Source organism: Sphingobium naphthae (assembly GCF_043589935.1).
GTDB classification, from domain to species: Bacteria; Pseudomonadota; Alphaproteobacteria; order Sphingomonadales; family Sphingomonadaceae; genus Sphingobium; species Sphingobium naphthae_A.
Genome location: NZ_CP171454.1, coordinates 111,527 through 166,885, shown reverse-complemented (window position 1 = coordinate 166,885; position 55,359 = coordinate 111,527). Strand labels below are relative to the sequence as shown.

At 64.6% G+C, this 55,359-nt stretch carries 55 protein-coding genes, 2 tRNA genes, 1 other RNA gene and 1 pseudogene (1 of these 59 running past the window's edge); 22 read left to right on the top strand and 37 right to left on the bottom strand.

The window, feature by feature from the left end; translation table 11 throughout:
• From ACGGKE_RS00835 to ACGGKE_RS00825, 3 genes are all read left to right on the top strand, one after another.
• Positions 1–281, top strand: the 3' portion of a protein-coding gene (locus ACGGKE_RS00835; protein WP_394439245.1) for a GAF domain-containing protein. The gene continues 205 nt to the left of window position 1, outside the view; only the last 281 of its 486 coding nucleotides appear in the window; the start codon falls outside the window, past its left edge; it ends in the stop codon at positions 279–281.
• 144 nt (positions 282–425) lie between these two features.
• Complete coding sequence (locus tag ACGGKE_RS00830) at positions 426–1,418, top strand: RcnB family protein (RefSeq protein ID WP_394439244.1); 993 nt, start codon at positions 426–428, stop codon at positions 1,416–1,418.
• A gap of 156 nt (positions 1,419–1,574) precedes the next feature.
• On the top strand, positions 1,575–2,201 hold the full coding sequence (locus tag ACGGKE_RS00825) for a YitT family protein (RefSeq protein WP_394439243.1): 627 nt from the start codon (positions 1,575–1,577) through the stop codon (positions 2,199–2,201).
• On the opposite strand, the gene ACGGKE_RS00820 is transcribed toward ACGGKE_RS00825, so the two are convergent.
• The 16 genes from ACGGKE_RS00820 to ACGGKE_RS00745 all read right to left on the bottom strand — a co-directional run bounded on the left by ACGGKE_RS00820 (position 2,195) and on the right by ACGGKE_RS00745 (position 19,122).
• Positions 2,195–2,731, bottom strand: a complete 537-nt coding sequence (locus tag ACGGKE_RS00820) for a hypothetical protein (protein WP_394439242.1) — start codon at positions 2,729–2,731, stop codon at positions 2,195–2,197. The two genes, ACGGKE_RS00825 and ACGGKE_RS00820, sit on opposite strands and share 7 nt — an antisense overlap.
• Positions 2,718–3,089: a phosphoribosyl-AMP cyclohydrolase gene (gene hisI / locus ACGGKE_RS00815; protein ID WP_394439241.1), complete on the bottom strand. Its 372-nt coding sequence runs from the start codon at positions 3,087–3,089 to the stop codon at positions 2,718–2,720. Before hisI ends, ACGGKE_RS00820 begins: the two co-directional genes overlap by 14 nt.
• A gap of 62 nt (positions 3,090–3,151) precedes the next feature.
• Positions 3,152–3,228: transfer RNA gene (locus ACGGKE_RS00810), tRNA-His, on the bottom strand.
• An 88-nt stretch (positions 3,229–3,316) separates the two neighbouring features.
• Positions 3,317–3,877, bottom strand: a complete 561-nt coding sequence (locus ACGGKE_RS00805) for a septal ring lytic transglycosylase RlpA family protein (protein WP_394439239.1) — start codon at positions 3,875–3,877, stop codon at positions 3,317–3,319.
• Between the two features lie 213 nt (positions 3,878–4,090).
• Entirely contained in the window at positions 4,091–4,363 is a 273-nt protein-coding gene (locus ACGGKE_RS00800; RefSeq protein ID WP_009821372.1) for an HU family DNA-binding protein, read from the bottom strand.
• 189 nt (positions 4,364–4,552) lie between these two features.
• Positions 4,553–6,949: an endopeptidase La gene (gene lon / locus ACGGKE_RS00795; RefSeq protein WP_394439238.1), complete on the bottom strand. Its 2,397-nt coding sequence runs from the start codon at positions 6,947–6,949 to the stop codon at positions 4,553–4,555.
• 138 nt (positions 6,950–7,087) lie between these two features.
• Entirely contained in the window at positions 7,088–7,411 is a 324-nt protein-coding gene (locus ACGGKE_RS00790; RefSeq protein WP_228166603.1) for a YbaB/EbfC family nucleoid-associated protein, read from the bottom strand.
• Positions 7,408–9,024 carry a DNA polymerase III subunit gamma/tau gene (locus tag ACGGKE_RS00785; RefSeq protein WP_394439236.1) on the bottom strand — a complete coding sequence of 539 codons (1,617 nt, stop codon included), beginning with the start codon at positions 9,022–9,024 and terminating at the stop codon, positions 7,408–7,410. The genes ACGGKE_RS00790 and ACGGKE_RS00785 overlap by 4 nt, the downstream gene beginning before the upstream one ends.
• Before the next feature lie 47 nt (positions 9,025–9,071).
• Positions 9,072–9,169, bottom strand: an RNA gene (ffs, locus tag ACGGKE_RS00780) — signal recognition particle sRNA small type.
• A 71-nt stretch (positions 9,170–9,240) separates the two neighbouring features.
• The gene (locus ACGGKE_RS00775) at positions 9,241–9,663 is read right to left on the bottom strand and encodes an acyl-CoA thioesterase (RefSeq protein ID WP_394439235.1); all 423 of its coding nucleotides are present in this window, start codon (positions 9,661–9,663) and stop codon (positions 9,241–9,243) included.
• A gap of 147 nt (positions 9,664–9,810) precedes the next feature.
• Entirely contained in the window at positions 9,811–10,464 is a 654-nt protein-coding gene (locus ACGGKE_RS00770; protein ID WP_394439234.1) for an outer membrane protein, read from the bottom strand.
• A gap of 175 nt (positions 10,465–10,639) precedes the next feature.
• Positions 10,640–12,034 carry an L-serine ammonia-lyase gene (locus tag ACGGKE_RS00765; RefSeq protein ID WP_394439233.1) on the bottom strand — a complete coding sequence of 465 codons (1,395 nt, stop codon included), beginning with the start codon at positions 12,032–12,034 and terminating at the stop codon, positions 10,640–10,642.
• Between the two features lie 2 nt (positions 12,035–12,036).
• Positions 12,037–16,233 carry a translocation/assembly module TamB domain-containing protein gene (locus ACGGKE_RS00760; protein ID WP_394439232.1) on the bottom strand — a complete coding sequence of 1,399 codons (4,197 nt, stop codon included), beginning with the start codon at positions 16,231–16,233 and terminating at the stop codon, positions 12,037–12,039.
• Entirely contained in the window at positions 16,233–18,269 is a 2,037-nt protein-coding gene (locus ACGGKE_RS00755; protein ID WP_394439231.1) for an autotransporter assembly complex family protein, read from the bottom strand. Before ACGGKE_RS00755 ends, ACGGKE_RS00760 begins: the two co-directional genes overlap by 1 nt.
• A 77-nt stretch (positions 18,270–18,346) precedes the next feature.
• Complete coding sequence (locus ACGGKE_RS00750) at positions 18,347–18,826, bottom strand: DUF1465 family protein (RefSeq protein WP_394439230.1); 480 nt, start codon at positions 18,824–18,826, stop codon at positions 18,347–18,349.
• Positions 18,827–18,942: 116 nt separating this feature from the next.
• A complete protein-coding gene (locus ACGGKE_RS00745; protein WP_394439229.1) occupies positions 18,943–19,122 on the bottom strand; it encodes a YdcH family protein in 180 nt (59 codons plus the stop codon).
• Between the two features lie 187 nt (positions 19,123–19,309).
• On the opposite strand from ACGGKE_RS00745, the gene ACGGKE_RS00740 reads away from it, so the two are divergent.
• Positions 19,310–19,468 carry a YdcH family protein gene (locus ACGGKE_RS00740; RefSeq protein ID WP_228166595.1) on the top strand — a complete coding sequence of 53 codons (159 nt, stop codon included), beginning with the start codon at positions 19,310–19,312 and terminating at the stop codon, positions 19,466–19,468.
• Positions 19,469–19,598: 130 nt separating this feature from the next.
• Here ACGGKE_RS00740 and ACGGKE_RS00735 read toward each other — a convergent pair whose 3' ends face one another.
• The 5 genes from ACGGKE_RS00735 to ACGGKE_RS00715 form a co-directional block, all read right to left on the bottom strand.
• Positions 19,599–19,970, bottom strand: coding sequence for a PilZ domain-containing protein (locus ACGGKE_RS00735; RefSeq protein WP_394439228.1), 372 nt, complete (start codon positions 19,968–19,970; stop codon positions 19,599–19,601).
• A gap of 62 nt (positions 19,971–20,032) precedes the next feature.
• Positions 20,033–20,497 (bottom strand): RNA polymerase-binding protein DksA, encoded by a 465-nt coding sequence (gene dksA / locus ACGGKE_RS00730; protein ID WP_228166593.1) that lies wholly within the window; start codon positions 20,495–20,497, stop codon positions 20,033–20,035.
• A gap of 548 nt (positions 20,498–21,045) precedes the next feature.
• Positions 21,046–21,525 (bottom strand): hypothetical protein, encoded by a 480-nt coding sequence (locus ACGGKE_RS00725; RefSeq protein ID WP_394439227.1) that lies wholly within the window; start codon positions 21,523–21,525, stop codon positions 21,046–21,048.
• 6 nt (positions 21,526–21,531) lie between these two features.
• A complete protein-coding gene (locus ACGGKE_RS00720) occupies positions 21,532–21,717 on the bottom strand; it encodes a hypothetical protein (RefSeq protein ID WP_394439226.1) in 186 nt (61 codons plus the stop codon).
• Between the two features lie 162 nt (positions 21,718–21,879).
• Complete coding sequence (locus ACGGKE_RS00715) at positions 21,880–22,320, bottom strand: host attachment family protein (RefSeq protein WP_228166590.1); 441 nt, start codon at positions 22,318–22,320, stop codon at positions 21,880–21,882.
• 94 nt (positions 22,321–22,414) lie between these two features.
• Between ACGGKE_RS00715 and serS the strand changes: the two genes are divergently transcribed.
• The 4 genes from serS to rimO are packed head-to-tail and all read left to right on the top strand — an operon-like array spanning position 22,415 to position 27,267.
• The gene (gene serS / locus ACGGKE_RS00710; RefSeq protein WP_394439225.1) at positions 22,415–23,692 is read left to right on the top strand and encodes a serine--tRNA ligase; all 1,278 of its coding nucleotides are present in this window, start codon (positions 22,415–22,417) and stop codon (positions 23,690–23,692) included.
• 41 nt (positions 23,693–23,733) lie between these two features.
• Positions 23,734–24,795, top strand: coding sequence for a peptidoglycan DD-metalloendopeptidase family protein (locus tag ACGGKE_RS00705; RefSeq protein WP_394439224.1), 1,062 nt, complete (start codon positions 23,734–23,736; stop codon positions 24,793–24,795).
• A complete protein-coding gene (locus ACGGKE_RS00700) occupies positions 24,792–25,850 on the top strand; it encodes a potassium channel family protein (protein WP_394439223.1) in 1,059 nt (352 codons plus the stop codon). The genes ACGGKE_RS00705 and ACGGKE_RS00700 overlap by 4 nt, the downstream gene beginning before the upstream one ends.
• Before the next feature lie 34 nt (positions 25,851–25,884).
• Complete coding sequence (gene rimO, locus ACGGKE_RS00695; RefSeq protein WP_394439222.1) at positions 25,885–27,267, top strand: 30S ribosomal protein S12 methylthiotransferase RimO; 1,383 nt, start codon at positions 25,885–25,887, stop codon at positions 27,265–27,267.
• Between the two features lie 36 nt (positions 27,268–27,303).
• Here rimO and ACGGKE_RS00690 read toward each other — a convergent pair whose 3' ends face one another.
• Together ACGGKE_RS00690 and ACGGKE_RS00685 are read right to left on the bottom strand one after the other, a co-directional pair.
• Positions 27,304–28,119, bottom strand: a complete 816-nt coding sequence (locus ACGGKE_RS00690; RefSeq protein WP_394439221.1) for a DUF4163 domain-containing protein — start codon at positions 28,117–28,119, stop codon at positions 27,304–27,306.
• Positions 28,119–28,319, bottom strand: a complete 201-nt coding sequence (locus ACGGKE_RS00685; RefSeq protein WP_228166583.1) for a hypothetical protein — start codon at positions 28,317–28,319, stop codon at positions 28,119–28,121. The genes ACGGKE_RS00690 and ACGGKE_RS00685 overlap by 1 nt, the downstream gene beginning before the upstream one ends.
• A 141-nt stretch (positions 28,320–28,460) precedes the next feature.
• Between ACGGKE_RS00685 and ACGGKE_RS00680 the strand changes: the two genes are divergently transcribed.
• The 4 genes from ACGGKE_RS00680 to argC are packed head-to-tail and all read left to right on the top strand — an operon-like array spanning position 28,461 to position 32,134.
• Positions 28,461–29,858, top strand: a complete 1,398-nt coding sequence (locus ACGGKE_RS00680; RefSeq protein ID WP_394439220.1) for a leucyl aminopeptidase family protein — start codon at positions 28,461–28,463, stop codon at positions 29,856–29,858.
• Between the two features lie 59 nt (positions 29,859–29,917).
• The gene (locus tag ACGGKE_RS00675; protein ID WP_394439219.1) at positions 29,918–30,325 is read left to right on the top strand and encodes a MarR family transcriptional regulator; all 408 of its coding nucleotides are present in this window, start codon (positions 29,918–29,920) and stop codon (positions 30,323–30,325) included.
• Positions 30,285–31,193 carry a C40 family peptidase gene (locus tag ACGGKE_RS00670; RefSeq protein WP_394439218.1) on the top strand — a complete coding sequence of 303 codons (909 nt, stop codon included), beginning with the start codon at positions 30,285–30,287 and terminating at the stop codon, positions 31,191–31,193. The genes ACGGKE_RS00675 and ACGGKE_RS00670 overlap by 41 nt, the downstream gene beginning before the upstream one ends.
• A complete protein-coding gene (gene argC / locus ACGGKE_RS00665; RefSeq protein WP_394439217.1) occupies positions 31,190–32,134 on the top strand; it encodes an N-acetyl-gamma-glutamyl-phosphate reductase in 945 nt (314 codons plus the stop codon). Before ACGGKE_RS00670 ends, argC begins: the two co-directional genes overlap by 4 nt.
• Positions 32,135–32,142: 8 nt before the next feature.
• On the opposite strand, the gene ACGGKE_RS00660 is transcribed toward argC, so the two are convergent.
• The gene (locus ACGGKE_RS00660) at positions 32,143–32,352 is read right to left on the bottom strand and encodes a hypothetical protein (RefSeq protein ID WP_394439216.1); all 210 of its coding nucleotides are present in this window, start codon (positions 32,350–32,352) and stop codon (positions 32,143–32,145) included.
• Positions 32,353–32,571: 219 nt separating this feature from the next.
• Here ACGGKE_RS00660 and ACGGKE_RS00655 point away from each other — a divergent pair, with 219 nt between their 5' ends.
• The gene (locus tag ACGGKE_RS00655; protein WP_394439215.1) at positions 32,572–32,745 is read left to right on the top strand and encodes a hypothetical protein; all 174 of its coding nucleotides are present in this window, start codon (positions 32,572–32,574) and stop codon (positions 32,743–32,745) included.
• A gap of 60 nt (positions 32,746–32,805) precedes the next feature.
• A complete protein-coding gene (locus tag ACGGKE_RS00650) occupies positions 32,806–34,131 on the top strand; it encodes a PQQ-dependent sugar dehydrogenase (RefSeq protein WP_394439214.1) in 1,326 nt (441 codons plus the stop codon).
• Positions 34,132–34,146: 15 nt separating this feature from the next.
• Here ACGGKE_RS00650 and ACGGKE_RS00645 read toward each other — a convergent pair whose 3' ends face one another.
• Positions 34,147–34,965 (bottom strand): ATP-binding protein, encoded by an 819-nt coding sequence (locus ACGGKE_RS00645; RefSeq protein WP_394439212.1) that lies wholly within the window; start codon positions 34,963–34,965, stop codon positions 34,147–34,149.
• A 115-nt stretch (positions 34,966–35,080) separates the two neighbouring features.
• On the opposite strand from ACGGKE_RS00645, the gene ACGGKE_RS00640 reads away from it, so the two are divergent.
• The gene (locus ACGGKE_RS00640) at positions 35,081–36,037 is read left to right on the top strand and encodes an L-threonylcarbamoyladenylate synthase (RefSeq protein ID WP_394439210.1); all 957 of its coding nucleotides are present in this window, start codon (positions 35,081–35,083) and stop codon (positions 36,035–36,037) included.
• A gap of 51 nt (positions 36,038–36,088) precedes the next feature.
• Here ACGGKE_RS00640 and ACGGKE_RS00635 read toward each other — a convergent pair whose 3' ends face one another.
• From ACGGKE_RS00635 to ACGGKE_RS00600, 8 genes are all read right to left on the bottom strand, one after another.
• Positions 36,089–36,352 (bottom strand): hypothetical protein, encoded by a 264-nt coding sequence (locus ACGGKE_RS00635; protein ID WP_394442093.1) that lies wholly within the window; start codon positions 36,350–36,352, stop codon positions 36,089–36,091.
• 114 nt (positions 36,353–36,466) lie between these two features.
• Positions 36,467–37,000: a peptide-methionine (S)-S-oxide reductase MsrA gene (msrA, locus tag ACGGKE_RS00630; protein WP_394439209.1), complete on the bottom strand. Its 534-nt coding sequence runs from the start codon at positions 36,998–37,000 to the stop codon at positions 36,467–36,469.
• Between the two features lie 42 nt (positions 37,001–37,042).
• Positions 37,043–38,749, bottom strand: coding sequence for a long-chain fatty acid--CoA ligase (locus ACGGKE_RS00625; RefSeq protein WP_394439207.1), 1,707 nt, complete (start codon positions 38,747–38,749; stop codon positions 37,043–37,045).
• Positions 38,750–38,885: 136 nt separating this feature from the next.
• Positions 38,886–39,569, bottom strand: a complete 684-nt coding sequence (locus tag ACGGKE_RS00620; protein ID WP_394442090.1) for a DUF1013 domain-containing protein — start codon at positions 39,567–39,569, stop codon at positions 38,886–38,888.
• Between the two features lie 126 nt (positions 39,570–39,695).
• Positions 39,696–40,724, bottom strand: coding sequence for a glycosyltransferase family 4 protein (locus ACGGKE_RS00615; protein ID WP_394439206.1), 1,029 nt, complete (start codon positions 40,722–40,724; stop codon positions 39,696–39,698).
• Positions 40,725–40,735: 11 nt separating this feature from the next.
• Positions 40,736–41,611 carry a UDP-2,3-diacylglucosamine diphosphatase gene (locus tag ACGGKE_RS00610; RefSeq protein WP_394439205.1) on the bottom strand — a complete coding sequence of 292 codons (876 nt, stop codon included), beginning with the start codon at positions 41,609–41,611 and terminating at the stop codon, positions 40,736–40,738.
• Between the two features lie 112 nt (positions 41,612–41,723).
• Positions 41,724–43,079 carry a DEAD/DEAH box helicase gene (locus tag ACGGKE_RS00605; protein WP_394439204.1) on the bottom strand — a complete coding sequence of 452 codons (1,356 nt, stop codon included), beginning with the start codon at positions 43,077–43,079 and terminating at the stop codon, positions 41,724–41,726.
• Positions 43,080–43,202: 123 nt separating this feature from the next.
• Positions 43,203–43,637 carry a hypothetical protein gene (locus ACGGKE_RS00600; RefSeq protein ID WP_394439203.1) on the bottom strand — a complete coding sequence of 145 codons (435 nt, stop codon included), beginning with the start codon at positions 43,635–43,637 and terminating at the stop codon, positions 43,203–43,205.
• 78 nt (positions 43,638–43,715) lie between these two features.
• On the opposite strand from ACGGKE_RS00600, the gene ACGGKE_RS00595 reads away from it, so the two are divergent.
• From ACGGKE_RS00595 to ACGGKE_RS00580, 4 genes are all read left to right on the top strand, one after another.
• Positions 43,716–45,155: an FAD-binding oxidoreductase gene (locus ACGGKE_RS00595; protein ID WP_394439202.1), complete on the top strand. Its 1,440-nt coding sequence runs from the start codon at positions 43,716–43,718 to the stop codon at positions 45,153–45,155.
• A gap of 132 nt (positions 45,156–45,287) precedes the next feature.
• Positions 45,288–46,088: a SapC family protein gene (locus ACGGKE_RS00590; protein WP_317515937.1), complete on the top strand. Its 801-nt coding sequence runs from the start codon at positions 45,288–45,290 to the stop codon at positions 46,086–46,088.
• A 294-nt stretch (positions 46,089–46,382) separates the two neighbouring features.
• Positions 46,383–46,457 (top strand) — tRNA-Glu (locus ACGGKE_RS00585).
• Between the two features lie 1,095 nt (positions 46,458–47,552).
• A complete protein-coding gene (locus tag ACGGKE_RS00580) occupies positions 47,553–48,764 on the top strand; it encodes an IS256 family transposase (protein ID WP_380909150.1) in 1,212 nt (403 codons plus the stop codon).
• A gap of 28 nt (positions 48,765–48,792) precedes the next feature.
• Here the strand turns inward: ACGGKE_RS00580 and ACGGKE_RS00575 are convergent, their stop codons facing one another.
• Together ACGGKE_RS00575 and ACGGKE_RS00570 are read right to left on the bottom strand one after the other, a co-directional pair.
• Positions 48,793–49,224: a lytic transglycosylase domain-containing protein gene (locus ACGGKE_RS00575; RefSeq protein WP_394439200.1), complete on the bottom strand. Its 432-nt coding sequence runs from the start codon at positions 49,222–49,224 to the stop codon at positions 48,793–48,795.
• Positions 49,208–50,542: pseudogene (locus tag ACGGKE_RS00570) on the bottom strand (DNA relaxase); the annotation flags it as partial. The gene ACGGKE_RS00575 and the pseudogene ACGGKE_RS00570, both read right to left, overlap by 17 nt.
• Positions 50,543–50,637: 95 nt before the next feature.
• Between ACGGKE_RS00570 and istA the strand changes: the two are divergent.
• The 3 genes from istA to ACGGKE_RS00555 all read left to right on the top strand — a co-directional run bounded on the left by istA (position 50,638) and on the right by ACGGKE_RS00555 (position 53,169).
• On the top strand, positions 50,638–52,152 hold the full coding sequence (gene istA, locus ACGGKE_RS00565; RefSeq protein ID WP_394436753.1) for an IS21 family transposase: 1,515 nt from the start codon (positions 50,638–50,640) through the stop codon (positions 52,150–52,152).
• Positions 52,139–52,867, top strand: a complete 729-nt coding sequence (gene istB / locus ACGGKE_RS00560; protein WP_037482228.1) for an IS21-like element helper ATPase IstB — start codon at positions 52,139–52,141, stop codon at positions 52,865–52,867. Before istA ends, istB begins: the two co-directional genes overlap by 14 nt.
• Positions 52,868–53,034: 167 nt before the next feature.
• On the top strand, positions 53,035–53,169 hold the full coding sequence (locus ACGGKE_RS00555) for an acyl-CoA dehydrogenase family protein (RefSeq protein ID WP_394439199.1): 135 nt from the start codon (positions 53,035–53,037) through the stop codon (positions 53,167–53,169).
• 75 nt (positions 53,170–53,244) lie between these two features.
• On the opposite strand, the gene ACGGKE_RS00550 is transcribed toward ACGGKE_RS00555, so the two are convergent.
• The gene (locus tag ACGGKE_RS00550; protein WP_394439197.1) at positions 53,245–54,444 is read right to left on the bottom strand and encodes a CaiB/BaiF CoA transferase family protein; all 1,200 of its coding nucleotides are present in this window, start codon (positions 54,442–54,444) and stop codon (positions 53,245–53,247) included.
• Between the two features lie 112 nt (positions 54,445–54,556).
• Positions 54,557–55,288 carry a FadR/GntR family transcriptional regulator gene (locus ACGGKE_RS00545; RefSeq protein ID WP_037521810.1) on the bottom strand — a complete coding sequence of 244 codons (732 nt, stop codon included), beginning with the start codon at positions 55,286–55,288 and terminating at the stop codon, positions 54,557–54,559.
• Positions 55,289–55,359: the final 71 nt, after the last annotated feature.

Below are 55,359 nucleotides of genomic sequence, written 5' to 3'. Positions count from 1 at the left end.
TTCAGGGCAAGCCGGCCTGTATCCGCATTCCCGTGGGCCGGGGCGTATGCGGCGCGGCGGCGGCCAGCCGGGAGACGCAGCTGGTGGCGGACGTGCACGCCTTTCCCGGCCATATCGCCTGCGACGCCGCCAGCGCGTCGGAACTGGTCGTGCCGGTCATCCATGACGGCGCGCTGGTCGGCGTGATCGACCTCGACAGTCCTCGCCCCGCGCGCTTCGATGCCGAGGATGCGGCCGGGATCGAAGGACTGGCGGCGCTGATCGCAGGCCGGATAGGCTGAAAACTCACCCTGTTGCCCCGTTTCAGGACAATGCCGCCCCTGCCAAAGCGTGGATAGCCGCGGATCATCATGCTAAACGAAGCGTTAGTTTTTTCCGGTGCGCGTCGTGCCGATCGAAGACAACAGGGAGACTTGTCGATGCGCATGTTGCAGATCGTCCTGATCGGCGCCGGGATGGCGATGACGGGTGCGGCCGGACCGGTGATGGCCGCAGACAAAGGCGGCGTTCATCCGCCTCGTCCTGCCGTGCAGCAGGACGGCATGCATCGCTGGGGACCGCGCTACCAGGGACGCTGGTATGCCGGATGGCGCGCACCGGGCGGTTGGAGCGCCTATCATCGTCCGGTCCGCGGCTTCATCCTGCCGCGCTATTGGGTGAGCCCCAGCTATTATATCGCCAATTATCCTGCCTATGGCCTGCCCGCCCCCGCGCCCGGCTATGGCTGGTCCCGTTACTATGACGACGCCGTCATGACCGATCGCTATGGGCGGGTTTATGATTATCGGTCGGATATTGATTGGGATCGGTATGAGGGCGGCTATGGCGACTATGCCGAGAACCGCCGCGATAATGGCGTGGGCGGCGCCGCGATCGGCGCGGTGGTCGGCGGTGTCGCTGGCAATCGCATCGCGGGGCGCGGCAACCGGACCGAAGGAACGCTGATTGGCGCCGGTGTCGGCGCGGTCGCCGGGATGGCGATCGACAAGGCGGAGGACCGCAGCCGCCCGGCGCGCCCCTCCCGCCCGGGCGCACGCTATGACGATGGTTATGGTTATCGCTATGCCGACGACGCCGTGACCGGCTCCAACGAATATGAAGGGCGCTGGACCGGCACCTGGACGACCGATGACGGCCGCACCGTGTCGGGCACCTATGATGGCCGGTTCGAAGGCGATGTCCGTGGCGCGGGCGTCGATTATCCGGCGCCTCCCTATGACGGTGGAGCGCATTGGGGCGGCGCGCCCATGGCGGGGGGCGGCTATGTGTCGGGCGGCTATTATTATCCCGCACCGGTCGTGACGACCGTGACGGTGCAGCCTGCGGTCACGACCACGACGACGACCACCTATGTCACGGAAACGGTCGCGCCGCGCAAGACGGTGCGCCGGCCCCGGCGCGCCTGCCGCTGCAAATAGCGCGGCCATCTGGACGGCGGCGCGCGCTCGTGCCAAGGAGCCGCTCCGGCCGATCCGGCCGGCAGCCAGGCGCCCTGACGGCATTGAGCGGCCGGGGGCGCAATGGCATGACAGGGAGAGGATGACCGGGGCATTTGTCAGCCTATCGGATACGTCATGCCTCCCGTCCTGCCCGCGTCCAGCCAGACCGCCCGCCCCCACAGCCTTGCCGAAGACGGCTATGCCATCGCCCTTGGCTGCGCCTTCATCGCCATGGGCCTAATGCTGCTGAAGCAGGCCAATCTGGTGACCGGCGGCATGGCCGGTATCGCCCTGCTGATATCCTATCTGATCCCCTGGTCGCCCGCGACGTTGTTCATCCTCATCAACATCCCCTTCTTCCTGTTCGGCGGCCGAGCGATGGGGCTCGCCTTCGGGCTCAAGACGCTGTTCGCCAATGTGGCGATCATGGCCCTGGGACTGATGATGCCCTGGGCCGTCCAGGTGGCGAAGGTCAGCCCCCTGTTCGCCGCGCTGTTCGGCGGGTCGATCATCGGCTTCGGCATATTGGCGATAGCGCGGCACGGCGCAGGCGTCGGCGGCGTGGGGGTCATCGCGCTGATCCTGCAAAGGGCGCGCGGCTGGAATGCCGGGCGGACGCAGATGGCATGCGACGTGCTGATCCTGCTGGCGTCGCTGCCGGTGCTGAGCGCCGATCGCTTCGGGCTGTCGGTGCTGTCAGCCGCGGCGATCAACGGCGTGCTGATGGTCAATCATCGCCCCGGCCGCTATATCGGTCACTGAGCCGCGCAGAGCGGATCGCCGGCCCGGTCGCGCGCGCGCAACGCAGCGGCGGCATCACTGGCGATGCGGGGGAAGCTGACCCCTTCGAGCGACCCGCGTCCGTCGCACAGATCCGCGCAGGCCAGGTCGACAACGCCGGGCAAGGCCACCTGATCGCCATCATATTGCGCGACGATGATGCAGCGATCACCACCTTTGAAACTGAGGATCAGCTTGTCGCCCGCGCGCCGGGCCCCACCCTGCCCGCGGCAGGCGGGCTCTTCCCCGAATACCGCCTCCAGCCCGAAGCGGAGCGCACCGTCGCGACCGGGCACGACACAGAGCGCATCCCGACCCGCTTCATGACTGCGCTGGAACAGACCGACGGGAGAGACGTTCGCGGGATCGGCAATCGCCCCGCTCTCGATCGCCGCGCGTTCCAGCCGGGATGCCGCGCCGCCTGTCGGCGCCGGCGCGGCATCCTGCCCGACGGGACTGCGCTGGCAGGCGTTCAGCAACAGAAAGAGGAGCGCTAAGCTAGTCCGCCGCATCGACGCTGCTGAGACCGTCCGGCCCAATGCGCCGGAAAAAGCAGGAGCGGGCGCCAGTATGACAAGTGGGGCCTGCCGGGACCGCCTTCACCCACACGGCGTCCTGATCGCAGTCGATGCGGATGTCGCGCACCTGCAGCATGTGGCCCGACGTCTCACCCTTCTTCCACAGCGCCTGGCGGCTGCGGGACCAGAAATGGGCAAGACCGGTGTCGACGGTCAGCGCCAACGCCTGCGCATTCATATGCGCGACCATCAGCACCTCGCCGCTCGCATTGTCGGTGACGACAGCGGTGATGAGGCCGTCCCGATCATATTTGGGATTGAGGGTCAGGCCCGTGTCGCGTGCGTCCGTCATGGCCGCGCTATAGAGGGCGGCAGCGCCGATGCGAAGTCCATCTGCGCAAAAAAGGAGCCAAATGGGGCGATCGACGGGATCCGAACCCGCGACCTCCGGTACCACAAACCGGCGCTCTAACCAACTGAGCTACGATCGCCACAGGGGCTGACGGCCCCGAGAGACAGGGCACATATGCGGCCGATCCCTGCCCGTCAAGCGGGCAAATCCATGCGTGCGCGTTTTCGTCATTGCATCCCGCCGGCAAGTTGCGCGCGCAGATTGGCGAGCGCCGTTTCCGAAAGGCGGGGCCGCTCGCGCGCGGCTTTCCCTTTGCGCAGTCGTGCGCGATCCTTTTCCGGCGGATCGACCAGGCGCACCCGCACCGGCGCATGGCCCCGCGCGCGGATGCCCAGTTCCTCCGCTGCGCCGCGCGACAGGTCGATGATGCGTCCGCGTCCGGCGAAGGGCCCGCGATCATTCACGCGAACAAGAATGGTGCGCCCGGTATCGAGCGACGTCACCTCGACATAGCTGGGCAACGGCAGGGTGACATGCGCACCGGTTATCCATTTGGCGCGAAACCGCTCGCCATTGGCGGTGCGATTGCCCGATTCAGATCCATACCAACTGGCATAACCCAGCATGTCATAATGGGGGTCGGCGGCAGGGACATAGGTAACGCCGCGCACCTTGTAGGGAGGGCCGATGCGCACGGGGTGGTCGCTGACCGGCCGGAAATTGCCGCCGCCGCAAGCCGCCAAAGCCAGGGCAGGAACGGCCCACGCCATCCTAGTCCAAACCGTCATGGCGACACCCCTAATGCCCGCGGCCCGGCGCGTCGAGATAGGAGCCCAAGGAAAAGGGGCGAAGGCACTTGCGCCTTCACCCCTTCGCTTTCGGCTTCCTGGACACGCCCCGGCGCAAGCCCTGAGCGCGTCTCACTCTCCTAATGCTTTTCCGACCGCGATGCCGGCAAAGTCAGCCAGAGCGAGCGTCCGCGCGAACGGACGCCCTCGCCCTTAGTTGACCGAATCCTTCAGGCCCTTGCCGGCCTTGAACTTCGGCTGCGCCGAAGCCTTGATGGTCATGGTTTCGCCGGTGCGCGGGTTGCGACCGGTCGACGCCTTGCGCTGCGAAACCGAGAAAGTGCCGAAGCCCACGAGCCGCACTTCATCGCCCTTCTTCAGTGCGCCGGTGATCGCGTCGAACACGCCTTCAACCGCCTTAGTCGCGTCATTCTTGCTGAGGCCGCTGCTTTCAGCAACCGTGCTGATCAGATCCTGCTTGTTCATGCCTTGGGAACCCCCTTGTGCTGTTGGTTAGTTAGGAATCGCGGCGTAGGCGGGGCAATAAGGCGCGGATTCCGGCGCCTGTCAAAGGGAAAGCGACGAAGACCCCTGCTTTGCTCCAAAATCGCGCCCCGCCGCGCATTATGAAGCAAAATCGAGGAGTTCTGCGGTTTGTTTCACTTCAGTGACTTTTCAGTGCCGAAGCGCAGGATCGCTGTCCCGTCCCGCGAGGTTGGACGGCTGGGCGGCAAGGTCGTCCTCCTCCGTCCAGGCGATCGCCTCCGGCGTCGACACCAGCGCGCGCGCCAGAACCTCGTCGACATGCGAGACCGGGATGATCTCCAGCCCTTCACGAATATTGGCGGGAATTTCCGCTAGGTCTTTCTCATTTTCCTGCGGGATCAGCACCGTCTTGATGCCGCCACGCAGCGCCGCGAGCAGCTTCTCCTTGAGCCCGCCGATCGGCAGCACGCGACCGCGCAACGTCACTTCGCCGGTCATGGCGACATCCTTCTGCACCGGGATGCCGGTCAGCGTCGACACGATCGTCGTGACCATGCCGATGCCCGCCGAAGGCCCATCCTTGGGCACCGCGCCTTCGGGAAGGTGGATGTGGATGTCCTTGCGGTTGAAGACGCTCGGCTTGATGCCATAGCCCGGCGACCGCGCCTTCACATAGGAGAAGGCGGCCTGCACCGATTCGTTCATCACTTCGCCGAGCTTGCCGGTGGTCTTGATCTGCCCCTTGCCAGGGACCGTCACCGCCTCGATCGTCAGCAGTTCGCCACCGACTTCGGTCCAGGCGAGACCCGTGACGGCGCCGATCTGATTTTCTTCTTCGCCCACACCATGGCGGAATTTCCGCACACCGGCGAAGTCGGCAAGATTGTCGGGCGTGATGACGATCTTGTCATATTCGCCTTCCAGGATCTTGCGCAGCGCCTTGCGCGCAAGCCGCGCCATTTCGCGCTCCAGCGTGCGGACGCCCGCTTCGCGCGTATAATAGCGGATGAGGTCGCGCACTGCGGCTTCGGTGACTTCGACCTCGCCATCCTTCAGGCCATGGGCGTCGATCTGCTTGGGCAGCAAGTGCCGCTCGGCGATCTCCACCTTCTCATCCTCGGTATAGCCCTCCAGCCGGATGATCTCCATGCGGTCAAGCAGCGGCTGGGGCAGGTTCAGCGAGTTGGCCGTGGTCACGAACATCACGTCGGACAGATCGACGTCGATTTCCAGATAATGGTCCTGGAACTTGTTGTTCTGCTCGGGGTCGAGCACCTCCAGCAATGCCGAGGCCGGGTCTCCCCGGAAGTCCTGGCCCAGCTTGTCGATCTCGTCGAGCAGGAAGAGCGGGTTCATCGTGCCGGCCTTTTTCAGGTTCGACACGATCTTGCCTGGCAGCGAGCCAATATAGGTGCGGCGATGGCCGCGAATTTCGGCTTCGTCGCGCACGCCGCCCAGCGACTGGCGCACGAATTCGCGCCCCGTCGCCTTGGCGATGGAGCGACCGAGCGAGGTCTTGCCGACACCCGGCGGGCCCACGAGGCACAGGATCGGCCCCTTCAACTTGTTGGTGCGCGCCTGCACGGCCAGATATTCGATGATACGGTCCTTGACCTTTTCGAGCGCGAAATGATCCTCGTCGAGGATGTCCTGCGCCTTCTTGAGGTCGTTCTTGACCTTGCCCTTCTTGCCCCAAGGCAGACCCAGCAGCACGTCGAGATAGTTGCGCACGACGGTGGCTTCGGCCGACATGGGTTGCATCGCCTTGAGCTTCTTGAGCTCCGCCGTGGCCTTGGACCGCGCTTCCTTGCTGAGCTTGGTCTTGGCGATCTTCTCGGTCAATTCGGCGAGTTCGTCGCCTTCCTCGCCTTCGCCATTGCCCAGTTCGCGCTGAATCGCCTTCAACTGCTCGTTGAGATAATATTCGCGCTGGGTCTTCTCCATCTGCCGCTTCACGCGACCGCGAATCTTCTTCTCCACCTGCAGGACGCCAAGCTCGCCCTCCATGAAGGCGAAGACCATTTCCAGCCGCTTGACCGGGTCGGCTTCGACGAGCAGCGACTGCTTGTCGGACACCTTGACGTTGATGTTGGCGGCGACCGCGTCGGCCAAGCGGCCCGCATCCTCGATCTCGCGCAATTGCACCGGCGTCTCGGCCGGCAGCTTCTTGTTGAGCTTGGCGTAGTTCTCGAATTGCTCGGCGACCGAGCGCATCAGCGCGGCAGCCTCCGGCCCTTCGGCCGCGAGTTCCTCGACCGGCGCAATCTCGGCGACCAGATAATTTTCCTGCGCCGCCATCGCCTTGAGCTGCGCACGATGCTTGCCTTCCACCAGCACGCGCACGGTGCCGTCGGGCAGCTTCAGCAATTGCAGGACCACAGCGACAACGCCGGTATCGTACAGCGAGTCGCGACCCGGATCATCCTCCGCCGGGTCGAGTTGGGACACGAGAAAAATCTCCTTGTCGCCTTCCATCGCGGCTTCCAGCGCGGCGACGCTCTTATCGCGTCCCACAAAGAGCGGAACGATCATCTGCGGGAAAACGACGATGTCACGCAGCGGCAGAAGAGGATAATGCGTAGTCATTCAGTCTCCGGGGCCATAGTTGCGGCCCTTCCAAGCGGTCCATCGCCTTTATGGGGATGCCCGGGGCGTCAATCAATCTACACTGTCATAACAAGGCAACAATGAACCGGGGGTGGATCGCCTTGCCGCCCTGCCCGATCAGAAGGGCAGCTTGAAGCCGGGGGGCAGTGGCAGACCCGCCGTCATCTTGCCCATCTCGGTATTGCTGACCTCATCCGCCTTCTTGCGCGCATCATTGAAGGCGGCGGTGATCAGATCTTCCAGCATCTGCTTTTCGGACGGGGCGAGCAGGCTGTCGTCGATCGACACGCCGACGATCCGCCCCTTGGCCGACGCCCGCACCTTGACCAGCCCACCGCCGGCCGCGCCTTCGACCTCCAGCTTGTCCAGATTGTCCTGCGCCCGCTGCAATTCCTCCTGGACGCGGCTCGCCATGCCCAGAATTTCGTTCAAGTCCTTCATGCTTCTGCACTCCATCGTTCGAGCTTGTCGTCCAGCTCGGCATCGGGGAAAGCGGCCATCGCCGCCTTGACCACCGGGGTTTCCAAAATGCGGGCGCGGGCATCCGCCGCCCGGCTCTGCTCCTGTTCCAGCAGCGTCGGTTCGGCCGGTCCGTCGGCTTGCGCCACCTGCCAGGCAACGCCGGTCAGTTCGCGCAGGGCCGGCAGCAGCCGGGCGGAAAAGTCGGACGGCAATTGCGGGGTTGGCCGGTAGTCCAATTGGGGCGGCGCATAGCGCACCAATCCCACGCAATCATGCAGTTCCTGCGCCAGCTGGCCCTTGCCCCGCTGCCACATGGCCTCGATCAGGTCGGCAAAGCTGCTCGGCAACCGGCCGGCGGGGGAAGACGAAGCAGGCGCTCCTCCCGATGGAGCGGCGGCCGCACCCCCCGCAGCGGAACCGCCTTCACGCAGCATCCGGGCGATTTCGCCGGGATCGGGCAAGGTGGCGGCATGCATGACGCGCAGCAGCGCCATCTCGCAGCTTTCGATCGGCAACACCGCGCTCGCCACCTCGTCATGCCCCTTGAGCAGCAACTGCCACAGGCGATGCAGGGGCGCGAAGCCAAGCTGCGCGGCCCAGTCGGCCAGCGCTTCGCGTTCCTCGGCGGACTGGCCGGGGCTGGCGATATCGCGCCCGGCCTTCAGCAGGGTCACGGCATGAACCAGTTCCATCAGTCCGCGCATGAGCGCAAGCGGCTCGATGCCCAGTGCGTAAAGTTCGCGCACGGCGCCCAGCAAAGTGGCCGTCTCGCCTTCCAGCAACAGCGCCAGCAGCCGACGCACGGCCCCGCGGTCGGACAGGCCGAGCATCTCGCGCACTTGCGCGGCCGTGACCAGCGGCGCGCCCTCACCCATTTCGGCGTGCGCGATCGCCTGATCAAGTATTGAGAGTCCGTCGCGCGCCGACCCTTCCGCCGCCTGAGCGATCAGCGCCAGTGCATCGGGTTCGGCCGCGACGCTTTCCGCCTCGACCACATGGGCGAAATGAGTAGCGAGCAGATCGGCGGGGATGCGGCGCAGGTCGAAACGCTGGCATCGCGACAGGACGGTCACCGGCACCTTGTTCACTTCGGTCGTGGCGAACAGGAACTTCACATGCGCCGGCGGTTCCTCCAGCGTCTTCAACAGGGCGTTGAAGGCGTTCTTGGAGAGCATATGGACTTCGTCGATGATGTAGATCTTGTAGCGCGCCGACACGGCGGCATAGCGCACGGCCTCGATAATCTCGCGCACATCGTCCACGCCGGTATGGCTGGCGGCGTCCATTTCCACCACGTCGATATGACGGCCTTCGGCGATCGCCTTGCAGGGTTCGCAGATGCCGCAGGGGTCGATGGTCGGGCCGCCCTCCCCGTCCGGACCGACGCAGTTCAGGGCTTTTGCGATCAGGCGCGCGGTCGACGTCTTGCCGACGCCGCGCACCCCGGTCATCAGAAAGGCATGCGCCAGGCGCCCGCGCCGGATCGCATTGCCCAGCGTCTGGACCATCGCATCCTGCCCGATGAGTTCGCTGAAGCTGCGCGGTCGATATTTGCGCGCCAGGACGCGATAGGGCTGGGGTGAATCGGACATGGGTTTGTCCTACCCGTTCGGGCAGGAATTGTCGAAGCCGGATGGTGGAGGGTGGGAGCCGGGACGACCCGCGGCGGAATCACTGTGGCTGCTTCCGTCAGGACCTGACCAGGTTCGCGACGGCCTCGTCCGCCCGACTCCCGAGCGGGCATATGGCGGGTCGAAGCCGATCTGGCAAGAGGCAAGCGCGGTGGGCGGCGCGGGCCCGCCCCGGCATCAGCGCGTGCCGGCGCCTTCCTCGTCGGTGGCGAAGAAATGCTGGATAACATCGCGCGCGAGGCGAACCGGCCGCAGGGTCGACGCGTCCACGCAGCACCAGCTGGACTTGACCTCCGCCAGCACTTCCTCGCCCCGGCGGATCACCGTTTCGTAGAAGGCGCGGGCACCCTGCACCTTCTCCAGCAGGACGGTCGCGATCACTTCATCGTCCAGAAATGTCGGCTTGCGGTAGGTGATCTCGTGCTTGAGCGCGACCCACAGATGCTCCGCAACCGCCTCCGCCGGCGCGAGCGCGCGCCAGTGATCGAGAACCGCGTTTTGCACCCATTTGAGATAGCTGGCATTGTTGACATGACCCATGAAGTCAATGTCGTCCGGATCGATGCCGACGGGATAGCTGTGGGGAATCGCGTTACTCACAATGATGTAAATAGCATCGCTGCGGGGGGAGTGATAGCGCGAACTGCGCATTATCCGACATCAACGTGCCGGATAGTCATGTGGCTGCTCTGGAACGAGAGGCCTATATGTCAGAGGGCCGACAAATGCCGGCCCTCTTTCCCATCATCAGAAACGCCAGCCGACGCTTGCAACGACCTGGTGACGATCTGTGTCGATATCGAATTCGCTGCTGGTGTCGCCGTCCATATAGTCGATATGGCCGTCGGTATAATTGGAGTAGCGATATTCGAGCTTGGCGAAGGTGTTGCTGTTGATCGCCCGTTCGACGCCTGCACCGACGCGCCAGCCGTCCAGCTTGAACGAGGTGTCGGTCGTTTCATTCGTGTTGCCGGCGAGAACGTTCAGCTTGCTATTGGTATAGCCGCCCTTCACGTAAACAAGCGTGGCAGGATCCGCGAGGATACCGGCGCGGGCGCCGATATAGAGGTCACGGCCCTGGCTGACGCGACCGAAGCCGAACTGGTCGGTCAGGTCATAGCGATCGCTCTTGGCGGTGGAGTCCGTCCACTCGCCCTCCACACCAACGACGGCGCTGCCGACATTGACGTCATAGCCAACGCCAACACCGTAGAGCAGACCGTCAATGGACTGATCGTCGCGGCCATCATCATTGTCCACATCGCTGCCGGCGCCGACATGGTCGTAGCCCAGGATCGCTTCGACTCGGGGACCGGTGAAGGTGGGGCCGACATCCTGCGCCACAGCAGGGGTAGCGACGCTCGCGCCTGCCAGAAGAGAGGCGACCATCAACTTGCGCATAACAGATACTCCATTCGTCATTCTCTTCCCCAATGGGGACGAGACGCTGAAGCCGGAGCACAGACTTTGGTTTCATGAACAGGAGATAAACAGCTGAATCTGTTGCACTAATGCCACAAATGGCGCTCGGCTCGGCGCGACGATGCACGTTTGCAGCGACAAGATGAACAGGCTGTCAGCATTCAACCACGTTAACAGCGAGGCCGCCGAGCGACGTTTCCTTGTAGCGGCTCGCCATGTCCTCGCCTGTCTGGCGCATGGTTTCGATCACGGCATCCAGGCTGACGATATGCCGGCCATCGCCTTGCAACGCCAGATAAGCGGCATTGATCGCCTTGACCGCGCCCATCGTGTTGCGCTCGATGCAAGGAATCTGGACCAGCCCGCCAATGGGATCGCAGGTGAGGCCCAGATTATGCTCCATGCCGATTTCTGCCGCATTTTCCACCTGGCTGTTGGTGCCGCCCAACACGGCGGCCAGACCGGCGGCCGCCATGGAGCAAGCGACGCCAACCTCGCCCTGGCACCCCATCTCGGCAGCGGAGATGGAGGCGCGCTTCTTGTACAGGAAGCCGACCGCCGCCGCCGTGAGGAGGAAGCGGCGCTCCCCGTCCCGATCCGCGCCCGGCACGAACCGGCGATAATAGTGCAGCACGGCGGGGATGACGCCCGCCGCGCCATTGGTGGGCGCGGTCACCACCCGGCCGCCGGCGGCGTTCTCTTCATTCACTGCCAGCGCGAACAGGCTGACCCACTCGAAGATCTGCGCCGGCCCTAGCGCATCCTGCTGAAGCCGCAGGCGCTGGTGAATGGCGCGCGCGCGGCGGCGGACCTTGAGACCGCCCGGCAACAGACCTTCCTGCGCGAGGCCTCGATCGATGGAGGCCGACATAGCGTCGATCACTTGGTCGAGAAAGGCTTCCGTTTCGTCCTGCGCCCGCCACGCGCCTTCATTGCGCATCACTAAAGTGGCGATGGAGAAGCCGTGCGCCTCTCCCTGCGCCAGCAGCTCCGCGCCCGAGGAAAAGGGATAAGGCTGAACCACATTATGGCCCAGCGGCATATCGTCGCTTACCGGGACCATGCCCGGCAACACCGCGCCCCCGCCGATGGAATAATAGTCACGGACGACTGGCTCCTCGCGATCCGGCAGCCATGCCGTGAAACGCATGCCATTGCTGTGCGCTTCCAGAAACTCGCCCATGCGGAACAGCAGATCGCGCTGCTCATTGAAAGACATCCACTGGGCTTGCGCGCTGCCAGCGCGGATGCGGCCATCCGTGCGGATGGCAGACAGGATGTCCGGAATGGCATCGGGATCGATTGCTTCGGGACGATAGCCCGACAGGCCGAGCAGCACGGCCGTGTCGGTCGCGTGCCCGCGCCCTGTGAGCGCCAGCGAGCCGAACAATTCGCACTGCACGCGTTCAGGCGCCGCGGGCAGCGACTCCATGAACTGCAAAGCCGCGCGCATGGGCCCGACCGTGTGGGAACTGGAGGGACCGATCCCGATGGTGAACAGGTCGGTGATGCTGATGGCGGTGCCCGCATCGATGCGGCTTTTGGTCACGATCAATAATCCTTCGACACCCGGACGTTCGCGCTCTGCCGGCCGAGCGTGGAGATGGCGCCTAGCAGAGACAGCCAGCGCGTCACCTGATATTCGATCCGAGTGGCGGAATAGCCCTGACCATCGGTGATCAGCTCCACATAGGTCTTGCGCGTCAGATATTTGCCCGCGGCGATCGACGTGCCCTGCCCCTGCGTCGGATCGGCGGCGATGATCCGCAGACGGTCCAACCCCGCCGCTTTGCGGACGGCATTGATCGGGTCGAGGCCGTCCTCCCCCTGCAACGATCCTACAGCGGAAGCCAGCTGAAGCGCCTCTGGTGCGGACAGGTTGGTGATCGACGTGCCGAACAGGATGCGCGAAAGCAGTTCGTCCTGCGGCAAGGCCGGCACACTGGTAAAGCTGATGTCGGGCTTGAGGCCGGTCCCGCCGACATGGATGGTGGCGCTGAGGTCGCTGACGTCCGCCTCCGCATCGATGTCCAGCGTGGGGTTGACGGGGGTCCGGCCGTCAAACTGGATATGGCCTTCGCGCAGGTCGAACCGGCGACCGGCAAATTCATAGCCGCCGCGCACCAGCTCCGCCCGGCCGGCGATCGTCGGGCTGGTCACTGTGCCGCCGATGTCCAGGTCCGCGCGCCATTCGCTGTCGAGCCCAAGACCAGTCACCATCAGGCGATTGCGCGCGCGGGCGTGCAGCGCCAGTGCCCAAGGAACATTGGTGCGCGGCCGCTCAATCTCGTCGCCGCGCCTGTTGATCTCGACGACGCGCAACTCGGGGATCTGCGCAACGGCGGCCGCGCGCCCCATGGTGAAGCGGCTGCGGTTGAGGAGCACGTCGCCGCCGATCGTGCCTCCCGCTCCTTCCGATCGCAGGGTGATGGGGCCCGTCACCGTGGCCGCAATGTCATCGCGTTCCAGCAAGGCTGCATTGTCCGCCTGCAGCGCCAGGTCCATGCCCACGCCGCCAATGCCGTTGAAGGTGAAGCGGCCGGTGCCGCTCACCGACCCGCCATTTTGCGCGCTGGCGCTGAAGCTGCCGATAACGAGCTGCGCGCCGGAAAACCGCCCGCGCGCCTTCACGTTGCGCAGGCGCATGCCGGTCACCGGGCTGTTGATGGTGGCATTGTCGGTGGCGAGCTGGCCACTGATCTGCGGATTGCCCAGCGTGCCGCGCATGTCGGCGGACACGCTCACCGGCCCGCCAATGTCGACGATCTCGACCCCGGTCAGCCGCCAGAGCGTGTCGGCGGTGCCGCCAAAGCGCAGCTGGGCGAAGAGCGGTGCGGCAATGAGCCGCGACACAAGCCCGCCCTCCTGCCCCAGCGGCGTCAGCAGCGCCTGTGCGCGCCCGATCGTCTTCCCGTCGGCAACGAAGAGCATCCGGGTGGCAAGTCGATCGGGCGTCAGCGCTGCGTTCACGCCGACATCGACCGGACGGGAACTGAGCGACAGGCCGGACCGCGACAGACCGCGAATGCGCAGTTCGGCCTTGCCCGTCGGAGAACCGCCGCGCGGCTGCGCATAGCTGAGCGAACCAGTCGCCATGCCGCCCAGCCCCAGATTATCATAGGCGATGTCCAGCAGCGAAAGCGGCAGCGCCTGCATCCGCGCCTCCACGTGGGTGGAAGCCGCGCCGAGTTCGCCCGCCAGCTGCAACGATCCGCCGGCATAGCTGACCGTGGCGGGCGACAGCCGCCACCCATCCTCGGTGCGCGTCAGGAGTGCTGCGCGGGTCAGGCGGATCGGCCGCTTGTCGATCGTGCCGCTGGCGGACAGGCGGACCTTGTCCGGCTCGACCTGAGCCTCGCCCTGCAGGTCGAAAAGCCGTCCGCGCTGGCCCGACAGGCTGCCGCGCACCTTGCCCCGGCCGTCCACCAGTTCCGCATTGAGCGCGAGGCGCCCGAGCAAAGCGCCGCCGACGCGCAATCCCCGCGCCTGTGCGGTCGCGGTGACGCTGGTGCCGGCGGGATCGAGCAGAAGCGTCGCATCCAGTGAACCCCGCCGCACGTCGATCGCGGTAGGCCCGGCGAAGCTGGCGCCATTGGCGGTCAGCTTTACCTGGACCTGCTGGATGTCGTTGACCGGCCTGAACCCGACAAAACCTGTGACGGGGCCCGTGACGCCCAGTTGCCCCTCCAGACCGCCCGGCAGCGGGCGTATATCGCCGCTGGCGGTTACGCCCGACACGGCCAGATTAGCGACGCGCACCACCGCCTGGCCACCCTGCGGCAACAGAATGACGCCTCTTCCGTCGAACGGCCCCAGTGTCGATCCACCCTCCGCCCGGTAGCTGTAGCCATTGGCATCGGGCACCAGATGCGCCCGGACATCGCGCAGGCCCAAGGCATCGAGCGGCCGTCGCAGCAGAAGGTCGATCGTCGGCCGCTCGATCCGACCATCCAGCGTGAGTTGCAGCGGGCCGTAGCGATCATGGCGGCCGCTGCCTTCGAAATGGAAGCTGCCGTCGCGATGTCGCACGCCATCGGCCTGGAGCGACAGCAAGGGCGCGTGCAATGTCAGTCCGTTGAAGGCGAGCTGCCCATCGGGTTGCAGCTCCAGCGCGCTGCGCGCCGTCCCCAGGCCACCGCCCAACGACCGCAGAAAGCCGTTATCCATTCGCCGCATCTGGGCCAGCGCAGTGCCGCTGAGTCCGAAGCCGCCGTCGCGGCGCGGAACGGCGCGCAACTTGGAGGTGAGGTCGACCACGCCCAGCCCGCGCACGAACAGGCTGCGTATCTGGCCGTCGAGCCCGAAATCATAGCGTCCGCTCTTGAGGTCCATCAGCATGATCAGCTTGCCCTGCAGCTTATCCGAACGGACCTGCATGGGATTGCTGACAAGTTGCTGTCCCTTGAGCTGAAGCACGCCATCGAGCGTGAAGTTGCGGACAATGGTTTTGACAAGGTCGCCATGACCATCCAGTCGGCGCGCCTTCAACGCCAAAGGAATGAGCAAGGGCGCGCTGCCCGCGGCCCGACCCCTGCCTTCGGCGCGTACGTCGCTGATCACCGTCTTGTCGAAGGCGATCTGGCGCGCGGTCAGCAGATAATCATAGCCCATCGCGCTGAACGGCCCATCCAGCCGAACCTTCGCCTGCACGTCGCGGCCGCGGATGTTTCGCACGAGCGCCTGCGGCCGGGCAAGAGTCAGCTGGACCAGCATATTGTCCAGCGCATTGTTGCGCAGGTCGATGGCGCCATCGGCCGTCATATCCAGCGCAGCCGATCGAAGCGTCAGCTTGCCGTCAATGATGCGGTTCGCCAGCGTGCCATTGGCGCGCACCGTCAAGCGCGGATCGGCAATCCGGCGAACCAGCCCACCGCCAGCGATAGCCGATCCTTCGATCGTGCCGCGCGCCGAATAAACGCCGCTGCGCGCTGCCAGAAAGAGGTCGACGGCCGGTGCGCCGTCCAGCGTCGCGTCGAGCTGTCCATCCCACTTGCTCCAGCTCCCCTTGCCGGCGATCCGCAAATTGGCGTCCTGCTTCAGGCCAGCCATCGCCGCCAGCAGCCCCTGCCTGGGGGCATTGACGGTGACATCCAGCTTGAAACGGTCGTCGTCGGGGCGACTATCCAGCGCAATGGTGAGCACGTCGCGGCCGTCCAGCATGCGCGCGGACAGATCGATGATCGCGCGCCCGCCGCGAATGTCGGCGTCGCCCGCTATCGTCGCGGTCTGCGCGCGGCCGGTAATGCCGGGCGCCACGGAGAGGCGGCCGACCGAAAATTGCATCAGCCGGATGTCGAAGCCGGGCAGGATCGGTCCGCGCCGCTCGGTCGGATTGAGCTTCGGCAACTTGCGCAGGTGCGCCTGCGGGATCGACAGCCGGTCGATGTCCAGCCGGTTCGACAGCCAGGCGAACGGCCACCAGTCGAGTTCCACCCGCGGCGCATCAAGGAAGGGGCCAGTGGGATCGGAGAGGATGAGATCGCGCAGCACCGCCTTGCGATAGATGCTGCCCTCGATCGCGCCCACATGGATGCGCAGGCCCGACGCGGAGCGGATGGCGGCGATCCGATTGGCCAGGAAGCGGTGCCCGCCATCCGTGTCGAGCCAGGCGAGAGCACCCGCCGCGATCAGGAATAATGCGGCCAGCAATCCCGCGACCCAGCGCTGCCAGCGCCCATCCCATGCGCGGCGCGGCACCGACCGCGGCGGCGGCGGCGGCACAACTTCGGGCGGCCCTTCGTCCACCATCAGAATGCCTGCCCCAGTGACACATAGACGGCGATTTTCGGGTCACCCGGCTGCGGGTTCAACGGCGTGCCGACATCCACCCGGATCGGGCCGAAGGACGAATAATAGCGCACGCCCATGCCTGCGCCGATCCGCAAGTCGCGGAAGCGCGGCAGGAAGCTGGTCGAGATATTGCCGGCGTCGACAAAGGGCACAACGCCGAAATTGCCGAAGCGAATGCGGCCTTCCAGCGAAAATTCGGCGAGGCTCTTGCCGCCGACCGGGTCGTCATCCTCGCCATAGCGCGGGCCGATCGCCTGATAGCCATAGCCGCGCACCGATGCGCCGCCGCCCGCGTAGAAGCGGCGGGAGGGGGCGATCTGGTCCACGGTCGAGCCCAGGATCGTGCCGAAGCGCGCGCGTGCGGCCATCACCACGCGCTCGCCGACCGGCTGGTAGACGCTGCCGTCCACCTGGACCTTGGCATAGCCGAAGGTCGTGTTCTGAAAAGAGAGTTCCGGGCTGAATCGTCCGCCGAGGCGAAAGCCCTTTGTCGGGTTGAGCAGATCGTCGCTGCCGTCATAGGTGAGGCTGAGCGGAACGGCGCCTATGAGGAAAGTGCGCCGTGCGCCGCCGGAAAAGGCATCCGCTTCGTCGGACGCGATCAGCTCCGCGCCCACGCGCCAGACCCAATGTTTCTGGAACAGGATATTGGTCTGCCGCTCCAGCGCGCCCGACAAGGTGATGGTCCGCGCGTCATAGGCGTCCCGCCGGATGTTGCTGACTGACAGCAGGCCAGTGAGCACATTGTCGCGACGACGGAAATTGTTGCGGCGATAGGTGAAGGACGCGGTCTGCTCCTGCGTGCCGACCACGCCGCGCAGCGTTACAGCGCCCTCGGGCGGGAAGAAATTACGATGCTGCCAGCTGACCTCGGCGCGATAGCCTTCGCCCGTGCCATAGCCAAGTTCGCCCGCGATCGTGCGCAAGGGCGCACGACGGACATCGACGTCGAGATCCACATGCTCGCCATCACCCGCGTCGCGGGGCGTCAGAGAAACGGACGACACCAGGCCCGTCGCCACGATCGCGCGGCGCAAATCCTCCACGTCGGAGGCCATATAGGTGTCATTCGGGTCGAAGCGCGCAATTTCCTGCACATGGTGCGCGCTGAACAACTTCTCATCGTTCATCCGGATTGCGCCGAAGCGACGGAAACCGCCGGGCGTGACGATCATGTCGAGATCGCCCTTGCGGTCCTCATGGTCGATACGCACTTCCGGTTCGTCGACCTGGGCGAAGGGAAAGCCGCTTTCCGCCAGCGCTGTCTGCAACTGCACGCGGCCGGCGATGATCGCATCGGCATCGACCGGATCGTCCACTTTCGGCGGGAAGGCGGCGCGCAACTCCGCTTCCTTCTCACCGGTTTCAGCGAGGCCGGTCACGTCGACAGAGGACAGGAGATAACGCGTCCCTGGCGTGATCGCGAAGCTGACGATCAGGCGGTCGCTACCAGGCGCGGGGGCCGTCACGCTGCCGCGCACCTGCGCCGCATAATAGCCCTTCGCGCGCAGCAGTCGGTCCAGCAATTCGCCGTCTTCGCTGACGCGGCGGTTGATCTGCGCCAGGTTCGCAGCCTTGTCCTGGCCCTGGCGCAGCACCGACAATTCGGCAAAGCGCTCGTTGAAGACCGGATCAGCGATGCCGTCGAGCCCGGCAAGCTGGACAGTATAGTGACGTTCCTCACCCGCGTCGGCGAAGGTGACGACAGGTTCCGCGGGGTCGGCTGCGACCGGATCGGCAATATCGACCGTCTCGCTCGCCTGATCCGCGGGATCGAGCGGCAGCGGATCGACGCTATCGGGCTGCCCCATGTCGGGCCAGTCGAGGCCGATGTCCGGCATGGCCTGCAGCGGCGCGTCCACATCGGGCCCGCCGGACACGGGCGCATTCTGCGCCTGCGCCGCCATGGGCGCAAGCAACAGCAACGGCGCAAGCGAGAGCCGGGAATGCGGTCGGCCAGAAGCGCGGCGTCGGATCCGCAAACCATGGGTCATGGCGACGGTCTAGACCAAGAGCGGCGCACAACGCCAGTACCGAACATCATTGCGATCAGTAGCCTGTCGGCCATGCGTCAGAAAGCGGTGTTGAGCCGATCCAGCAGCGCACGCGCCGGGCCCGCGTCGCTTTGGCCCTGCCCGCCGCTCATGCGATCGAGCCGTTCTTCCAACCTGGCGACCCGATCGTACAGATCCTGACTGCCTTCGATCAACGCGCGCGCTTCGAAGGGAAAACTTTCGGTCAGGGTCGGGTCGGTCAGGCTGGCGCGGCCGAGGCGATATTTCTCGTCCGCCAGCTCCGCATCACCGATCTCGCCGCGCTGCCAGGCGCGCTGGCTGAGCAGCCAGGCGATGATGTGCATCAGCCGGGTCGTCACCTTGAGCGATTCACAGGCAAAGGCCACGCGACGCAGCGGGTCGGCCGCATCCTCCTGGCTCAGCACATCGCCATCGAAATAGGCGCGCGCTTCGTCGGCCATCATCATGGCTTCGAGATAGAGGCCGTCGACCAGGCGTCGATGCAGACCACGATCAAGGGAAGCGGCGTTTCGCATCAGGGCTGACTGACACAGAATGGAGGCTTTGTCAGGGGGCTAGAAGGCCGCTGCCGGCGCGGCTGTCCCATTCGTGGCCGGTCAAGGGGCTGAAAAGATAACTGTAAACGGCCCCTTCAGGCGATGATGTCCGGTATGAGCTGATCTTCCAGAGCGCTGATCTCATCCTTCAGGCGCAGCTTGCGCTTCTTGAGGCGCGCGATCTGCATCTGGTCGCTGCCGCCCGCTTCGACCAACGCTGCAATGGCGCTGTCGAGATCGCGATGCTCGACCCGCAGCAGTTCCAGGCGGCGCATGATGTCTTCCCGGCTCACCGTCTCTGCCCGCGCTCCCCGTGCTTCATGGCCAGCCTGATAGCGCGCCGTTCACGCGCGGGCCACCGCAAATTTACGAACGGTCCGCCGCAAAGCGCCAATCGCGACGAGACAGAAGGGGTGATTCGTGATTTACTCGGAAATCCATCACCCTCGTAAGGAGAATGTCATGGAAAACAGCCACATCTCAGCCCTTTCAGCCAAGCATGCAGGACTCGAGGCTCGTATCAAGGCCGAATCGAGTCGTCCGATGCCGGACGCCATCCTCGTGGCCTCGCTCAAGAAGCAGAAATTGCGGCTGAAGGAGGAGATGGCGGCGCAGCACTAACGGCTGGCTGACCTGATCGCGCGAGACCGGTGGGACCTCTGCTGGTCCGGCGTGTCGTTTCAGCTTGTTTTCGTGCCTGGACGATGCCGCAGCAGGCCGCTAGCGACGCGCAAACAGACGTGACGTTGCTTTAGCGCCCCCGCCCTAGCGGCTGGTGCAGTCTCAGATAATCGGGAAGCGGCTGCGCGGTGCCGGAAGAAATGGGCTTGCGCGCCAGCTGCGGGTCGATCGCCTCATCGAACGCCAGCCCGATCCTGTTGTCGCGCGACCAGGCGACTGTGCCGCTGACATTGCCGACCCCGCGCAGGTCGATCTCGACCCGAGCGCCGGCAGCCACATGCCGCTCGCAATCCGCCATCAGGCCGGACGCGGACAAGTTCCGGATACGGGCGCGTCCCAGCGACCTGCCATCCGCGCCGGTGAGGTTCGCCAGCAGGAACAGGCTGTCGCGCGGTGACGACCGCGCCGGCCCTCGATCAGAAATCCCATGGTCCTCGTCCATTCCAAATCCGCGCGCAAAGATCATCACGAAACAGATGCTAGTCGCGGGCGATGGAAAAAGGGTTAATCGTCCCGCGAGATTTTTTCCTGCCGCTCGTGTCGCTCCTGGGCTTCGACGGTCATGGTCGCGATTGGCCGCGCTTCCAAGCGGCCCAGCGAGATCGGCTCGCCCGTCACTTCGCAATAGCCATATTCACCATCGTCGATCCGGCGCAGGGCCGCATCGATCTTGGAAATCAGCTTGCGCTGCCGGTCGCGGGTGCGCAGTTCGATGGACCAGTCGGTCTCGCTCGACGCGCGGTCGTTAAGGTCGGGTTCGCGCAGCGGCTCGTTTTGAAGCACCGCCAGCGTACCTTCCGCCTCCGCCAGTATCTGCTTCTTCCAATCCCACAGGCGCTGCCGGAAATATTCCAGCTGCAGCGGGTTCATGAACTCCTCGTCGGGCGACGGGCGATAGTCTGCGGGTAAGATAACGGACGATTTAGGCGGCTTGACGCCGTCTTTATCGGGATTCAGCACCGATGCCATCTGGCTCTCCGACTCGCTGGCCCCGACGCTTCAAGTTCCGGGGCGCCAATGACTTTTCATTGAGGGCGCCTCATAGCCATGGCCGCACACCGACACAAGCGGACATTCAGGGCGGGTGTCGATCTTTCTGCAACGCTCCTCGCGCGCGGCCGATTCGCTCGATCGCAGCGTCCCACCCTGCGATGTGCGAGCGACCCGCGCCCCATTCACACTGCCGGAGCGCCCCGTATCAGACTGGGACGTTAACCATTTACGGTAGGGCAGCATAAGGGTTTACCCCTAGTTTCCGGGCCGATTTACGGTTAATGACCTTGTGATTAACAGTTTCTTCTGCCTTCCTCCTCATAGGCGACTGCACCGCATCCCACTCGGGATCGGGCGGCAAGAAGACAAGAGTGGATACCTATGTCGGTACGGATGGCCCTGGCTAAATTATGCGCCTGCACATGCGGCGGTGCGATCATCGGCGGGGGCGCCGTGCACGTGGCCGAGAGCGCACGTCCGGCGGTCGTGCACAGCAGCAAGAGCGTCAAGGCGGCGCCCAAGCGCTACGCCGCGCGGACCATCAAGCGCAAGGTGGTAAAGACCGTCACCGCCTGCGCGCCGCAAACCGTGACGGTGACGAGCCAGCCCGCTCCCATCCCCCTTCCCGCGCCCATGCCGCCGGCCGAAATGCCGATCATGTCGGGCGGCGGCGGCGCGGTCCCCGTCGTCATGGGTGGTGGCGGCGGCTTTGGCGGCGGGGGTTTCATCGGCGGCTTCTTCGGCGGCGGTGGCAGCGGCGGCGGGTCGGTCGTGATCTCGTCCACCAGCAGCTCGACCGGCGGCATCAGCAGCTCGACCAGTTCGACCACCGGTGGCGTCTCCACCTCCACGGGCGGCGTGTCCACGTCGAGCGGCAATGTCTCGACCTCTTCGGGCGTCAGCAGCAGCTCTTCCTCTTCGTCGAGCTCCAGTTCCAGCTCCTCCTCCTCATCCAGCTCTTCTTCCAGCAGCTCGGGCGGATCGAGTGGCGGCAAGCCCGACAAGCCGGATCATCCCGGCTCCACTGGCGGATCGTCCGGCAGCAGCTCGTCCAGCTCTTCTTCGGGGAGCTCATCGTCCGGCGGCTCGTCCAGCTTCGGCAGCACCGGTAGCTCCTCCTCGTCATCGAGCAGCAGCTCGTCGAGCAGTTCCTCTTCCAGCAGTTCGAGCGGCGGTTCGAGCAGCACCGGCGGCACGGATGTGCCTGCGCCGCCTATGGTCCTGCTGTTCGGCGCGGCTGCCGTGGCGCTCGTCGCACGCCGGCGTTTCGCCGAGCGCAAGGGACAGCAGTCCGCCTGATTTCCTTTCCCGCGAGGGGCATTTGAGGGTGGCTGCGGGGGGCCACCCTTTTTCGCGCGTCAGCTCGCGGCGATCACCTTCTCGATCTCCGGCACGGGATGGTTGGTGAGGTCCTTGGGGATTTCGCCAACCAGGCGGTCCTGGACTTCCTTGTGCAGATGCTTGCGCATTTCGCCCAGCGCCGTCGGCGGCGCGACGATGATCAGCTTTTCAAAGTCATTGGCCATGGCGCGGCGCTTCAGCATGTCGGCCGCCTCCGCTGCGAAGCGTGATTCCTCCAGGTCGTGGAAATTCACCTCGTCCATGGCGCTGCGATGGCTGCCGACCGAATTATGCGATCGTCCCGGCGCGTCAGCGGCCTGTTCGCGATCGGCCGGGTTGTCCTGCTCCTTGACGGTTTCCGCCTCCAGATTGGGATAGGCCGCGTCGCCCTTGTTGCGGAAGAACAGCATCTTGCGCCCGTCCGCCACCAGCACCATCGCGTCATGATCGATCTGCATCGCCTGTCTCCTATTGTATTTCGATGATGCAGGACCAACGGATGACGGCGCGCAGGGTTGCGCGGCCGGTCGCGCAGCGGCATAGGGCTGGCCCATGCACGACATCCGCCTCATTCGCGAAAATCCCGCTGCTTTCGACGCTGCCCTGGGCCGCAGGGGGCTGGAGCCGCTGTCCGCCGACATCCTGGCGCTCGACGAGAAAAGCCGAGCGATCAAGACCGAATGGCAGCAGGCGCAGGCGCGTCGCAATGAAGCCAGCAAGGCGATCGGCCAGGCGATGGCCGCCAAGGATGTCGCCACCGCTGATGCGCTCAAAACCGAAGTCGCGGCGCTCAAGGAGCGCATGCCAGCGCTCGAAGCAGAGGAGCGGTCCGCCGGAGAGTTGCTGACGGCCCTGCTCGCCGCGATCCCCAACCTGCCAGCGAGCGACGTGCCCGATGGCGTGGATGAGGCCGACAATGTCGAACTGAGCCGCTGGGGCACGCCGCGCGAGTTCGATTTCGCGCCACAGGACCATGCCGATTTCGGCCCGTCCCTGGGGCTGGATTTTGAAGGAGGCGCGGCTTTGTCGGGCGCGCGCTTCACGGCGTTGCGCGGCCAGATGGCTCGGTTGCACCGCGCGCTGGCGCAGTTCATGCTGGATATGCAGACGGCAACCCATGGCTATGAGGAAACGATCGTCCCGCTGCTGGTGAAGGACGATGCGCTGTTCGGAACGGGACAGTTGCCCAAATTCGCCGAGGATCTGTTCAAGACGACGGACGGGCGCTGGCTCATTCCGACCGCCGAGGTGTCGCTCACCAATTTGGTGGCGGAACAGATCGTGCCGGAGGGCCGGTTGCCCCTGCGCCTCACGGCGCTGACACCCTGCTTCCGCTCCGAGGCGGGGTCGGCCGGTCGCGACACCCGCGGTTTCATTCGCCAGCATCAGTTCGAGAAGGTCGAACTGGTCGCGATCTGCAAGCCCGAAGACTCGGACGCCGAGCATGAGCGCATGGTGGCCGCGGCGGAAGCCGTCCTCCAGGCGCTGAACCTTCCCTATCGCAAGATGCTGCTCTGCACCGGCGACATGGGGTTCGGCGCGCGCAAGACCTATGATCTGGAAGTCTGGCTGCCGAGCCAGGCCACCTATCGCGAGATCAGTTCGGTGTCCAACTGCGGCGATTTCCAGGCACGGCGCATGAATGCGCGGACGCGGGCCGATGGCGCGAAGCAGACGATGTTCCTGCACACGCTCAACGGGTCGGGGCTGGCGGTCGGACGCACGCTGGTCGCGGTTCTGGAAAATTACCAGCAGTCGGACGGCACCGTCCTCATCCCCGACGCGCTGCTCCCCTATATGGGCGGGCTTACAAGGCTCCAGCCCGAATAGGAGGGCTGGCAAGGCTGGCGCGATGCGATACACAGCCTGCAATGCCTTCCTCGCTGCGCCTTTCTTTCTGCACGTTCGGCCCGCTTCTGCTCACCGCCTGCATTCCGCAGCAGGCTGACCGGCAGCCGCCCTATGCTCCCGTCTCGACGCCCACGCCGCCACCCAGTCTGAGCGCCGATGCGGCCACCGCTCAGCTTGCGGAGTCCGAGCCGGTGTGGACGGCGCAGCAAGTGGTCGCCAACGCCCGCACCGTTCCGGAATCCCGCTATGTCGTGCAGCCCGGCGACACGCTGCGCGGTATCGGCAATCGCACCGGCGCAGGATCGGAGATGATCGCGCGGGCGAACGGATTGACGCCGCCTTACCAATTGCAGGCCGGGCAAAGGCTGCGCATACCGGGCGGCCGCTATCATCTGGTGGCGGAAGGCGAGACGGGCATCGCCATTGCCGCCGCCTATGCCATCCCCTGGAGCCGCATTGTCGACGCCAACGGGCTGGAGGAACCCTATGTCCTGCGGCGCGGACAGCGGCTGTTGCTGCCCGATGCGCTGCCCGTCGGTGCGACCTCGCTGGAGCAGCGGGCATCGGCCTTTCGCATCGACATTGACGATGTCCTGACCGGCGGCCAGCCAGCGACGCGCGAAAATGCGCCCGCCGCGGCAGCCTCCACGCGCCCCAGGCCGCTGCCTACGAACAAGCCCATCGCCCAGCCGAGCGCATTCGCCGGCAGTTTCGCCTGGCCCGTGACCGGCACCATCCTGTCCCGCTTCGGCCCGGGCCAGAGCGGGTCGAAAAATAATGGCATCGACATTTCCGCGCCCGTGGGCACGCCGATCCGCGCAGCGGCCGACGGCGTCATCGCCTATGCCGGCGACAAGGTGGCGGTGTTCGGCGGCCTGGTGCTGATCAATCATGGCAGCGGCTGGGTGAGCGCTTATGGTCATGCCAGCCGAGTCGATGTGGTGCGGGGGCAGAAGGTGACGAAAGGGCAGATCATCGGGCTGACCGGCGATACCGGCTATGCCAGCAAGCCCAAATTGCATTTCGAACTGCGCAAGGACCGCGCTCCTGTGGATCCGCTTGGAAAGCTGCCGCCCGCATGAGGATAGATGAAGCCTCGGGTCGGTCCGCCACCGCCGGGTTCCTGCGGCGCCGATCGTCCATGCCGATGTGGATGGACCTGGCCTGGCGCGTGGTGCTGCTGTTCGGGCTGATCGCCCTGGTGCTGCTGTTCCACTGGATCGGCCGGGATGGGCTGAAGGACAATTTCGACGATCAGATCAGTTTCATCGACGTCCTCTATTTCACGACGGTCACGGTCACGACCGTGGGCTATGGCGACATCGTGCCGGTGACGCCCGAGGCTCGACTGTTCGAATCGCTGTTCGTGACGCCGATCCGGCTGTTCGTGTGGCTGATCTTCCTCGGCACCGCCTATAATCTCTTCCTCCGCAACATTCTCTACAGGTGGCGCATGGCACGCATCCAGGCCGATCTGCACAATCACATCATCGTCACGGGCTTTGGCACCAGTGGGCAGGAAGCCGTGCATGAACTGCTGGCCCGCGGCACCGACGCGCGCGAGATCGTCGTCATCGACGGCAGCGAAAAGGCGCTGCAACTCGCCGAGGCCCATGGCTGCAACGTGCTGTGCGGCGATTCGACTCGCGACAAGACGTTGAAGGACGTCGCCATTCACCGCGCGCGCAGCATGATCGTGTCGGCCGGGCGGGACGACACGTCGATCCTCATCACCCTGACCGCCCGCCATCTGGCGCCGCGCCTGCCGATCAGCATCGTCGTCCGCAACGAGGATAATGAATTGCCGGCCCGTCAGGCGGGTGCGACGACCGTCATCAACCCTGTCAGCTTCGCCGGGCTGCTGCTGGCGGGCAGCACCAGCGGCCAGCATATTGCTGATTACATGGCGGATCTCGCCGCCTCGGGCGGGCGCGTGAAGCTCAACGAACGCGCCGTCCTGCCAGATGAAATCGGTCAGCCCCTTTCCGCCATCCGCACAGGGCTGGGCGTGCGCGTATATCGCGACAACCGGCCGATCGGCTTTTGGGAAGAGGAAGCGAAGCGGCTGCAAACCGGCGACGTCATCATCGAAATTGCCGAAGGCGACGGCTGTGGGAACGCTTTGCCGCCCGTCTGATTCGTTCCTCGTGACATTGGCCGCAAAAATCCCTATGTGCGCGCCGATCATGGCAACCAAAATTCCAGACGCGCCGAAGATCGGCATGGTGTCGCTCGGCTGTCCCAAGAATCTGGTCGACTCCGAACGTATCCTGACCAAGCTGCGCTCCGACGGCTATCAGATGTCCGCCGACTATGCCGGCGCCGACGTCGTGCTGGTCAACACCTGCGGCTTCCTGGATTCCGCCAAGGAGGAATCGCTGGAAGCGATCGGCGAGGCGATGGCGGAAAATGGCCGCGTCATCGTGACCGGCTGCATGGGCGACGAAGCGGACGTCATCCGCGCGAAATTCCCGCAAGTGCTGGCCGTCACGGGCGCGCATCAATATGAGCAGGTCGTCAATGCCGTGCATGACGCCTCCCCGCCCATTCCCAACGCCTTTGTCGACCTGGTGCCGGAAGGTGGGCTGAAGCTGACGCCGCGCCATTACAGCTATTTGAAGATCAGCGAAGGCTGCAATCATCGCTGCTCCTTCTGCATCATCCCGTCGATCCGTGGCGACCTGGTCAGCCGCCGCATCGACGCGGTGCTGCGCGAGGCGGAAAAGCTGGTGGCCGCGGGCACGAAGGAATTGCTGGTCATCAGCCAGGACACCTCGGCCTATGGCGTCGACACCCGGCACGAACCCCGCATGTGGAAGGGGCATGAAGTCCGTGCGCACATGACCGACCTGGCGCGCGAGCTGGGCCAGTTGCGCACCGCCGAAGGCCGCGCCCCGTGGGTGCGGCTCCATTATGTCTATCCCTATCCCCATGTCGACCAGGTCATTCCGCTGATGGCGCAGGGGCTGCTGACGCCCTATCTCGACATCCCCTTCCAGCACGCATCGCCCAATGTGCTCAAGGCGATGAAGCGACCCGCCAACGAAGCCAAGGTGCTGGACCGCATCCGCAAATGGCGGGATATCTGCCCCGACATTGCGATCCGATCCTCCTTCGTCGTCGGCTTCCCCGGCGAGACCGAAGCCGATTTCCAATATCTGCTGGATTGGCTGGACGAGGCGCAGTTGGACCGCGTCGGCGCTTTCCGCTTTGAACCTGTGGAAGGCGCCGCCGCCAATGACTTGCCCGGCGCGGTGCCCGAAGAGATCAAGGAAGAACGCTACCAGCGCGTCATGGAAAAGACGGCGGCGATCAGCGCGGCCAAGCTGCAGGCCAAGGTGGGGCGCGTCCTGCCCGTAATCCTGGACGAAGTCGGCGAGCCCGATGAGGAAGATGGCAGCGTCGGCGCCACCGCCCGCAGCCAGGCCGACGCACCGGAAATCGACGGCAATGTCTTCCTGCGGGACGTGGGCGACGGGCGGAAGGCCGGCGACATGATCGACGTGCTCATCGAGGATGCCGACGAGCATGATCTTTACGGCGTGCCCGTCTGATCCGGTCATGCCCTCGCAGCGGCCTGGGCATGATCGTCACTTGTCGACGAACGCATCCTGATATTCGGTCTTGATCGCGCCGCGCATCGCGGCGTCCACCGGCAGCGCTACCTGGTAACTGCCCTCCGCATAGGGACCGGCGCTGTAGGGACCGATGACGAAGGTCATGCTATCGATCAGCCTGCCGTCCTTCGATGTCGGCACCAGCACCTGCTCCATCGGGTCGATGCATTTGGTGAAATCGTCGTCCCCAGCGACGACCGGCGCGCCGCGCTTCTGCGCCCGCTGCCTGTCCAGTTCCGCGCAGAAGCGATCGCCGATAGCGGCGGCGAACGCCGCCGGGTTGGTCATCAACGCCTTGACGCTGGTTTCGCGCTTGCGCGCCTTGTCCCAGAGCAGCGCCTCATAACCCGTCATGCCGTGCGCGCCGCCGGTATAGACATAGGTTTCCGATCGCAGCGACAGGAAACGGGGCGTGTCAGCCGCCACGGTCCATTGCGTCTCCAGGCTATGTGGGCGGAAGGGATAGCCCGCCTGTTTCGCCGCCGCGCTATCCTCTTGCGCCATTTTCAGGGCATCGGCCTTGGCCGTGTCCATCGCCTGGCGAAACTTGTCGACCAGAGCCGGTATCGCCGCCGCTTGGCCGGGATAGGCATAGGAGAATTCGAGATAATCGCTCTTGTCGCTTTGTGCGAAAGGCTTGCCGGGGGGCGTGGGGGCCGGCTCGCCGGCCATGCGATTGGCGAACCGGCTCGCCGCTTCGTTCGCGGCGCTGTTATCGGCAACGTCCTGCGCTGGCGAGCAGGCCGCCAGCATCAGGGTGCCTGTCGCGATCAGCCCCCCGGCGCGCATCAATGCGCCTGCGCCGCGCGGCAGCGTTCGCCGATCGCCTTGCGCGCATAGTCGCTTTCCAGCGCGCGGCCAGCGTTCGACCAGCCTTCGGCGATCAACGCCTGCTGCACGGCATTGCCATTGTCGAAGCGTCCGCTTTCAGCCAGTTCATAGGCGCGGGCGCGCGCCGCCTGAAGGCTGCGATCATCTCCGTGAATCATCGTCCATCTCCTTGTTTCTTCTGCCAGAGACTTTAGGCGCGTCGGCTGCGCGACGCAAAGACAGAAAGGGTCGGCCGTGCCGCCCGAGCGACGGGAAATTGCCTCTTCCCCTTGCCCGGACCTTTCCCTTACATCGGCGGGATGACCGACTTTTCCGACCTGCTCAAAGCCGACAACCAGCAGCCCGGCCACATGATCCGGCTTCTGGATGCCCTGGAGCATGACGCCTGGATGGCCGCCCAGCCCCCCGCCGTGCGATCAATGCTGACGGCGCAGAAATTTCGCGGCAAGCCAGGGGAGCAGGCGATCATCCCGGGTGAAGGAGATGGCGTCTGGTCGGTCGTCGCCGCCGTGCAGAACAAGGCCAAGCTTGGCCCCTGGTGTCTCGCCAGGCTGGCCGAAACGCTGCCGGAAGGCCTTTATCGGCTGGCGGACGTCGTTCCCGGCGCGGCGGCCTTTGGCTGGCTGATGGCGCAATATCGGTTCGACCGCTATCGGCAGGATGAAGCAGCGCCGGGCCCGCGCGTCCTGTTGACCAGCGGCGTGGCCCAGATCGATCCGATGGTGCAATTGGCGCGCGCGACTGCGCTGGTGCGCGACATGGTGAACATCCCCGCCGCGGACATGGGCCCGCCGGACCTCGAAAAGGCGGTCGAAGCGGTCGCGCAGGCCTTCGGCGCCCACGTCACCACGACGCGCGGCGACGCCCTGGAACAGGGCTTTCCGATGATCCACGCGGTCGGCAAGGCCGCGGACCGCAGCTTCGCGCCGCGCTTGATCGAACTCGAATGGGGCGATCCGGCCCATCCTCGGCTGGCGCTGGTGGGCAAGGGCATCTGCTTCGACAGCGGTGGGCTCGACATCAAGCCGTCATCGGGCATGCGCCTGATGAAGAAGGATATGGGCGGCGCCGCGCATGCGCTGGGGCTGGCGCAGCTCATCATGGCCGCGCGCTTGCCGGTGCGGCTCCACTTGCTGATCGCCGCGGCCGAAAACGCCATCGGCGCCAACGCCTTCCGCCCCGGCGACATATTGCGCAGCCGCAAGGGGCTGTCGGTCGAGATTGGCAATACTGATGCTGAGGGGAGGCTGGTGCTGGGCGACGCCCTCACGCGCGCTGGTGAAGCACAGCCGGAACTGGTGGTGGATTTCGCGACGCTGACCGGCGCAGCCCGAGTCGCGGTCGGCCCCGATCTCCCTGCCCTGTTCTGCAATGACGATGATCTGGCGGCGCAGGCCATGGCCGCGGGCATGGAGGTCGATGACCCACTCTGGCGGCTCCCATTATGGGATCCCTATGCCGACATGCTGAAATCGGATGTGGCGGATATCAACAATGCCGGAGACGGCGGCTTTGCGGGCGCGATCACCGCCGCCCTCTTTCTCAAGCGATTCGTTCCTGATGATACACCATGGATGCATCTCGATACCTTCGCCTGGCGGCCGACGAGCAAGCCTGGTCGGCCCAAGGGCGGCGAAGCGCTTGGAATGCGCGCCATATTCCGGCTCTTGCAGCGGCGCTACGGCAACCAGCATTGATGCATTGACAAAGGCCCATCCGTTACGCAACCGGATTGGGCATCGCGCGTTGAGCGGGCATGAACGCCCTTTCCGCCACAGATTCATCCGCCGAGATCGACCGCCCGGGCATCCCGTCGCTTCGCCAATGGATGTCGACGCTGGTTGATTATGTGCGTTCGGGCAAGCCCGACCTCACCAACCGCCAGATGGCGCTGATGATGACCGTCTATATCAGCAAGGGTCCTCATACGGTGCGCGGGCTTGCCGAAACACTGCATGTGTCGAAACCCGTCATCACGCGCGCGCTCAACAAGCTTTCGGCGCTCGGCTATCTGCGCCGGGAGCGCGATGCGGCGGATCGTCGGAATATTTTCATCACGCGAACGCCCAAGGGGGCGGAATTTCTTGACGCCTTTCACCTTTTCATCGCAGGAACCCCGCGCGATGAAAGGAACGAATACAACGCTGCGGAACGCACCGCCTGAAAGAACCCGGTTCAAGCTGCAGGGCCGATCGGTCGCGCTTGATCGCCGCGTTCATGCGGCTCGCGGCGACCTGGCCGATCTGTCGCTCGCCGGCACCCTGTTTTCCGCGCATTATGCCCGCGCCGTCCCGCTGACCTGCGTCGCGGCCGGCACGCCGATCCTTGCATCCGCCTCCCCGACCGCGGAGGCCGTCAGCGAACTGCTGCGTGGCGAACGGTTTCATGCGCTTGACGTGACCACCGACTGGGCCTGGGGTTTTTGCGGCCATGACGGCTATGTCGGCTATATCCGCCGCGACGCGCTCGACGTCGAGGAACAGGCGACCCATCGAGTCACGGCGGCGGTCGCGCCCTTGTTCAGCGCCCCCGACATCAAGTCGACCATTGCCGACTATTGGCCGCACGGCGCGCTGTTCACCGCCGAGGCGCAAGACGATTTCTTCGCCTGCGCGGAAGGCTTCGTCCACAAGCGCCATGCCGAGCCGGTGAGCCAGGAGGAGCCCGACTGGGTCGCGGTCGCCGAACGGCATCTGGGCCAGCCCTATGTCTGGGGCGGACGCGGCCATCGCGGCATCGATTGCTCCGGCCTCGTCCAGGTGGCGCTGGGCCGCATCGGAATGGCTGTGCCCCGCGACACCGACCTGCAGTGCGAAGGCATCGGCACGCCGATCGACAATGACGCCGGCCTGCAACGCGGCGACCTCATCTTCTTCCCAGGCCATGTCGGCATCATGACCGATGGCAAGACGCTGCTGCACGCCAACGCCTTTTGGATGGCGGTGGTCAAGGAACCGCTGGCGGATGTTGTCGCGCGCCTGGCGACGGATCATCCCAGCCCCATCATCGCGCGGCGGAGGATCTGCGCATGACAACCCGCATCTTCATCGACGGCGGTCATGGCACCACGGGGATCGAAATCGGCGACAGGCTGGCCGGCCGCTCCGAATTGTCGCTGATCACGCTGGACGAAAAGGACCGCAAAGATGCCGGCGCGCGCCGGGACGCGCTCAATGCTGCGGACATCGTCATCCTCTGCCTGCCCGACGATGCGGCGCGTGAAGCGGTGTCGCTGATCGACAATGATCGCACGCGCATCATCGATGCGTCGACGGCGCACCGCGTTGCCGACGGGTGGACCTATGGCTTCCCGGAGTTGGAGCCCGGACATCGCGAGCGCCTGGCGAACAGTCGCTATGTGGCCAATCCCGGTTGCTGGCCGACCGGTTTCCTGGCGCTCGTCCGGCCGCTCGTGCTGGCAGGGCTGTTGCCGGCGGATTGGCCAGTGACTGTGTCGGGCGCGTCCGGCTATTCGGGCGGTGGCAAGGCGATGATCGCCGACTATGAGGATGCTGCCGCGGCGCCGAGCGCCTTCCGGCCCTATGGCCTGACCTTGGCGCACAAGCATGTTCCGGAAATGACACGCTATTCCGGGCTTGCGCATCCGCCGCTCTTCGCTCCGGCCGTCGCCAACGCCTATCGCGGCATGATCGTGGAAGTGCCCCTGCAACTGCGCGCCATGCCGGGCAGGCCGCAAATCGCCGACCTGCACGCCGCCCTCGCGGCCGCTTATGATGGTTCGCCGATCGTCACCGTAGCGCCGCTGCAGGAAAGCGCGCGCCTGTCGGGCCTGCCGGTCGAAGTCGTCGGCGCCACGGACAGGCTCGACCTGTTCCTCTTCGGCAATGACGATAGCAGCCAGGCGCGCCTGATCGCCGCGCTCGACAATCTGGGCAAGGGCGCAGCCGGCGCCGCTGTGCAGAATCTCAACATCCTCGCCGGTCTCCCGGAAACGGCGGGCCTGCGGCTCTGATCACCCGCTCAGTGCACGGTCCCCAGCGGCTGGTCGTAGGTCAGCAGCAGGATCAGGCGCTCAATCTGGCGCCAATGGCAAAAATGGATGTGATTGCCCTGGTCCAGGCTGCGATCCGCGCGCGCGGCCGCTTCATAGCCGGCATTGGCGCCGAACAGGCTGATCAACTCGGCGGCATCCTCATAGCTCTTGCGGTTCGCAAGATATGGCAACTGCATGACGCCCCCGAATTTTCGACAATCTGTTCTCGATCATCGACGCATCAATGATCGTGCCAGATCAGCATGTCGGCTCCGCACGCCGGGTCGCACGGTAAAAGTTGGATTAGCCATGTCCCTGTGCGGGACAGGCGATCCATTGCGGCACAATTTGTCCCATGTGCGGCGACCAGCCAAAGGCGCTGGCGTCCTCGATCCGGGCATGGCAAGGGATCTCCGATGACCAAGCGCACCTCCAATCCGACCGGCTCCGGCGCCATCATCGCCCTGCTGATCCTGATCGGCGCAGTGGGCGGAGGCCTATTGGGACAGCCGAGCATCGGGCTGCTGGTGGGGCTGGCGCTGGGCATCATCATCGCGCTGCTCATCTATCTGGGCGAGCGCGGCAAATAAGCATCACCACGGGCGCCAACGACCTTGCCCACCGTTCGCGCGCCGCATAGATGTTGGGGCATGAACAAGCATGTCATCGTCCTGCCTCTCGTCGCCCTCGCGCTCGCCGGCGGCGCCTTCCTCTATCTGGCGCAGGGCGACACGACCCGGCTGCCAGCGGGCGCGGATACAGGGCGCGAGCCGGTGTTCACCAGCCCGCGCAGCGAAATGCTGCCCACGGTCAACATCGCCGAGGTCAAGCCGTGGAAGGCCGGCGAGAAGCCCGCCGCAGCCAAGGGGCTCACCATCCATCGCTTCGCGGAAGGGCTGGCGCATCCGCGATCGCTGCTGCGGTTGCCCAATGGCGACATTCTGGTCGCCGAAACCAACAGCCCTCCGCGCCCCAAGGAAGGCATCGTCCAGCGGGTGATGAACTATCTGATGGACAAGGCGGGCGCAGGCGTGCCGTCGGCGAACCGCATCACCCTGCTGCGCGACACGGACAAGGATGGCCACGCGGAAACCAAGACGGCCTTCCTGACCGGGCTCAACTCGCCCTACGGCATGGCGCTGATTGGCGACATGCTCTATGTCGCCAACACCGATGCGCTAATGGCCTTCCCCTATAAGGAAGGCGAAACCAGGATCAGCGCTCCGGGCCGCAAGATCATCGACCTTCCTGCCCAGTCGCCCAATCAGCATTGGACCAAGAGCCTGGTCGCATCGCCCGAGGGGCTGCTCTATATCGGCGTCGGATCGAACAGCAATATCGGCGAAAATGGCCTGGAACGCGAGCGCAACCGCGCGGTCGTGTTCGAGGTCAATCCCCGCAATGGCTATAAGCGCGTCTTCGCTTCGGGACTGCGCAACCCGGTCGGCCTGGCGTTCGAGCCCAAGAGCGGCGCGCTATGGGGCGTCGTCAACGAACGCGACATGCTGGGCGCGGACCTTGTTCCGGACTATCTGACGCGCGTCGAATTCGGCGCCTTTTATGGCTGGCCCTGGAATTACTGGGGCGGCTATGAAGACCGGCGCGTGCAACCGCAGCGTCCGGAAATCCGGGAATATACCAAGCGTCCAGACTATGCGCTGGGCAACCATGTCGCGCCGCTGGGCCTGACCTTCGCCGACAAGGTGCAACTGGGCGCCCCCTTTACCGACGGCGCCTTTGTGGGCCTGCACGGCAGCTGGAACCGCAAGCCAGCCGCGGGCTACAAGGTCGTGTTCGTCGGGTTCAAGGATGGTGAGGCCGGCAAGGCCAAGCCGATCGACGTCGTCACTGGTTTTCTCGACCAGCAGGGCCACGCCCGTGGCCGCCCCGTCGACGTCACGGCCGATGCCCAGGGCGCGCTGCTGGTCAGCGACGATGTCGGCGGCATCGTGTGGCGAGTGACGAAGGCGCGGTAACGTGGACGCTGGCGATCAGATCGCCAGCCCGTTGCGCCCGGCCAGTTCGACCACATATTGCCAGGCGACGCGGCCCGACCGGCTGCCGCGCTGCGTCGCCCACTGGATCGCCTCCAGCCGATCGACGGTGAGGCCCAGCGTCGCTGCATAGCCCTCCACGATCGCCACATAGGCATCCTGATCGATCGCATGGAAGCCCAGGCTGAGGCCGAAGCGATCCGAGAGCGCCATCTTGTCGTCGACGACATCGCGCGGGTTGATCGGGTCATCCTGCTCGGCCAAGTGGCGTGGCACGATGTGGCGGCGATTGGACGTGACATAAAGCCGCACATTTGTTGGGCGCGCGGCCGTCCCGCCCTGCAGCAGCGAACGTAGAGCGCGGGCATCGCCCGCCCCCTGATCATCGAAGCCCAAGTCGTCGAGGAACAGCACGAAGGGCCGGCTCGTGCCGCGCAACAGCGAGAACAGCGCAGGAAGCGTTGCGAGTTCGTCGATCGCGCATTGCATGAGCGCGATATTCTCCCCCTCTTCCTGCAGCAGGCCCACCACGGCAGCGACCGCCGCCGACTTGCCCGTCCCGCGCGCGCCCCACAGCAGCACGTCATGGGCCGCATGGCCGGCCGCCAGTCGGCGCGTATTGGCGAGCAGTGCCTCCTTCTGCGCGTCGATGCCGGTGAGCAAGGCATAATCCACCGGCACGAAGGCCTCGACTGCCCGGATCGCCTGTCCATCCCACACATAGGCAGGCGCAGCCTGCAGGTCGGCGGAAATCGGCGGCGGCGGCGCCAGCCGCTCCAATGCCTCAGCGATGCGGATCAGAAGTGCGTCGTTCATGGCGCGGGCTTAGATCATTTTTGCAACCGAGGGGAAGCGTTCCCGCGACCCGATGTCATTCTGCTGACGCAATGGCCTTTTACTCGACCAAGCCGGGGTCTATATCGCGGGGGTCGTGACCATCGCAAATCCAGTCTATTCCACAAAATCCTGTCGCTACGGCGCTGAGGCGCTACGCGAAGCGGCGCTGCTCATCCGCGCGGGCGAACCCGTCGCCGTTCCGACTGAAACCGTCTATGGGCTCGCGGCCGATGCGACCGACAATCATGCGGTGGCGGCCATCTACAGCGCGAAGGGCCGGCCCAGCTTCAACCCGCTCATCGTCCATGTCGCGGATCGCGACATGGCGCGCGGACTGGCGCATTTCTCGCCAGTTGCAGAGATGCTCGCAGACCATTTCTGGCCGGGCCCGCTGACGCTGGTCCTGCCGGTAAAAGCGGAAAGCAGCCTGTCGCATCTCGTGACGGCAGGGCTGCCGACGGTCGCGCTGCGCCTGCCGGCGCATCCCGCGATGCGCGCGCTGATCCGCGAAAGCGGTCGCCCCCTCGCCGCACCTTCGGCCAATCGCAGCGGCGGCATCAGCCCGACGCGCGCGGAACATGTGCTCGCCAGCCTGGATGGCAAGGTGCGCATGGTGCTGGATGAAGGACCCACCAGCGAAGGCCTGGAATCGACCATCGCTGCGCCTGAAGCAACCAAGATCCGCCTGCTGCGGCCAGGACCCATTACCGATACGATGCTGGCCGAAGCCACGGGACTGCCGGTCGCCGCCGGCAAGGGCGATGTAGCGATCGAAGCGCCCGGGCAGCTCGAAAGCCATTATGCGCCCTCCAAGCCCGTTCGGCTCAACGCGCTGCGGGCGGAAGCGGACGAATATCTGATCGGTTTCGGCCTGATGCCCTGCCACATCAATCTCAGCCCGGAGGCGGATTTGCAGGAAGCGGGCGCGAACCTGTTCGCCGCCCTGCATATCGCGGATGCCAGCGCCTCGGCCCGCATCGCGGTGGCGCCGATCCCGCCCGAAGGCATTGGCGCAGCCATTAACGATCGGCTGAAGCGCGCCGCTGCCTGAACGCGGCGGGCCACGCCAGGCGCTGGCTAAAGGCGCGCCCGTGACGCGCGCTCAGTCGCAATCCCGATAGCCGGCTTCGCGACACTGCTTGCGCCGCGCCTTCTCGGCTTTCGTGACTTCACGGCCCTCGCGCGCTTCCTTCTCGCGCATCTTGCGGCCATAGTTGCGATCCGCTTCATCCTGGCTGGTGGTCGTCCAGTCCGCGACTTGCGCGCCCGCGCGCACGGGCGCCGTCACCACGCTCGCCACCGTGCGCACGCATCCCGGCAGCGCCAGCATCAGCAATGGCGCCGCAAATATCATCGACTTCTTCATATCCTGTCCCCGCCGGCTGCCCATGCGCCTGCCCCTTTCATAGGGCCCGCCAAGCCAGGACGCCACTAAAAGCATAGCGCCGTCGTCCGGCCTGGCGATGGAGGCGGGGCCCGGTCAGCCCGCGATGCGCTCTTCAAACCCCTTGCGCAGCTTGGCGAGCTTGGGCGGGATCACCGCCATGCAATAGGGGTTCTTGTCGCCCACCCGGTCCCAATATTTCTGGTGGTAATCCTCGGCCGGATACCAGGGCGCGTCGGCTTCGATCGCCGTCACGATCGGCGCGGACTGGTCCGCCTGCGCGCGGTCGATGCCAGCCCGCGCTTCGCTTTCCTGCTCGGGCGAATGCGGGAAAATCGCCGACCGATATTGGGTGCCGACGTCGTTACCCTGACGATTGAGAGTCGTCGGGTCATGCGTGGCAAAAAAGATGTCGAGCAGATCGGCGTAGGAAATCACTGCCGGGTCGTAGGTGATGCGGATTGCCTCGGCATGACCCGTGCTCCCCGAACACACCTGCTCATAGCTGGGATTGGGCAGCGATCCGCCGATATAGCCGCTTTCGACCGCCTTCACGCCCTTCAAATTCTGGTATACCGCCTCGGTGCACCAGAAGCATCCGCCTGCCAGCGTCGCGACTTCATCGGCCATTATCTCGTTCCTCAAATCCGTGGAGGGCACAGATAGGAAGGATCAGGCGAAGGTTCCAGCCTCCTTCGTCGCCGCTTCCGCCTTGGCCCGTTCCTCGGCCACCAGTTCCTTGCGCGAAAGCTTACCGACCAGGGTCTTCGGCAGGTTCAGGCGCACCTCCACCTCGCACACGCGTTCATGCTTGCCCAATTGCGGATTGAGCCATTCCTTGAGCGCCGGTCCGTCTATCTCATGCCCTTCGTTCAGCGTCACGAAAGCCTTGGGCTGCTCGCCGCGATAATGGTCGGGCACGCCGATCACCAGCGCCTCCTTGATCGCGGGATGATGGTAGAGGACGGATTCGACCTGGCTCGGAAAGACCTTGAAGCCGCCCACGGCGATCATGTCCTTCAACCGGTCGACGATCTTCACATAGCCATCCTCGTCGATGATCCCGACGTCGCCGGTGCGGACGAATTCGCCGACAAACACCTCTGCGTCGGCATCCGGCCGGTTCCAATATCCCTTCATGATCTGGGGACCGGCAAAGAGCAGTTCGCCAGGTTCGCCCTCGGGTGGCGGGCGCGTGGGATCCTCGCGATCGACGAGCTTCACGCGCGTGCCCGGCACCGGCTGGCCCACGGTCCCGCTCTTGTTGAGCCCCTCATAGGGATTGGTGCAGACGATCGGGCTGGTTTCGGTAAGGCCATAGCCTTCGATCAGCCGCGCGCCCGTCGCCGCCTCGAATTTCTGCTTGAGTTCCAGCGGCAAGGGCGCGCCACCCGAGATGCAAGCGCGCAGCGAGGAAAAATCGATGTTGCGGATCGCGGGGTGATCCAGCAGCGCCTGGAACATGGTCGGCACGCCGGGGAGCGACGTCGCCTTCACCCGCTGCACCGCAGCCAGCACCTGCGCCGCATCGAAGCGCGGCAGCATCACCATCTCGCCGCCATTCACCACCGTGCGGTTGAGCGTGCAGGTATTGGCGAAAACATGGAAGAAAGGGAGGACCGCGATGATCCGGTCGGGCTCATGCTGGTGCGGGTCGATCGCCTGCGCCTGGCGCGCATTGGCGGTCAGGTTCTGGTGCGTCAGCATCGCGCCCTTGGGCGTGCCAGTCGTGCCTCCGGTATATTGCAGCAGCGCGATGTCATTGACCGGGTCGATCTCCGCGACGGCGCAGTCGCCCTTGTTGGCCATGAACCGGTCATAGCGGATGACCCGCGGATCATCGGGGATCGCCACGCTCTCGCTTGCCTTGAACCAGCGAAACAGCAGCGATTTGACCGGGGATAGCACTTCCGCGACCGATCCGACGATCAGCGTCTCCAGCGTGCTGTGCTCCAGCACCTCCATTGCCGTGGGCAGCAACGCCTTGGCCGACAGGGTGAAGAGGATTTTCGTGCCGCTATCCTCGACCTGGTGCTCCAGTTCGGCGGCGGTGTAGAGGGGCGAGAAGTTGACGACGATGGCGCCCGCCATCAGCGCGCCATAATAGGCCGCGACATAATGTGGCGTATTGGGAAGATAGAGGCCGACCCGGTCGCCCTTGCGAACACCCATGGCCTGCAATCCGCATGCGACCCGGCGGATCTGGTCGTGCATTTCGCCATAGCTGAACTTGCGCCCCATGAAGTCGACCATATGGGCCTTGGGATGCGCCAGAGCGCTATCTGTCACCATCTGTCCCATCGACAGCGGGGGAAAGGTCTGATCCCACTGGGTGGGATGGCGATAATGGTCCTTCAGGATCTTTTCTAAGCTCTCCATGGCCCCGAGTGTATGGCGCGGCGGCACTTTACGCAAGCGTCAACCAACGAAAAAGGGCCGCATCCTGCGCGGACGCGGCCCCTTCGAACCTCATGGTTCGGCGCCATGCAGCGTGACCGCCGATGACGCTACGGCATCACACCTCGCCCTTGTTGCTGCTGAAGGGATCCAGGATGGTGGCCGCGCCGGAAATGAACTCGGACTCGTTCTTGAGCGCCTCTTCGGCACGTCGCGCCGCATCGTCGCGCTCGCGCCGCAGCTCCTCGATCAGCGCTTCGCGATCGCCGTCGAGACGCGAATCGGTGGGTGCCTCGATGCCGGCCTTCTTCGCCGCCCGCGCGACCAGCGCATCCAGTTCCCGCTGCGAACACAGCCCCAGCGTCACCGGATCCTTTGGCGTGATGTTGCTGATGTTCCAGTGGGTGCGGTCGCGGATCGCGGCGATGGTCGTGCGGGTCGTGCCGATCAGCTTGCCGATCGCGCCATCGGAAATTTCCGGATGGTTGCGCAGGATCCAGGCGATGCCATCGGGCTTGTCCTGGCGCTTGCTGACGGGCGTGTAACGCGGCCCCTTGGTCCGACGGACGGGCTCGGGGCCCTTCAGCATCTTGAGCTTATAGTCGCTGTTGGCCTCGCCCTTGTGGATTTCATCCATGGTGATCTCATGCGCGCGCACGGGATCGCGGCCGGTATATTTGATGCTGGCGGTATCGTCGGCGATCGCCTGCACTTCAAGGATATGCAGCCCGCAGAATTCCGCAATCTGGTCAAAGCTCAGCGCGGTATTGTCGACCAGCCAGCTGGCGGTCGCATGGGGCATGAGAGGCTGGGACACGGGACTTCTCCGGCACGTAAAAACGATAAGGGCCGCCCAAGCAGGGCGGCCACGACGGGGCAGAGATAGTCGATCCCGATGCTTCCGGCAAGAAAATCCGGCAGGCGGGGGTCAGGCGGCGCTTTCGATCACGTCCGGATCAATGGCGTGCAGACCCGACAGGAATTCGCGCGCGCTGCGTTCCCAGCTGAAACTGCGGCCATAGGCGGCGCAGGCCGCGCGATCCCGCTCCAGCGCGGCGCCGATCGCCTGGCCCAGATCCTCCGACAGGGCACCGGTCTCTGGCGTGACGATATCGACCGGGCCCGTGACGGGAAAAGCCGCCACCGGCGTTCCGCAGGCCAGCGCCTCGATCATGACCAGGCCGAATGTATCGGTTCGGCTGGGGAAGACGAAGACATCGGCGCCCGCATAGGCTCCGGCAAGTTCCTTGCCGAACAGCGGGCCTAAGAAGCGCGCCTGCGGCCAGGCGCGCTCCAGCGCAGCGCGTGCGGGACCATCGCCGACCACAACCTTGGTGCCGGGATGATCGGCGGCCAGGAAGGCGTCCAGATTCTTCTCCACCGCGACGCGCCCGACATAGAGCATGATCGGCCGCGGCAGATCGGCAAAGGGCGCGGGCGCAGGCGCATCCGGCGTGAAAGCGCTCAAATCCACGCCCCTGCCCCACGGCCGCACCTTGGCGACGCCATGGGCGCGCAGCTGCTCGCGCACCGACCGCGTCGACACCAGCACTGCCTGCGCAGGCCCGTGGAACCAGCGGATATAGCGCCAGAACCAGGAGGCCGGCAGCCCTGTCCGTTGGGCGACATAATCGGGAAAATGCGTATGGTAGGCCGTGGTGAAGGGCACACCGCTGCGCAGGCACCAGCGCCGCGCCGCGACGCAGAGCGGACCCTCCGTCGCCAGATGGACGGCGTCCGGCCGGAAGGCGGCGATCTCATGTCCCACCACGCTCGACCGCACCAGCGCCAGCCGGATTTCAGGATAGGTCGGACAGGGGATCGACCCATAAAGGTCGGGCGAGATGACCTTGACCAGATGACCCATGCGCTCCAATTCGCCCTGAATCGTCTGCAGCGTCCGCACCACGCCATTGACTTGCGGGGACCAGGCGTCGGTAACGATCGCGATCCGCACTGGCTCCTCCGTCAAGCAGCGAGCCGGGAGGACTGTTTCGCCGTCTCCTGGGCGGTCCGGGCGGCGATCTCGTCGGCCCAGTGCAGCACGTCCATCCGGCCTTCGAAATCCTCGACCAGCGCCGTGCAGCCTTCCACCCAGTCGCCGTCATTATAATATTGCACGCCGGCAATCTCGCGCATCTCCGCATTGTGAATGTGCCCGCACACCACGCCGTCCACGCCGCGCGTGGCCGCTTCATGCGCTACGACATCCTCGAACTTCGAAATGAATTCGACGGCGTTCTTGACCTTGTGCTTGGCCATCTTGCTGAGCGACCAATAAGGCAGGCCCATGCGCTGGCGAACGGCGTTCACGACGACGTTGAGGCGCATCATCATCGTGTAGGCCGCGTCGCCCACGAAGGCGAGCCAGCGATGCGCCAGCATGATGGTGTCGAATTCATCGCCATGCAGAACCAGCAGCTTGCGCCCGTCGGCAGTCGTATGGATCGCCTTGCGGCGGATTTCGACGCCGCCAAAGCTCATACCCGTGAACTGGCGGAACATTTCGTCATGATTGCCGGGGATATACACCACGCGGGTGCCCCGCTTGGCGCGCTTCATGATGCGCCAGACGACGTCATTATGCGCCTGCGGCCAGTAGAAACGCTTCTTGAGCCGCCATCCGTCGATGATGTCGCCCACCAGATAGATGGTCTCGCTATCGACGCTGTCGAGGAAATCGATCAGCATCGTGGCGTTGCAGCCGCGCGTGCCCAGGTGGATGTCGGAAATCCAGATGGTGCGAAACCGGCGACGCTCCCCTTCCCGCTCAGGGATATGGAGCTGGTCGTCAGCGCCTTCTTCCATCTCGCCAAGGAAGGGCAAGCGCGTGATGGCGTTCATGATACGATCCCCAGAAACACTGTCCTTGGGAGCGAATCCTTAGCGCCGCATTGTTACAACTCCGCAGAGAATATGACGGAAATACTACGACTTCCGTCTTTAGACTTGCTGATTAGTTGCTGAATCCCACCGACAGAAATTCCGGCACGGGCCCGTTCCAGCCCTCGCCCGGCCCGTCCTCGTTCGCAGAGTTGTGACGCTTTGTCGCCGGACGATCCCTGCGATCGTTGCGGCGCCGTTCGCTACGCTTCTCTTCGCCGCGCTCTTCTTCGCGACGCTCTTCGCGGCGGGGCTTGGCCGGCGCGGGCTTGTCTTCCTTGTCCTTCCTGGAAGAGACGCCCTCGCTGGCGCCGCCAGGCAGCGGAGCATAATCGATCTTCGTGCCGATCAGCTTCTGGATATTGTCGATCGCCTCCGCATCCTCATTGGTCACGAAGGTGTAGGCGACCCCCTTGGCCCCGGCGCGGCCGGTGCGGCCGATGCGGTGGACATAATCATCCGGGTGCCAGGGCGCATCGAAGTTGAAGACGTGGCTGACGCCCTTGATGTCGAGGCCGCGCGCCGCGACGTCCGACGCGACGAGGATATTGACCGTCCCGTCGCGGAACCGCTCAAGCTCCGCCAGGCGCGAGCTCTGGTCGATGTCGCCATGGATCTCGCCGGACTTGTAGCCATGGCTCTGCAGGCTCTTGTTGAGCTCGCGCACGGTCGTCTTGCGGTTGCAGAAGATGACGGCGCTCTGCACCTTCTGATCGTCGAGCAGCGCGCGCAGCGCCTCGCGCTTCTTGCGCGAATCCACCTTCACCAGATGCTGGGCGATGTTGGTGGAGGCGGTCGCCGGCCGGGCGACCTCGATCGACTTGGGATTGCTGAGGAAGCGGTCGGCCAGCTTCTTGATGACCGGTGGCATCGTCGCGGAAAAGAGCAAGGTCTGCCGCTGCGCCGGAAGCTTGGTGCAGATATGCTCGATGTCGGGGATGAAGCCCATGTCGAGCATCCGGTCCGCCTCGTCGATCACCAGCATGCTGCAGCCGTTGAGCAGGATCTTGCCCCGTTCGAACAGGTCCATCAGGCGACCAGGCGTGGCGATCAGCACGTCGACGCCCTTTTCCAGCGCCTTGATCTGATCCCCCATCTGCACGCCGCCGATCAGCAGCGCCATGGATAGCTTGTGATATTTGCCGTATTTCTCGAAATTCTCGGCCACCTGCGCCGCCAGTTCGCGGGTCGGCTCCAGAATCAGGCTGCGCGGCATCAGCGCCCGGGCGCGGCCATGCGCCAATATGTCGATCATTGGCAGCACGAAGCTGGCGGTCTTGCCCGTCCCGGTCTGCGCGATGCCGATAATGTCCTTCATCATCAGCACCGGCGGGATTGCCTGCGCCTGGATCGGCGTGGGCGTATCATAACCGGCCTCGGTGACGGCCTTCAACAATTCATCGGAGAGGCCGAGATCGGCAAAAGTCATTCAAAGGTCCGGGACAGGAGGAAAGTGCGCACTGCGCGTCCGCAGTACGGAAATCGGCCGCGACTTGCGGAAATATCGCGCCGATGTCAAGAAATTCAGGCGATTTGACGACGATAAGCCAGCTCAATCGTCATCATCCGCCGCAACGAGGCGGCGAAACGCCTCGATCGCGCAACTCATGCCGTTGCGGGCCTGCAGTTCATCCCGCCCCGAACAGAGCGATCCATCCTCATGCGGCTCGACATAGAAGCCCGAATAGAAGCCCGCCGATTCGCAGCCCCGCTCCAGGCGCGCGCGATAGCGATGCTGGTCCGCCAGCAGCAGATCGACGCCATCGCGCACGACGATGCTCGCGCCCCGGATGGACCGCAGCGCGATGCAGCGCGGCCCCTTCTTCTCGTCCCAGTCGTCGCTCGCTTCGGGGGTGGCGCGCGGCGGCGCCTTGCCCTTACGCGCCATCGGCACGCGGACGATCACACGGCGCTCGATCGTCATCTGGGCCCATTGCACGGGCTCTGCGGCAGGCGCGGCGAGAAGCAGCAGGACGGAATGAAGCAAGTCGGACCCCTTTATGGGACGCGGACGCTAGCGCGAGATGGTTGAACAGTCGATGAATTCCGGGGCATAGCAAGTCCCATGATCGGACAGGATAGTATCGACCGCTTCGTCGCGCTGCTGGGTCCCAAGGGCGTGACCACGGATGCCGACGACCTGGCGCCATGGCTGAGCGACTGGCGCGGGCGCTATCATGGCGCGGCCGCGGCGATGCTCTCGCCCGCCTCCACGCCGCAAGTGGCTGCTACGGTCAAGCTGGCGGCGGAACTGGGCGTGCCGCTGGTTCCGCAAGGCGGCAACACGTCAATGGTGGGCGGCGCCACGCCGCCGGCCGACGGGTCGGCGCTGATCCTGTCGCTGCGGCGGATGAATGAAATCCGCAGCCTTTCGCCCGAGGACAATCTGGCTGTGTGCGAAGCGGGCGTGATCCTGAGCGTGCTGCACGACGCGGCGGAGGCAGCCGGCCGCCGCTTCCCCCTGAGTCTGGGCGCCAAGGGCTCCGCGACGATCGGCGGGCTTGTCTCGACCAATGCCGGCGGAACGCAGGTGCTGCGCCACGGCACGATGCGCGCGCTGGTGGAAGGCGTGGAGGCGGTGCTGCCCGACGGCAGCATCTTCGACGGGCTGGACGCGCTCAAGAAGGACAATCGCGGCTATGACATCAAGCAACTGCTAATCGGCGCGGAAGGGACGCTGGGCGTCGTCACCGCCGCGGCGCTGCGGCTGGTGCCCGCCATCGCGGCCCGCGCAGTCGGGTGGGTCGGCGTCGACAGCCCGGCGCAGGCGCTGCGCCTGCTGCGCCATGCCGAAGAGACACTGGGCGACAGCGTCGAAGGCTTCGAAGTGATCGCCGATGAGACGCTGGGCTTCGTGCTGGGGCATATTCCCGGCACGCGCTCGCCAATCGAGACGCGTACCCCCTGGCATGTGCTGATCGAAGTCGATCACGCCGATCTGGCCGAGCCCGGGCCGGGCGAGCGGCTGGAAGCCGCGCTGGCCGATGCTCTGGAGCGCGGCATTGCGGTCGACGCCGCCATCGCCGCCAACGAGGCGCAGGCCGAAGCCTTCTGGCGCATTCGCGAATCGCTGTCGGAATCCGAACGCGCGCAGGGGCCGGCGCTGCAATATGACATCAGCGTGCCCGTGGCGAAGATGCCCGCCTTCATGGTCGAGGCGGCGGCCGCGGCCGAAGCGCGCTTTCCCGGGACGACCGCTTCCTCCTTCGGCCATCTGGGCGATGGCAATGTCCATTTTCATGTCCGCGCGCCCAGGGGAACCAGCGATGGCCCCGGCTGGATCGCGGCGCAGGGTCAGGCGATCAATGCCTTCGTCCACGACGCGGTTGTCGCCGCGGGCGGCTCCATCTCCGCCGAACATGGCATCGGCCAGATGAAGCGCGCGGAACTGGGCCGGCTCGCCAGCCCCGCGCGCATCGCCGCCTTGCGCGCGATCAAAAGCGCGTTCGATCCGCAAGGGCTGTTCAATCCCGGCAAGCTGATCCCCCTGCCCGGCGAAGGTTGAGCCAGTCGTCGCCGCGACGCCGCGCCGACAAAGCGATTGCACCCTGCCACCAAGGCCTTTATCGCCCTGCCCCAATCTTGAAGCCTGCGGCGTATCGACTTGGCGTCGCCATAAGAGAGAATGGACCTGATCATGGCGACTGCGCCCGCGAACAACCTCCCGATCTTTTACAACGACCTGCTGCCGCTCAGCACGGTGGACCATGCCGATTACAAGAGCCGCAACGTCGATTCGGCGCCATTCCTCACCAGCCAGCATGCGGTGCCGCTGACGATCGACGAATTCGTCACCGCCCAGCGCTTTGCGCCGATCATCTTTTCGGCCGGGTCGGACTCCGTGCCGCTGCTGCTGATGGGCCTCAACGAAGGCGTGAACATCTTCCTGGATGACGAGGGCAAGCTGCGCGGCCCGGCCTATGTGCCCGCCTATGTCCGTCGCTACCCCTGGATGCTCGCCAAGCTGCGTCCCGACAGCGAGGAACTGTCGCTCTGCTTCGACCCGACTAGCCCGGCGCTGGGCGCCTTTGACGAGGGCACGCCGCTGTTCGAGGATGGCAAGCCCAGCGAGCTGACCCAGGGCGTGCTCAAATTCTGCGAGGATTTCGAGCAGGCCGCTGCCCGCACCGGCCAGTTCGTTCGCGAACTGCAGGAAATGGACCTGCTGATGGACGGCGAAGTGTCGATCCAGACGCCGATCGCCGACCAGCCCTTTGTCTATCGCGGCTTCCGCATGATCAACGAGGAAAAGCTGCGCGACCTGCGTGGCGATCAGCTGCGCAAGATCAACCAGAGCGGCATGCTGCCGCTGATCTACGCGCATCTCTTCTCGCTGCAGCTGATGCGCGAAATCTTCGAAGCGCAGATCAGCCAGGGCAAGGGCCCGATCACCGCGCCGGCCGCACCCGCCAACGCCGCGACGCCGGCCGAAGGTTGAGCCGAGCCTGCCGCGCGGCAGGCTCCTTCCACTGACGGACAGGGCATCGCTTCCCCCTTGAAAGGCGGGCAGCGCTGCCCTATCTGTCAATCATGCGGCGCACCTGCCCCCCTTTCGGGTGTGTCGTATGGGCGCCTCCCCCTTTGGAGGCGTCTCCTCCCTGAACCTTGGCCACCCCATGCTTGCATGGGGTGGTTTTTTATGGTGCGGCGACGGCAAAGCGACCGCTTTCGCTTGACGCTCCTGCCGGGGCTGCTAAAGCGCTCCCCCTGCCGGCCGCCGATGCGGCCTCAAGGCCCCTTCGTCTAGCGGTCAGGACGCGGCCCTCTCACGGCTGAAACACGGGTTCGATTCCCGTAGGGGTCACCAATCTTTTCAATGACTTAGCTCTTGAGGTTGGCCCAAAAATACCATTTTGCCTATTTCTTGTCCTTTTGACCTTCTGGGATTGCGTAGGACGCGCTCGGAAAAGTTTTTTGATGAGCTGCGGCCTAGTGCCTCCACGCTAGCTCAGCTGGCCAGCGTTGTGCAGCGCGAGGCTACACCTGCCTGAGCCCCGCTCCGCATTCTTGTCTGGGCTTCAGCGTGATCGCCGTCGCTCAATCGCCTCACGCAAACTTGCAACCATGATTAAAGTCGAACTTCGATCTTTCACGATCTCCAGCTCGCCGGATTTGATCAGCTCATAGAGGCGGGACCGGCTTAACCCCGTCATTGTCACCGCTACCGCGATCCTTACGCTGATGGGATCAATGAGTGTAGGTGGCTTTGACTTCTCGACGGGAAGTGGCGCGTTAAATCTTGGCAGGCTCTTACGCACGGCAGAACGTCTCCTAGTTGGAGTCTGCCAGATGGGATGAAGCTTTCCCAATCTATCGGAACTATGCGGAATTGGAAGTCCAAAGCTGACAGGTATGGGGCGGCGAAATGCGCGCGCGGCGAGGGCTCATCGTTTGCGAGAATCTTAAACCTGCTGAAAGAGCCGCAGGTCCAGACCCTGACGCCTCAAGATGCCGCCAGCGCGGCACGCCGGCAAGGGACCCGAAAACGCGCTGGTCGAATGAACTTCGAATCGAACATGTGCATTGCGCACGTCACATTCGCTTGTCCTGAATAACGTTGCGGCAGGCTCAGATGCCCGAGGGCGCCGATCATTTTGTTCGCTCAGCGAACTGTTCCTCCAATGTCCCCCGCGCCGGAAGGCGAGAAAATCGCCTCGCCAAACCGGCGCTTCAGATGTTGTGCGACGCTGTGGGCATATCGCTTCTGTCGATCGGAAGTCGGACTGTGATAGACACCCACCGCCGTTAGCGTCCGCGCTCGTGGTGTAATTTCCGGTGTAGATTGAGGCGATCGCGTGGGTGGGGCATGCCCCACCCACGCGATTTCGGTCTCGGTGGCCACCGGGCTCATCGGTAAGGTGGAGTTACCACACTTCACACGCCCACCGAGGAGTTGATCCCGATGACCGACGATAGATTACCGCTTGCCGAGCTGATGGCGAAGACCGGAGATGGAGATTTCCTGCGCACGATCGCCGAGAGCGTATTACAGATCATCATGGAGGCCGACGTCGATGGCCTGGTCGGCGCCGGCCGGCACGAGCGTTCCGGCGATCGCACGACCTGGCGCAATGGCTACCGCGACCGCAGCCTCGATACCCGGCTCGGCACGCTCAATCTCAAGATCCCCAAACTGCGGACCGGCGCCTACTTTCCCGGCTTTCTGGAGCCCAGGAAGACCGTCGAGAAGGCGCTGGTCGCGGTGATCCAGGAAGCATGGATCGCCGGCGTCAGCACCCGGCGCGTCGATGAGCTGGTGCAGGCGATGGGCATGACTGGCATCTCCAAGTCCTCGGTATCCAAGCTGTGCAAGGACATCGACGAGCGGGTCCACGCCTTCCTCAAGCGGCCGCTCGCCGGCGACTGGCCCTACCTCTGGCTCGATGCTACCTACCTCAAGGTGCGCGAGGGCGGGCGGATCGTCAGTGTCGCCGCGATAATCGCTGTGGCCGTCAACACCGAGGGCAAGCGCGAGATCGTCGGCCTGCACATCGGTCCTTCCGAAGCCGAGCCGTTCTGGTCGAGCTTCCTCAAGGACCTCGCCCGGCGCGGCCTGACCGGCGTGAAGCTGGTCATCTCCGATGCCCACGAGGGGCTCAAGGCGGCGATTACCCGCGTCATGGGCGCGACCTGGCAGCGCTGCCGCGTCCACTTCATGCGCAACGCCCTGGCCTATGTGCCCAAAGGCCAGAATACCGTCGTTGCCGCTGCCATCCGTCAGGTCTTCCTTCAGCCCGACCATGCCGCTGCGACGCAGGTCTGGCGTCAGGTCGCTGATCAGTTGCGCGCCCGCTGGCCAAAGCTCGGCGTTTGCATGGACGATGCCGAGCACGACGTACTCGCCTACATGACCTTCCCCGAGCAGCACCGGGTCAAGCTCCACAGCACCAACCCGCTGGAACGCCTGAACAAGGAAGTGAAGCGCCGCGCCGATGTGGTCGGCATCTTCCCGAACGAGGACAGCATTATCCGCCTCGTCGGCGCCGTCCTGCTCGAGCAGAATGACGAATACCAGCTCCAGCACCGCTACATGCAGATCGAGGGCATGGCCGCCCTTGCCACCCCAATGATCGAGGAGGCACAGCCGCTACAGATTACACCCAAGGCCGCCTGAAAATGCAGCCCAGTGGCCACACCCGATTTTACACCACATTGACGGACGCGACCCCCACCGCCTTCCAATAGCTACCTGTCGACATTAGGGCTGCAACGAAAATCCACCGGGCTGCGTTGGCATTGAAGCACGGATCGTAACGCAACCAATTACGAACGTCCTCGGGTGAACGGTCAAGCGTTACTGCGATTTTGGGCACCCACCAGCTGTTGATCTGGAGAGGTCCCAGGTCGTGGCTGCCATTGCGGTTCGGCACCGCCGCCCCGATCCATCCTCCTTCCTGATCGCGCAGTCCCCACAGGGTCACTTCGAGCCATTTCTGCCCTCCAGCCGCCTGCCTGATGCAATGGGCGACCCTCCGTTCATCGGCTGCATCATGACCGGACGGCGCTGCAAGACAATCCGATTGCCAGAGGGTCAGCAGCATCAGGGCGGCTATCCGCTTACCGATCGTGACCATGTGATCGCTCCTCAATGTTCCGGTTTGTGGCACGGTCTTCCGCCTTGGGCACATGGGCTTGCCGATTCGCCGCAAGTGCCTGCACATGACGATCGAGCGTCTCGAACAGCGATCGGGCGTTGCCTGCAAGTCGTCCGGCAATTCCGCGGTCCGGCTCTCGCTGATCAAGTTTGCGCGCGAGCGCCCTGCCCTCAGCCTTCCGCCGCTCCTCCACCTGTTCGAGCCTCAGGCCCTTCAGCCGTGCCTCGTTCCGTGCGGCAAAGCGCCTGCTGTGATCGCGCTCCAGTCGGCCTAATCCTTCGAGCGCCGATGTCTTCTCGCCCGACCGCTCTTCGAGTTTCGCGATGAGCTTCCTGGGGTCTTCCGTCCAGAGTTTGGCGCCGTACCGGGCTCGCGTGATGGCGGTGTAGAAGTTCTGTCCGTTGACGAGCGGAGACGCCACAGGGGCCAGCACATAAACGCGGTCATAGGTCTTCGACTGGGCGGAATAGACGGTCTCGGCATAGCCATGGTCCCAAGTAGAGTGACGTCCAAGATCGATCTGCTGGACCCGATCCCCTCGATCCCAGCGTATCGTCGCCACCATGCCGTCGAGCCGCTCCACCGTCCCGCGTTCGGCGTTTTTGAGATCAAGCTCCTTGGTCGCGAGCCGCCACTGGATGCGGTCACCAACGGCGAGATTACGGTGCTCGGAGAGGAACACATTCACCTGCGCTGCCTTGCTCGTTCGGGGATCCCAATTGTGGATACGCCCCTGCTCATCCGCCAATCGCACAAGCTGTCGGCCCTTTGCATCGCGGACCACGGAGACGACCCGATACTCGCCATCGCGCGCCAGGCCAGCGCCGACCTGATCGCGATTGAATTTGAGAACCTGACCGCCTGAATAGAAGCGGGCCATCTGCTTCTCCTGGTCGCTGAGCCCAGCGGGGGTCAGGACCGCGAGCCGGGTGTCCTCGGCCGCAACGACGCCTTCCCGCTGCAATGTCTCGCGGATCTGACTGTTGACGATGAGGCGCGTCGCATTTTCCAGAACGAGGATATTCGTAGTTGCCCGGCTTTCAGGCTTGAGGCGCGTCCATTCTCTCACCAGCCCCTTGGCCAGTTCCTCCGCATCGCCGCCGCTGACCACCTTATCGAGGTGGTCCAGCGAACCGGCATAGTCACCCGCGCGCGCCTGGGTGACAGCAAGCTTCATCGCTCTGGTTTCCTGCCGCCGCGATTCAACCAGCTCGGCGGTCGCGAGCCCAAGCTTCTGCATCAGCCAGAATGCTTTTCCCTGCTCGATCGCCCCGGTCTGCTGTGGATCGGCGTGCAAAAAGGACCCCGTTAGCGGGGTGATCGGCGTCTAAAAGGGACCCCTCATTTCGATAGCTTACACAGCCGCGTGGAAGTTCATGCGGCGAGATCGGGATGTTGGTTTTGGAGACAGTGGTTCGTATCCGGCGTGAGTATGCCGGCGGGAAGGCGATCAAGGCGATCGCGCGTGATCTGCATGTGTCGCGGAAGGTAATCCGCAAGGCGATCCGGGCGCCGGAAGGCGCATTTGATTATCGACGCAAGGTTCAGCCGCTGCCGCGGATCGGTCCGTTTCAGGATCGGCTGGATGTGCTGCTGGAAGAGAACGAGGTACGGGGCCGACGTGACCGGCTTCGGATGACCCGTATCCACGACCTTCTGGTGCGTGAGGGTTTCGAGGGCTCTTACGATGCCGTGCGCCGCTATGCGGCGCGGTGGAAGATCGAGCGGCGCAGGGATGTCGGCGACGGGACGACGGCCTTCATTCCGATGCTGTTCCAGCCCGGCGAGGCCTACCAGTTCGATTGGAGCCACGAGGATGTCGAGATCGCCGGCAAGCCGATGCGGGTAAAGGTCGCGCACATGAGGCTGTGCGCATCGCGGGCTGTGTATGTCCGGGCCTATCCACGCGAGACCCAGGAGATGCTGTTCGACGCGCATGCGCGCGGCTTTGCCTTCTTCGGCGGCGTGCCCCGGCGCGGCATCTACGATAATATGAAGACGGCGGTGACGAGCGTGTTCACCGGCAAGGACCGGGTGTTCAACCGGCGGTTCCTGATCATGGCCGACCATTATATGGTCGAGCCCACGGCCTGCTCGCCGGCGGCGGGATGGGAGAAGGGTCAGGTCGAGAACCAGGTGCAGACGATCCGGGGACGCTTCTTCCAGCCCCGTCTGCGGTTCGCCAGCCTCGAGGAGCTCAATGGCTGGCTGGAAGCTGAGTGCCGACGCTGGGCCGAACGGCAGGCCCATCCTGAGCAGGGCGACCAGACCGTGGCGCAGATGCTGGAGATGGAACGTCCTGCATTACAGTCGATGCTGGGGCCGTTCGACGGCTTCAACGAGAGCGAGCACGGCGTGTCGGGCACCTGCCTGATCAGCTACGATCGCAACCGTTACTCGGTCCTCTCGACGGTGGCGCGGCGCACGGTGCAGGTTCGGGCCTATGCCGACCGCATTGTCGTGCGATGCGGCGATGAGGTCGTCGCTGAGCATCCCCGCTTCTTCGGGCGGAACCGCACCATCTATGATCCCTGGCACTATCTGCCGGTGCTGGCCCGCAAGCCCGGCGCTTTACGCAACGGCGCACCCTTCCAGGACTGGGAACTGCCGCCGGCGCTCGCCCGGTTGCGACGCAAGCTGGGCAACGGCGATGATGCCGATCGGCGGTTCGTGCGCGTGCTGGCGGCCGTGCTGACCGATGGCCTGGAACTCGTCGAAGCCGCCGTGCGGGAGGCACTGGCAACCGGCACGGCGAGCGACGACTTGATCCTCAATATCCTGGCACGGCGCCGCGAACCGCCGCGACCGCTGACGATCGTCACGTCGGAGGACAATGCCCTGCGGCATCCGCCGATCGCCGACTGTTCCCGTTACGACCAACTGAGGAACTTCCATGCAGCGGCATGACATGATCGACGCGATGCGCGGGCTCGGACTCAAGGGGATGGCCGGCGCGTTCGATGAGGCCGTCACCACAGGGCTTCAGCGCCAGCGCACGACGATGGAGATACTGACCGATCTGCTGCGTGCGGAGGCAACGCACCGCCACGCCGCCTCGATCCGATACCGGATGGCGGCCGCCAAGCTACCGGTGGTGAAGGACATTGATGCCTTCCACTTCGAGGGGACGCCGATCAACGAGGGGCTGGTCCGTTCGCTGCACGGCGGGGCGTTCCTGCCCGCACGGCGCAATGTCGTCCTGGTCGGTGGCACCGGCACCGGCAAAACCCATCTGGCCATCGCCATCACCGCCAATGTCGTCCGCGCTGGAGCGCGGGGGCGTTACTTCAACACCGTGGATCTGGTGACCCGCCTCGAAGAGGAAGCCCGGATCGGAAAAAGCGGCGCGCTTGCCGCCCAGCTCTCTCGCCTCGACCTCGTCGTGCTCGATGAGCTTGGCTATCTTCCCTTCGCCCGTTCAGGCGGGCAGTTGCTGTTCCATCTGGTCAGCAAACTTTACGAGCAAACCAGCGTCATCATCACGACCAACCTGGCGTTCGGGGAATGGCCGACGGTGTTCGGCGACCCCAAGATGACCACCGCTCTCCTCGATCGCGTCACCCACCATTGCGACATCATCGAGACCGGCAATGACAGCTGGCGCTTCAAGAACCGAAACTGATCCCCCGCCGCACGCCGGGATTAAGATGCTTTGCGCTGCGCGCGCCTCCGGTCGGGCTCCGCCCTCCCTACGCCGCGCGCAGCGCAAGGCGCGTTCCTCGACCGTCGTGGCATCCTTGAAAGGGGGTCCCTTTTGCGCGCCGATCGGGGGTCCCGTTTGCACGCCGATTGACATTCGGCGGCACCGGCTATTGCCGGGGCTTTGCGGTCGAACGTCTCTATCGCGACATTCGCATCACCCGCATCTATGAAGGATCGTCGGAAATCCAGAAGAACACGATCGCGCGCGAACTGCTGCGATAAAATTAAGGGCGGGACGCGCAACGCCTCCCGCTCTTCGATCCTTGCAAGGGCGGGTATATCCCCGCCCTTTTCCTGTCAGAGCAGATCGCCCTTCTCTCGCAAGGTTGCGATCCGGTCGTCATCCAGCCCAAGTCCGGCCAGAAGTGCTGCGCCATCCTGCCCCAGACATGACACATGATCGCGCGCTTCGACCCGCGAGCCACTCATACGGAACGGCGGATTGGACACTTTGTAGCGCCCGGCGCCATCCGCTATCTCGGCAAAGGCGCCACGCACCGCCAGTTGCGGATCGTCCAGCAGTTCGCCTATCTCGCGATAGCGCGCGCAAGGAACGCCGTACCCCGAAAGGATCGTTTCCGCTTCCTCAGCAAGATGCTGCTCTGTCCATTTTTCGGTCAAGGCCAGCAGGGTCGCCCAATTAGCGTTACGATCGGCACTGGTGCGGAAGCGCGGATCGTCCCGCCATTCCGGATGACCAACCGCATCGGCAAGCTGCTCGAAATTGCGCGGTGATGTTGGCGCAACCATGATGAACCCATCGCGGGTCTTGAGCGGCGTATAGAGCGGGCGCCGGGCGTCGCCGGGAAATTGCGCCTCCTGCGTTTCGAACACCAGCATGCCGACCATCGCTTCGAGCATGGATACGTCGATATGCTGCCCCTCGCCCGTCCGTTCACGCTGGTAGAGCGCAGCCTGAATCGCACCGAAGGCATGGGTTCCGCCCAGAACGTCCGCAACGAATATGCCGCTGGTCGCCGGTCGTTCCGCCCCGTCCTGATAACGTAGATTGACCATGTCGAAGCCGCTGGCCGCATGGATGACGGGCGCATAGGCCGGGAACAGCGCTTTTGGCCCCGTCTGGCCATAGCCGGAGATGGAACAGTAGATGAGGCGGGGATTGATGTCCTGCAGCGTAGCATAATCCAGCCCGAACCGCTGCATCACGCCCGGCCTGAAATTTTCCACCAGCACATCGCAGTTTGCAACCATCTGCTTGATCAGCGCCACCATTTCGGGTGATTTCAGGTTGCACGCGATGCTCTGCTTGCCTGCGTTAAGGTTGCCGAAATAGGCGCTGAACCCTTCACGTAGCGGCGGCCGCGCCCGCACCTGATCGCCCTCTAGCGACTCCACCTTGATCACCTGCGCGCCAAGATCGGCCAGCATCCGCGTGGCGAAAGGCCCCGCCATGACACTGGTAAAATCCAGCACGCGCACCCCGTCCAGTGCCCCTGCGCTGACAGCCATCCCGTTTTCCGCCATATCCTCACCCATGATTAGGACTTAATATTTAATGGTCCTACCTATCACATGAGGTGCAAGATGGGTCAACTGCCAGATGGCGGCACGGATGGGCCCTTATCCGGTTATTGGGTTATGGGGACTATCAGCCCCTGGCTGCCTTGCTGTTCTTGCGCACATGGCGATGCACGCGCTCCAGATGCTTGCGCATTTCCGCGACGGCCGCATCACTGTCATTGGCGCGCAGATGGCGCACCAATCTGAAGCGGGATTCGATCAGCGACTGTTGCAGCATCTCATAATCCGGCCCCCGCACGAACTCGTGCAGAATCGCAGAGAGCGAATTCACGAAAATGCCGAAAATGCGGTTCCCCGTCGCACGGGCCAACACCGCATAGTATTCCACCGCACATTGATAGCGCGCTTCGACATCGCTTTCCTGCTTCGTTCGTGCCGCTATCGCTTCCAGATCAGCCAGATCGGCCTCGGTCGCCCGCTCGCACGCCAGTCGCACGATGATATCCTGAAGCGCCAGCCGTGCCTCTGTCAGTTCGGCGAGAGAAATATCGCCCAGATGCACATAATCCTGCATCGCCTGCACGATGCGATCCGGTTCGGCTGTCTGCACGAACGCCCCGCCCTTCACCCCCTTCACATTGCGGATGATGCCGGCAACTTCCAGACTGCGCAATGCTTCCCGCAGGGCGCTGCGGCTGACCTGGAACTCTGCTGCCAACTCTCGTTCAGCCGGCAATTTATCGCCGGCTTTCAAACTTCCCGCAGCCAGTTGCGCCCGTATCTGCTCGCAAATGATCTCAAATGCCCTCTGCGTTTTTATGGGGGCGAAACTGGGTTTGGTCGAAGGCGTGAGCGCCATGTCATAAGCTCCGAATGATAACAGCAATCTATAGTGGTCGCCCTGAAAGGCGCAATGGCCAGACCGAAACC

Excerpts from the sequence above, each read along its gene's own strand:
- ACGGKE_RS00830 (WP_394439244.1), top strand. The coding sequence starts at position 426 with ATGTTGCAGATCGTCCTGATCGGCGCCGGGATGGCGATGACGGGTGCG.
- ACGGKE_RS00825 (WP_394439243.1), top strand. The coding sequence starts at position 1,575 with ATGCCTCCCGTCCTGCCCGCGTCCAGCCAGACCGCCCGCCCCCACAGC.
- ACGGKE_RS00820 (WP_394439242.1), bottom strand. The coding sequence starts at position 2,731 with ATGCGGCGGACTAGCTTAGCGCTCCTCTTTCTGTTGCTGAACGCCTGC.
- hisI (WP_394439241.1), bottom strand. The coding sequence starts at position 3,089 with ATGACGGACGCACGCGACACGGGCCTGACCCTCAATCCCAAATATGAT.
- ACGGKE_RS00805 (WP_394439239.1), bottom strand. The coding sequence starts at position 3,877 with ATGACGGTTTGGACTAGGATGGCGTGGGCCGTTCCTGCCCTGGCTTTG.
- ACGGKE_RS00800 (WP_009821372.1), bottom strand. The coding sequence starts at position 4,363 with ATGAACAAGCAGGATCTGATCAGCACGGTTGCTGAAAGCAGCGGCCTC.
- lon (WP_394439238.1), bottom strand. The coding sequence starts at position 6,949 with ATGACTACGCATTATCCTCTTCTGCCGCTGCGTGACATCGTCGTTTTC.
- ACGGKE_RS00790 (WP_228166603.1), bottom strand. The coding sequence starts at position 7,411 with ATGAAGGACTTGAACGAAATTCTGGGCATGGCGAGCCGCGTCCAGGAG.
- ACGGKE_RS00785 (WP_394439236.1), bottom strand. The coding sequence starts at position 9,024 with ATGTCCGATTCACCCCAGCCCTATCGCGTCCTGGCGCGCAAATATCGA.
- ACGGKE_RS00770 (WP_394439234.1), bottom strand. The coding sequence starts at position 10,464 with ATGCGCAAGTTGATGGTCGCCTCTCTTCTGGCAGGCGCGAGCGTCGCT.
- ACGGKE_RS00760 (WP_394439232.1), bottom strand. The coding sequence starts at position 16,233 with ATGGTGGACGAAGGGCCGCCCGAAGTTGTGCCGCCGCCGCCGCCGCGG.
- ACGGKE_RS00755 (WP_394439231.1), bottom strand. The coding sequence starts at position 18,269 with ATGACCCATGGTTTGCGGATCCGACGCCGCGCTTCTGGCCGACCGCAT.
- ACGGKE_RS00750 (WP_394439230.1), bottom strand. The coding sequence starts at position 18,826 with ATGCGAAACGCCGCTTCCCTTGATCGTGGTCTGCATCGACGCCTGGTC.
- ACGGKE_RS00745 (WP_394439229.1), bottom strand. The coding sequence starts at position 19,122 with ATGCGCCGCCTGGAACTGCTGCGGGTCGAGCATCGCGATCTCGACAGC.
- ACGGKE_RS00740 (WP_228166595.1), top strand. The coding sequence starts at position 19,310 with ATGGAAAACAGCCACATCTCAGCCCTTTCAGCCAAGCATGCAGGACTC.
- ACGGKE_RS00735 (WP_394439228.1), bottom strand. The coding sequence starts at position 19,970 with ATGGACGAGGACCATGGGATTTCTGATCGAGGGCCGGCGCGGTCGTCA.
- dksA (WP_228166593.1), bottom strand. The coding sequence starts at position 20,497 with ATGGCATCGGTGCTGAATCCCGATAAAGACGGCGTCAAGCCGCCTAAA.
- ACGGKE_RS00715 (WP_228166590.1), bottom strand. The coding sequence starts at position 22,320 with ATGCAGATCGATCATGACGCGATGGTGCTGGTGGCGGACGGGCGCAAG.
- serS (WP_394439225.1), top strand. The coding sequence starts at position 22,415 with ATGCACGACATCCGCCTCATTCGCGAAAATCCCGCTGCTTTCGACGCT.
- ACGGKE_RS00705 (WP_394439224.1), top strand. The coding sequence starts at position 23,734 with ATGCCTTCCTCGCTGCGCCTTTCTTTCTGCACGTTCGGCCCGCTTCTG.
- ACGGKE_RS00700 (WP_394439223.1), top strand. The coding sequence starts at position 24,792 with ATGAGGATAGATGAAGCCTCGGGTCGGTCCGCCACCGCCGGGTTCCTG.
- rimO (WP_394439222.1), top strand. The coding sequence starts at position 25,885 with ATGTGCGCGCCGATCATGGCAACCAAAATTCCAGACGCGCCGAAGATC.
- ACGGKE_RS00690 (WP_394439221.1), bottom strand. The coding sequence starts at position 28,119 with ATGCGCGCCGGGGGGCTGATCGCGACAGGCACCCTGATGCTGGCGGCC.
- ACGGKE_RS00685 (WP_228166583.1), bottom strand. The coding sequence starts at position 28,319 with ATGATTCACGGAGATGATCGCAGCCTTCAGGCGGCGCGCGCCCGCGCC.
- ACGGKE_RS00680 (WP_394439220.1), top strand. The coding sequence starts at position 28,461 with ATGACCGACTTTTCCGACCTGCTCAAAGCCGACAACCAGCAGCCCGGC.
- ACGGKE_RS00675 (WP_394439219.1), top strand. The coding sequence starts at position 29,918 with ATGAACGCCCTTTCCGCCACAGATTCATCCGCCGAGATCGACCGCCCG.
- ACGGKE_RS00670 (WP_394439218.1), top strand. The coding sequence starts at position 30,285 with ATGAAAGGAACGAATACAACGCTGCGGAACGCACCGCCTGAAAGAACC.
- argC (WP_394439217.1), top strand. The coding sequence starts at position 31,190 with ATGACAACCCGCATCTTCATCGACGGCGGTCATGGCACCACGGGGATC.
- ACGGKE_RS00660 (WP_394439216.1), bottom strand. The coding sequence starts at position 32,352 with ATGCAGTTGCCATATCTTGCGAACCGCAAGAGCTATGAGGATGCCGCC.
- ACGGKE_RS00655 (WP_394439215.1), top strand. The coding sequence starts at position 32,572 with ATGACCAAGCGCACCTCCAATCCGACCGGCTCCGGCGCCATCATCGCC.
- ACGGKE_RS00650 (WP_394439214.1), top strand. The coding sequence starts at position 32,806 with ATGAACAAGCATGTCATCGTCCTGCCTCTCGTCGCCCTCGCGCTCGCC.
- ACGGKE_RS00645 (WP_394439212.1), bottom strand. The coding sequence starts at position 34,965 with ATGAACGACGCACTTCTGATCCGCATCGCTGAGGCATTGGAGCGGCTG.
- ACGGKE_RS00635 (WP_394442093.1), bottom strand. The coding sequence starts at position 36,352 with ATGAAGAAGTCGATGATATTTGCGGCGCCATTGCTGATGCTGGCGCTG.
- msrA (WP_394439209.1), bottom strand. The coding sequence starts at position 37,000 with ATGGCCGATGAAGTCGCGACGCTGGCAGGCGGATGCTTCTGGTGCACC.
- ACGGKE_RS00625 (WP_394439207.1), bottom strand. The coding sequence starts at position 38,749 with ATGGAGAGCTTAGAAAAGATCCTGAAGGACCATTATCGCCATCCCACC.
- ACGGKE_RS00620 (WP_394442090.1), bottom strand. The coding sequence starts at position 39,569 with ATGCCCCATGCGACCGCCAGCTGGCTGGTCGACAATACCGCGCTGAGC.
- ACGGKE_RS00610 (WP_394439205.1), bottom strand. The coding sequence starts at position 41,611 with ATGAACGCCATCACGCGCTTGCCCTTCCTTGGCGAGATGGAAGAAGGC.
- ACGGKE_RS00605 (WP_394439204.1), bottom strand. The coding sequence starts at position 43,079 with ATGACTTTTGCCGATCTCGGCCTCTCCGATGAATTGTTGAAGGCCGTC.
- ACGGKE_RS00595 (WP_394439202.1), top strand. The coding sequence starts at position 43,716 with ATGATCGGACAGGATAGTATCGACCGCTTCGTCGCGCTGCTGGGTCCC.
- ACGGKE_RS00590 (WP_317515937.1), top strand. The coding sequence starts at position 45,288 with ATGGCGACTGCGCCCGCGAACAACCTCCCGATCTTTTACAACGACCTG.
- ACGGKE_RS00580 (WP_380909150.1), top strand. The coding sequence starts at position 47,553 with ATGACCGACGATAGATTACCGCTTGCCGAGCTGATGGCGAAGACCGGA.
- ACGGKE_RS00575 (WP_394439200.1), bottom strand. The coding sequence starts at position 49,224 with ATGGTCACGATCGGTAAGCGGATAGCCGCCCTGATGCTGCTGACCCTC.
- istA (WP_394436753.1), top strand. The coding sequence starts at position 50,638 with ATGTTGGTTTTGGAGACAGTGGTTCGTATCCGGCGTGAGTATGCCGGC.
- istB (WP_037482228.1), top strand. The coding sequence starts at position 52,139 with ATGCAGCGGCATGACATGATCGACGCGATGCGCGGGCTCGGACTCAAG.
- ACGGKE_RS00550 (WP_394439197.1), bottom strand. The coding sequence starts at position 54,444 with ATGGGTGAGGATATGGCGGAAAACGGGATGGCTGTCAGCGCAGGGGCA.
- ACGGKE_RS00545 (WP_037521810.1), bottom strand. The coding sequence starts at position 55,288 with ATGGCGCTCACGCCTTCGACCAAACCCAGTTTCGCCCCCATAAAAACG.